A 52,768-nucleotide genomic window follows, 5' to 3' on the forward strand; every position below is an offset into this window, starting at 1 on the left:
GCCGGGCAGCCGGCGCGTGGCCCGTCGGAACCGGCGGCGTCGCCGATCCGGGGCGTCCCGCCGGGACCGGCCGGGCAGGGCTCTACGCTGGTGCGTCATGGTGCGTACCCGGCTCTACCGCGACGGTGCCCTGCGGGCCGAGGGCTTCCCGATCGAGGAGGTCTCCGAGCACATCAAGGACCCGGCCGCGACGGTGTGGTTCGACCTGTGCGCGCCGTCCCCCGAGCAGCTGGGGCTGATCAGCGAGGAACTCGGCCTGCACCCGCTGGCCATCGAGGACGCCCTGCACCCGCACCAGCGGCCCAAGCTCGACATCTACGAGAGCCACCTGTTCCTGACCGTCTACGCGGTCCGGCTGGACGAGGCGGGCGGCCTGGTCCTCACCGAGGTCTCCGTCTTCGTCACCCGCAACGCGCTGGTCACCGTGCGGGCGAACGACTCCTGCGACATCGACGCGATCGTGGCGCGCTGGGACGCGACCCCGCACCTGACCCGGCACGGCGTGGCGTTCCTGCTGCACGGCCTGCTCGACTACGTGGTGGACGGCCACTTCGACGTCGCCCAGGAGCTGGACGACCGGGTCGAGGCGCTGGAGGACCGGCTGTTCGCCGAGCAGACCGGCGACCGCCGGGACATGCAGCGGCAGATGTTCGACGTCCGGCGCACCACCGTGCGGTTCCGCCGGGTGGTCGTGCCGATGCGCGAGGTGGTCAACACGCTGATCCGCCGCGACCTGCGGGTGGTCGACCCGGATCTGGTGCCGTACTACCAGGACATCTACGACCACGTGCTGCGCGTCTCGGAGTGGACCGAGTCGCTGCGCGAGCTGGTCGGCAACGTCTACGAGACCCACCTCAACCTGCAGGGCTACCGGATGAACGACATCATGAAGCGGGTGACGAGCTGGGCCGCGATCATCGCGGTGCCCACCCTCATCACCGGCTTCTACGGGCAGAACATCCCCTTCCCCGGCTTCTCCCGGGACGACGGGTTCTGGACGTCGTCGGTGCTGATCGTGACGGTGTCCTCGATCCTGTATCTGATCTTCCGCCGCCGCGACTGGATCTGATCTCGCCGGCGGCCGGCCCGCCGCCGGGCGGACCGGCGGGCCGCGACGGTCAGCGCCGGCCGCGGCCGTCCTGGACGGCGATCCACTCCTCGTCGGAGATGGGCGGCGCGCCCAGCGCCCGGGCGGCCAGGTCCAGGTCGGCCCGGCTGAGCCGCCAGCTATGCATCATCGCCTCGGCGCGGCGCCGGCGGCGCTCGCTCTCCATCACCGCCTCCACCGCGGCGCGCAGCCGGCGCACTGCCGGGTGGCCGGCCCGCGCCGGGTCGCGCGGTGTGCTCGCCGCGCCGGTCAACTCGCCTCCTCGGCGCCCGCCGGCCAGGGCGGCACCGGCGGCGTCCCGGCCGCGCCGGGAGCGGGCCGTTCAAGGACCGGCGGCACCGGCACCGGCGGCGGGGCCGGGCGGCCGGGGCGGAGCTCGGCGTACCGGTCGGCCAGCCGCCGCGCGGTGGTCACCGTGTCGTCGGCCGGGCAGTAGTTGTAGACGCGGCGGCCGGTGCTCGACGACACCGTGCCCGACCACCAGAAATAGCAGCGCCCGTCGGTCCAGGCGACCAGGTCGGCGCAGATGGCGACCAGGGCGATGCCCTGACCTTCGTGCACCTCGGCGGTGATGCCGAACTGCTCCAGTACGCGGTTCAACCGGCGGGCGGCCGTGGTCGCCGGCTGCCGTCCCGACCGGTCGTGGACCCTCATGACGCCGGCTCCGGCGCGGTGCTCAAGAACCCGTGTAAACCCATGGTCTGAAGGTAAGAACGGGCGAAACGATCTAGCAAGGGTGTTCCTCGCAGTTGCTCGACGTTGCCCGGCGATGAACCGCACCGGGCCGGTGGCCGGGCGGAGGCCGGGACCGCCGGATGCCGGGACCGCCGGATGCCGGTGGCCGCACGAGGACGGCGGCCGCACGAGGACGGCGGCCGTACGAGAACGGCGGGCCGCCCGGTCTCAGCGGCCGGGCGGGACGGCGGGCAGCCGTACGACGAACAGCGCGCCGCCGGCCGGTGACCGGGTGACGTGCACGCCGCCGCCGTGCGCGCGGACGATGTCGTGGGCGATGGCCAGGCCGAGGCCGCTTCCCCGCCCGTCCAGCCGGCGGGCCTCCTCCAGCCTGGTGAAGCGCTCGAAGATCCGCCGCCGGTCGGCCGCGGCGACCCCGGCACCGTCGTCGCCGACGGCCAGCTCGGCCGTGTCACCGTCCCGGCGCACCCGCACCTCAACCGCCTGCCGGGCGTGGCGCTGGGCATTGTCCAGCAGGTTGATCAGCACCCGGCATATCAGCTCGCGTACCGCGTGCACGCTCACCCCCTCGTCCAGCCGCAGGGTCACCGGCAGGCGGTCGGAGCGGTCGGCGACCTCCGCGGCCACCAGTACGGCCAGGTCCACCGGTTCGGACGGTTCCGGAGCGTCCTGCTGCCGGCGGGCGAATTCCAGCAGGTCGGTGATGACCGCCTCCATCCGGCCCACCGCGCGCAGCGAGGCGCCCAGCAGCGCGTGGAGGTCGGCCTGCCCGGGATCCATCCCGGCCACCTCCAGCTCGGCGCGCAGCGCGGCGAGCGGGGAGCGCAGCTCGTGGCACAGGTCAAGGGCGAACGGACAATGCATATGGCCGACGTCCGGCGACTCCCCCAGGCCGGGAGGCCCGGTACCGCCCACCGACCCCGGGCAGCAGGCCCCCACCGCGTCCGGCCGGCCCCACTGCCGGCGGAGAACGAGGTGGCCGGCCAGCATCAGCGAGGTGGCACCGGTGGCCGCCAGGACGGATCCGGGTCGCAGCTGACTCATCATTTCATCCCCCTTAACATGCGCTTTTTCCGTACCTTGGCATTCGAAGAGGTTTTGACGAAGGTTGCAAACCTTTACGGTCGTGCGCCCGATGTGAGGAATCGCACCCACCCGCGCACCAGCGCCCCGTCACCGCATCCTGCCCGCCGACGGCCGGTCGACCGAGTCGTCCTCGTCCCGTCGATCCGGCGGCTCGCCGTTCGTGTAGTCGGCGAGAGCCGGCGACGGTTCCGGAAGAAGATCACCGAAGGGATCACGGACATGGGCAAGGTCATCGCGATCGAACACCTCACGCTCGACGGCGTCATGCAGGCGCCCGGCCATCCCGAGGAGGACACCCGGGGCGGCTTCCGGCACGGCGGCTGGGCGGCCCGGTGCCAGGACCCGGCCATGCAGGCCGCCATGGGCGCCCGCATGTCGACTGAGTGGTCCCTGCTGGCGGGCCGGACGACCTACCAGCGCTTCGCCGACCACTGGCCGCGGCAGGCGCCGAACCCGTTCACCGAGGCCCTGAACCGGGTGCGCAAGTACGTGGCCTCCACCACGCTGGCCGGGCCGCTGCCCTGGCAGCATTCCACCCTGCTGGACGGCGACGCGGTCGCCGCGGTCGCCGCCCTCCGGCGGGAGTCGGCCGCGAACCTGGTGGTGTTCGGCAGCGGGGAGCTGGTCAGGTCGCTGCTGCCGCACGGCCTGGTCGACGAGCTGCTGCTCCTGATCCACCCGCTGACCCTCGGGTCGGGCCGCCGGCTGTTCGCGGACTCCGGCTCGGACCTGTCCGCCTTCCGGCTGGCCGACTCCACGGTGACCCCCACCGGCGTCCTCATCGCCACCTACCAGCCCGCCGGCACCTGATCGCCCCCCGCCGCCGGCGACCCACCCGGAGCACGACCCGGTCGGCGCCCAGGAAGACGGTCGGCACGAATCCGAGTCGCGCGTCGTCGGATCGTGAGCACGCGACGGGCGCCCCGGCACGCGCTTCGGGGCGCCCATCGCGTCACTAACACTTCCGGTCCGCCGCGCGATGTCTCTGTGTCCTCCTCGGCTGCCACGGCGGAGGTCGGCAAGCCTGCCTGGAGGTGATCACGGTGACCGATCAGTTGGTTCTGCTGGGGCTCGGCTTCATCCTGACGACCGTGCTGGGCGGGCTTCTCGGCTACTTCTTCCAGCGGCGTTCCTGGGCACACCAGTACAAGATCCAGCAGCGTGAACGTGAACGTGAACAGGCGAGCAAGACGTTCGAGGAGATCAGCAGCCTGCTCGACAGACGCCTTTACCGCATGCGCCTGGTGTTCTGGGCCGCCAAGCGGCAAGCTGCGGACGGCGCGGCCGCTGGGCTCGCCGAGGCGCGCGAACACTACCGCGAAGTGCTGCTGACCTGGAGCGACAATCTGAATCGCAGCTCGGCTCTCACGCAGGTGTACTTCGGGACGGGCACCCGGCGGCGACTCGAGGAACTGTATGAGGACTACGCGGCCATCGGGCGCGCGCTGGACCAGTTCATGCGCGACCTCGGCCACGAAACGGCGCGGGAGAAAGGCGAGACGAGCGTGCGCTTCCGGCGCATCGAACAGGTCCCGCCGATAGGGCAGCGGCTTGACCAGCTCAGCCATCAGGTCTATGTCATGAACCTTCACATGCTGCGGCTGCTGCAGAGCGGTCAACTGGGTCAGGCGGCTCCCATCGAGCCGATCCCCGCGCCCCGGGTGCGCTTGCTGCAGTTCGGCGACCAAGGCGCCGCAGTGCGCCGGCTGCAGTCGGCCCTTGGCCGGATCGGTGAGACCTCGATCGTGGCGGATGGGCTTTTCGGGCGGGAGACCGAACGCGCGTTGCGTGCCTTCCAGCAGGCCAACGGACTGGTCGCGGACGGCAGATATGGGTCGGCGACCCGCAAGGCGCTGCCCATCGGGGAGAATCTGCCGCTACTCCGCGACGGTGCGAAAGGCGACATGGTCGAACGACTCCAGACCGTCTTGACGGACTACGCTCCGAACCGCTGGGAGATCACAGCGGGAGATGCGGACGGCGTATTCGGACCCGCCACGAGCAGGGCCGTCGAGGCTTTCCAAGAATGGCACGGCCTGCTGGTCGACGGCGTAGTGGGCCCCAACACCTGGGCTGCTCGCTTGAGCGATCCCGGCCCCTCGCTGGAACGGGCGGTCGGCACTCGACTCAAGACCGCTCGGTGATGCGGGCCCGCCGCTACTCAGGGGCCGGGAGCCGGGTGGGGACGGTGTTGCTGACCTGCTGGAAGATGACCGAGGTGCGGAAGCCGATGATCTCGCCGCGCTTGCTGAGCCGGTCGGTGAGGAAGGCGTGCAGGTGGTCGAGGTCCTGGACGGCGACGTGCAGCAGGAAGTCGTCGCCGCCGGAGAGCACGAAGGTGTGCAGGACCTCCGGCAGGCCGCTGGCGAACCCCTTGAAGCCGTCGATGACGGCCCGGCTGAGCGGACGAACCTGCACCGAGACCAGCGCCTGGACGCCGCGGTTGAGTGCGGCCGGATCGATCTCCGCGTGGTAGCCGCGGATGACGCCCCGGCGGTGCAGCGCCCGGACCCGCTCCAGGCAGGTCGAGGGGGCGATGCCCAGCTGCCGGGCCAGCTCGCGGTTCGACTGCCGCGCATCCGTCTGGAGCAACCGGACGATCTCCGAATCAAGTTCATCCACGGTCGGTAACCGTAGCCGATTCCGGCCGAACGATCGGTCACGCTGGCGAACGATCAGTCACCCGTCCAGCATTGCATCGTCAAGCCAGGCAGATGGAAGGACGAACGGATGCTCGACCATGAGCAGGTGACGATCCGTACCGGCCGGCGCTCCCGGCTGCCGGTGATCGTGGCGGTGCACTCGACGGCGCTCGGCCCAGCGGCCGGCGGCCTCCGGCTCTGGCACTACCCCGACTGGCGGGACGGCCTCACCGACGCCCTTCGCCTGTCGGCGGGGATGACGGCGAAGTTCGCGGTGGCCGGGCTGTCCAGCGGCGGCGGGAAGACCGTCGTGGCCCTGCCGGAAGGCAGGGAACCGAACGACGGCGAGCGGCGCGACGTGCTGCACGACGTGGCGGACGTCATCGACTCGCTCGGCGGGATGTACGCCACCGGGCCGGACGTCGGAACCGGCGCCGAGGACATGGCGGTGATCGGGGAGACCACCCCGCACGTGTTCTGCCGCCCGGCCCGGCTGGGCGGCAGCGGCGACTCCTCACCGCACACCGCGCGGGGAGCGCTCGCCGCGCTCCGGGCCGTCGGCCGCCGGCTGTACGGCACCCCGACGCTGGACGGCCGCAGGCTCGCCATCATCGGCCTGGGCCGGGTCGGGGCCGGCCTCGCCCGGCTGCTGGCCGCCGAAGGCGCCGTCCTGACGGTCACCGACGTCGACCCGGCCAAGCGGGAACTCGCCGGCGAGCTCGGCGCCGGCTGGCTGGCTCCCGGCGACATCCTCGCCGCGGACGTGGACATCGTGGTCCCCGCGGCGCTCGGCTCGGTCCTGACCCGGCGGACCGTGGCCGAACTCCGCTGCCGGGCAGTTGCGGGACCGGCCAACGACCAGCTCGCCACCCCGGACGTCGCCGACCTGCTGCACGGGCGCGGCATCATCTGGGTGCCAGACTACGTCGCCGGCGCGGGCGGGGTCATCAACGCCGTCAGCACCGAACTTAACCACCTCGACCCGGACGAGGCCGCAGCCCGGGTGGACGCCATCGCCGACACGGTGGACCACCTGCTTGACACCGCACAGCGCCACGGCCACACCCCGGCGCGAGCGGCCAGCGACCTCGCCCGCCACCGGCTGCACACCGGTTCTCGTCCAGCCTGATCACCGATCCGGCCGGTGGGACGTATGTGCGCCCGTCGGCTGTCGGCCGTGCTTCCGGTGGCGGGACGGGTGCTCGCCCTCCCCCGTGATCTCCGGTAGCGGGGGGCGGTCGTAGGCTGGGCCGGCGGGAGAGGTCACGGGAGGATTGACTATGGAGTATGTGCGGCTTGGGTCGACCGGGCTGAAGGTGTCGCGGGTGTGTCTCGGCATGATGAGTTTCGGGGACCCGGCACGCTGGCAGGACTGGGTGCTGGACGAGGATGCGGCCGAGCCGCTGGTGCGCAAGGCGGCCGAGGCGGGCGTCACCTTCTTCGACACCGCCGACGTCTACTCGCAGGGCACCAGCGAGGAGGTGACCGGCCGACTGTTGCGCCGGCTGTTCCCGCGCCGGGACGACTACGTGCTGGCCACCAAGGTGTACTTCCCGATGGGCGAGGGCGCCAACGACGGCGGGCTGTCACGCAAGCACATCCACGCCGCGATCGACGACTCGCTGAGCCGGCTGGGCACCGACCACGTGGACCTGTACCAGATCCACCGGTGGGACGACCAGACGCCGATCGAGGAGACGATGGAGGCACTGCACGACGTGGTCCGGGCCGGCAAGGCCCGCTACATCGGCGCCTCCAGCATGTACGCCTGGCAGTTCGCCAAGGCCCAGCACGTCGCCGAGACGCACGGCTGGACAAAGTTCGCATCCATGCAAAATCACCACAATCTTCTTTATCGCGAGGAGGAGCGGGAGATGATCCCGCTGTGCCGGGACCAGGGGGTCGGGCTGATCCCGTGGAGCCCGCTGGCGCGCGGCCTGCTGGCCCGGGCCGGGTCGGGCGCCGCCACCACCCGGGCCGGCACCGACGCGCGGATCGAGCAGCTCTACGGCGGGCCGGGCGACGCCGACGTGCTGGCCAGGGTGGCCGAGACCGCCGCCGCCCGCGAGGTGCCGGCCGCCCAGGTGGCGCTGGCCTGGCTGCTCGCCCAGCCAGGGGTGACCGCGCCGATCGTCGGCGCCACCAAGGAGTCGCACGTGGACGACGCGATCGCCGCCACCACCCTCACGCTGACCGACAAGGAACTCGCCTACCTGGCCGAGCCCTACCAGGCCCGCCCCGTCCAGCACTGACGGCGTCCGGGCCGGGATGCCACTCCTGGATTCCGGCCCGGACGCACCGGTGCCGGTGAATCCATCCGGCCGGCCGACGCGCCGCGGGCCGTTCCGCCATTGACTTCATCACGTTGAGTACCCGATCACTCGCTGTCGGTGGTATATCTGCGGTCGTGCGACTTCACCACTCCCCCTCCGAGGCGGCGGACCCGTCGGCCGCCCCCTTACCCGGCTCACGCCGGACGCCCGACCAGGCGGTGGCCGTTCACGGCCTACCTCGTGCGCGCGAACGGAGGACCTACCCTGTGACCATGACCATCGAATTCGATCAGCACCGGGCGGACCGCCCCTGGACCAGGGAGGAGACCCGGGATCTCCCGGAGGGCTTCCGGTACGAGATCGAGGACGGAAACCTCATCGTGATGAACTCCCCCTCGCCCGGGCACCAGCTGGTGGCCTACCGGCTGATGAACCTGCTGAACGACGCCGCCGAGGCGGCCGGGGTGGACGCGGTGGCGATCGGACCGGTGGACGTGGCGGTGCCGAGCGCCCGCGGCGGGTATCTCAGCCCGGACGTCGCGGTGATCCCCGGGGCGGCCACCGAGGGCGGTTACGAGCTGCTGGTCGGCGGCGACGTCCTGCTCGCGGTGGAGATCACCGGGAAGGACGCCATCACCCGCGACATGGTCACCAAGTGCGGGGTGTACGCAGGGCTGGGCATCCCGTCCTACTGGGTCGTCCGGATGGACGAGCCGGCGATCCGGGTGATCGTCTTCGAGCTCGCGAACGGCGGGTACCGGCGGGTCACCGAGATCGTGGCGGGCGGGTCGGCGGTGCTGGACCGGCCGTTCCCGGTGACGGTCGAGCCGGGCGGGCTGGCCCGGCGGCCCGGCCGGTGAGCGGGGGCGGGCGGGAAGATGGAAGGCTCAGGATGATCTCGTGGGCGGGGCCGGTGACGAGGTGGCGGCGGCGCTGACGGAGTGCGCTGCCGCCGTCTCCGCCAGATCCGCCTGGCAGGCGTTCCGCCGCGACCCGCCGGCGCGTCCTCCCCGCGGTCCGGCGGACCAGGGAGCGACGCGCCCGACGGCCGGCCCCGCTAGTAGCCGAACCAGATCGACGTGACCTTGTTGCCGATGCCGCCGCCGACGTTGCCGGAGATACCCTGCCGGAAATATGAGATGCCGCCAGAGCAGTTGGCGTGCTGGTACAGCGTGACGGGTATCGACATCCGGTTGTAGGCCGAGCTGATCCGGTCGTTCCAGGTCGATACCACGTTGACGCAGCCCGACCAATCTCCGCCGTACTCGTACTTCGCCCCGGTTCCGTTGGACCCGTCCCACAGGCAGAGCCGCTGCGGGCTGGAGTTGCACTCGCTGTAAGCGGCGTGCGCGGTGCCCATCCCGAGCACACCCGTGCTCACCGCGAGCGATGCCGCGCTCAGCACCACACCCACACGCCGTCCCAGGGCCGGTAGCCGACCGGTCATTGGGGTCTCCCTCCCGATGAAGATCAAGTCCTCGTTGATCTTAGGTGGGTGCTTTACCAAAGGCAATGAAAAGGACATCCGTAAATACCGAACCTCGATCCGCGGCTCGTGCCGGCCCGCGGGACGGGGGTCCTGGACCGGCCGTTCCCGGTGACGGTCGAGCCGGGCGGGCCGACCCGGCGGCCCGGCCGGTGAACGGGCGGCCGGGGACGTGGGCGGCCGGGGAGGCGGGAGGCTTAGGCTGATCTCGTGGGCAGGGCTAACGACGAGGTGGCGGCGGCGCTAACGGAGTACGCCGACCTGTTCGCCATGACCGGCGGCGACGCGTTCCGGGTGCGCAGCTACCAGAAGGCGGCCAAGGCGATCGCCGGCCACCCCGAGGACATCTCCCAGGTGAACGTGCGGCGGGTGCCCGGGGTCGGCGAGGCGATCGCGAAGAAGGTGGAGGAGTTCCTGAGCCGCGGCGGCTTCCGCCAGCTGGACGACCTGCGGGCCGAGGTGCCCGAGGGGGTGCGCCGGCTGACCCGGGTGCCGTCGCTGGGGCCGAAGCGGGCGATCTTCCTCTACCGCGAGCTGGGCATCGACTCCCCCGAGGCGCTGGCGGCGGCGATCGGCGCGGGCCGGCTGGCCGGGGTGCGCGGGTTCGGCGCCAAGAGCGAGGAGAACCTCCTCAAGGGCGTCGAGCAGCTGCGCCAGGCCGGCGGCCGGGTGCACCTCGGGGTGGCGATGGACCTGGCCGAGCGGGTCATCGCCTCGCTGCCCGCCGAGCGGGTGGCCTGCGCGGGGTCGGTGCGCCGGATGAAGGAGACGGTCGGCGACATCGACATCCTGGCGGTGGGGCCGCCGAGCCTGATGGAGCACTTCCGGCGGCAGCCGTACGTCGCGGAGGTGATCGCGAGCGGCGAGCGCAAGACCTCGGTGCGCACCCGGGAGGGCATGCAGGTGGACCTGCGGCTGGTGCCCGCCGGGTCGTGGGGCGCGGCGATGCAGTACTTCACCGGGTCCAAGGAGCACAACGTGCGGCTGCGCGAGATGTGCGTCAAGCGTGGCTGGAAGCTGTCGGAGTACGGTCTGTTCGAGGGCGACCGGGTGATCGCCGCGGCCACCGAGGAGGAGATCTACCAGGCGCTCGGCATGCCGTGGATTCCGCCGCCGCTGCGCGAGGACACCGGGGAGGTGGCGGCGGCGCTGCGCGGTGAGCTGCCCGACCTGGTCACGTTGGATGATCTGCGCGGGGACCTGCACACCCATACGAATCTCACCGACGGGATCGCGCCGCTGGCGGACATGGTCGCGGCGGCGGCCCGGCTCGGGTACGCGTACTACGCGGTGACCGATCATGCGCCGGATCTGGTCATGCAGCGGATGACGCTGGACAAGGCGCTGGAGCAGCGGGCCGCGCTGGCCGAGTTGCAGCCGGCCTACCCGGGGATGCGGCTGCTGCACGGCACCGAGTTGAACATCGGCCCGGACGGCGCGGTGGACTGGCCGGCCGAGGTGCTGGCCGGGTTCGACGTGACCGTGGCGTCGGTGCACTCGCACTTCACCCAGCCGCGCGCGGAGATGACCCGCCGGTTCGTGGCCGCCTGCGAGAACCCGCACGTGCACGTGATCGGGCATCCCACCACCCGCAAGATCGGCCGGCGGGAGCCGGTGGACGCCGACTGGGACGCGGTCTTCGCGGCGGCGGCGCGCACCGGTACCGCGCTGGAGATCGACGCCTACCCCGACCGGGCCGACCTGCCCTCGGACCTGGTGCGGCGGGCGCGGCACCACGGGGTGAAGTTCTCCATCGACAGCGATTCCCATGCGGTGCCGCACCTGGCCAACCTGCGATTCGGGGTGGGGGTGGCGCAGCGCGGCTGGCTGACCGCCGAGGACGTGATCAACGCCTGGCCGGTGGAGCGGCTGCTGGCATTCCTGAACCGGGCCTGACCGGGATGGCGCGCGGGCGGCCTGGCCCGGCTTGCATATCCCTTATTACGGGTAGGTAATATGGGATCAGTAGAGGGAGGTGGCCCCATGGACCTCGACCATCGGACGACCGGCGCGGCGGCCGCGACCGCGATCCCGTCCGCCATCCTCAAGCCGCTGCCGCCGGAGGTGTTCGTCGTGCACGGCGCCAGTGCCGAGACCCGCTGGGCGGCCATGCGCGGCCAGGGGCACCACACCCCGACCGACCGGTTCTTCGTCCGCAACCACACCGCCACCCCGCTCATCGACGCCGCCGCCTGGCGGCTGCGCCTGCACGGCGACGGCCTGCCCGCGCCACGCGCGATCACCTACGACGAGCTGCGCGCGCTGCCGGCCACCGTCGCCGACATCGCCATCGAATGCGCGGGCAACGGCCGGGCGCACTTCTCCGCGCAGCGCGGAACCGACTACCCCGGGATCCCGTGGGGCCTGGGCGCCATCGGGGTGGCCCGGTGGCGCGGCGTGCCGCTGCGGGTGCTCCTGGAGCTGGCCGGGGTGCGGCCGGCGGCGGTCGCGGTGATGCCGCGCGGCCTGGACGCGTCGTACGTCGAGGACGGCGTCGACCACGGGCGGGTGCGGCGCCCGCTGCCGATCGGCAAGGCGCTGGACGACGTGCTGGTGGCCTACGAGATGAACGGCCGGCCGCTGCCGCCCGACCACGGGTTCCCGGCCCGGCTGGTGGTGCCCGGCTGGAGCGGGGTCGCCTCCATCAAGTGGCTCGGTGACATCGAGGTGTCCTGCGCCCCGCTGTCCTCGCCGTGGACCACCGAGTTCTACCTGATGACCGGACCGGGCCATCCGGCCGGCCCGGACGCCGCGCTGGCCGAGCAGGTGGTCAAGAGCGCGTTCGAGCTGCCCTGGCCCGCCCGGCTGCGTGCGTTCGCCCCGCAGGTGCTGCACGGCCGCTCATGGTCGGGGCACGGCCGGGTGATCCGGGTCGAGGTCAGCGTGGACGGCGGCCGGGTCTGGCGCGCGGCCGAGCTGCTGCGGCCACCGGCCGGTGATGCCGGACGGTCGTGGACCCGCTGGCGGCTGGGCTGGACGCCCGGCGCGCCGGGGCCGGCCGAACTGATGGCGCGGGCGACCGACGCCACCGGGGCCCGGCAACCCCTGGCGTCCGGGCCCAACGATCTCGGCTACCACTTCGACGCGGTGGTGCGCCATCCGGTGACCGTGGTCGCCTGAGGAGGGCCCCCGGGCGGTGACCCGGCCGCGGGCCCGCTGGAGGAGTGGCCCGCGGCCGGGAGTCCCGCCCGCCGGGCCCGGCCCGCCCGCCGGGAGGGGACGGCGGCACGGGCCGGGCGCGTGGTCTTAGTGCGGGACCGCCTTCTCGGCGCCGGCCCCGGTGAGGGACCGCACCTCGATCTCGGCGTACTTGGCGGCGTTGTGCTCCTTGCTCAGCACGGTGCCGAGGTAGCCGGCCAGGAAGCCGATCGGGATGGACACCAGGCCCGGGTTCTCCAGCGGGAACCAGGCGAAGTTCGCGCTCGAGATCAGCGAGGTCGGCTTGCCGGACACCACCGGCGAGAAGAACACCAGGAACACCGCGGAGCCGAGGCCGCCGTAGATGGCCGACACCGCGCCCGCGGTGTTGAACCGCTTCCAGAACAGGCTGTACAGGATGGCCGGCAGGTTGCCGGACGCGGCCACCGCGAAGGCCAGCGCGACCAGGAACGCCACGTTGAGGCTCTGCGCCGGGATGCTGAGCGCGATCGCGACGATACCGATCACCAGGGCGGCGATCCGGGCGACCCGGATCTCCTGCCGCTCGGTGGCGGTGCCCTTCTTGAACACGTGGGCGTACAGGTCGTGCGCGAAGCTGGACGAGGAGGCGAGCGTCAGGCCGGCGACCACCGCGAGGATGGTCGCGAACGCCACCGCCGCGATAATCGCCAGCAGGACCGTGCCGCCGACCTCGCCGAACATGATCTCGCCGACCTTCTGGGCGAGTTGTGGCGCCGCGGTGTTGCCCGCCTTGTTCTGCGCGGCGATCGCCTTGCTGCCGACCAGTGCGGCGGCGCCGAAGCCGAGCACCAGGGTGAGCAGGTAGAACACCCCGATGATGCCGATGCCCCAGATGACCGACTTGCGGGCGTCCCGGGCGGTGGGCACGGTGTAGAAGCGGATCAGGATGTGCGGCAGGCCGGCGGTGCCGAGCACCAGGGCCAGGCCCAGGCTGATCAGGTCGAGCTTGCCGGCCAGGCCGGCGGCCTCGGTGCCGTACTTCAGGCCGGGGTTGAGGAACGCCTCGCCCTTGCCGCTCTGCTGGGCGGCCTCGCCGAGCAGGCTGGAGAGGTTGAAGCCGGAATGGGCGAGCACCAGCAGGGTGACCAGCGCGGCGCCGGTCATCAGCAGCACGGCCTTGACGATCTGCACCCAGGTGGTGCCCTTCATGCCGCCGGCCACCACGTAGACGATCATGAGCAGGCCGACGACGATGATGGTGGCGGCCTTGCCGGCGTCGGAGGTGATGCCGAACAGCAGGCCGACCAGCGCGCCCGCGCCGACCATCTGGGCCAGCAGGTAGAAGATGCTGACCACGATGGTGGACACGCCGGCCGCGGTGCGCACCGGGCGGGGGCTCATCCGGAAGGCCAGCACGTCGGCCATGGTGAACTTGCCGGAGTTGCGCATCAGCTCGGCGACCAGCAGCAGCGCCACCAGCCAGGCGACCAGGAAGCCGATCGAGTAGAGGAACCCGTCGTAGCCGGACAGCGCGATGATGCCCGCGATGCCGAGGAACGACGCGGCCGACATGTAGTCGCCGCCGATGGCCAGGCCGTTCTGCACGCCGCTGAACGACCGGCCGCCGGCGTAGAAGTCGGCGGCGCTCTTGGTGTTGCGGCTCGCCCAGTAGGTGATGCCGAGCGTGGCGAACACGAACACCAGGAAAAGGGTGATGGACAGCGTCTGGTTACTCATTGGCCGCGTCCCCTTCGATCTCGGCGCGCAGCCGGCTGGACACCGGGTCCAGCTTGCGGTCGGCATGCCGGGCGTACAGCCAGGCGATGAGGAATGTGGAGACGAACTGCAGCACGCCGAAGATCAGCGCCACGTTTATGTTGCCGAACACCTTGGTGCCCATGAAGCCACGCGCCCAGGCGGACAGAATGACATACAGCAGGTACCAGACAAAAAAGGCGACGGTCACCGGGAAGGCCCAGTTGCGGTAGCGGCGGCGGAGTTCCTGGAACTCCGGATTCGCCTGCATCTGTTCGTAAACCGATGATTCATCGTGTCGAGTGGTCACAAGACCTCCCACGTTGTGATCTGAATCACGCCTCACCGTAGGAACGGCATCGCCGCGCGCATAGGGGGTGTGCGCCGCATCATCGCCGAGCAGTTCGGACGGCTCGGTCACCTGGACGGGCGGTGCGCCGAATGGCCCGTTCCGCGCGACGAGCGGTCCGGCCGGCGGGCCCGTCGCAGGCAGGGCGGCCACCGCGCGGATCAGGTCAACCGATGGGCGAGCGCCGTGGGTCGCGGTGACAACGGCGCGGAATCCCACGAGTCCTCGGTAGACCCGGCACTGAAGAGCGAAGCCCGAACCCGGCGATCCGCCGGCACCTCGCTCCCGCTACCGTGCGCCGAACCTAGACCTCCTCGGGGAGGGTCACCATCTCATTGAGGATCGGGACCAGTTGCTCCTCCTCGTAGTCCAGGTGGGCCTCCAGTTCGGCGGCGAGCCGGTCGAGTTCCGCGCCGATCCCCGGGCCGCCGTGGTCGAGGAGTCGCCTGATCCGCTCCACGAGCCGGGCCACCACCCGGTGCTCCGAGCGCAGCCGGGTCAAGGTCTCGGCCAGCTCGGGGTGCCCGGCATCGAGATGCGGGAAGAGTGCGTTGTCCTCGCCCTCGTGGTGGGCGTGGAGGGCGTCGCAGAACGCCAGGCAGTGCGTCCGCAGGTCCGCCGCGCCCGCCCGCGACGACCGCAGTTCGGCCAGGTCCCTGCGGAAGCCGTCGTGCAGTTTGATCAGCTCGTCACCCCAGGCGACGATGCGCCGTTCGTCCGTCATGCCAGTTCCTTCCGCGGGAAGCTTCCGTGGACGGCGGCGAAGAGCGCCGCCAGCAGGGCCGCCCCGGTTGCGACGCCAAAGGCCCACCCGGCGCCCCCGCTCGACAGCACGGCCGCCCCCACCGCCCCGGCCACGCTGCTGCCCACGACCCTGACCAGGGCGTTCACCCCGCCGGCGGCTGCGGTCTTGGCGGGTGCGACGTGCTCGACGGCCATCGTCCCGAGCGCCGCGTAGCCGAGGCCGACCCCCAGCCCCAGCAGCGTCGCGGCCCCGTACAGATCCGCACCCGAGGATCTGGACACCACCAGCCACAGGGCGGCGGCCGACACCAGCGCGGAGCCGGCCGCCACCAGCGCCGACGCGGTGAAGCGGCGCATCAGGGGGCCCGCGAGCGTGGACACCACCAGCATCAGCACCGTCGTCGGCAGCAGGTAGATCCCGACCTGCAGTACCGAGGCCCCGAGCGCGCCCTGGGCCACCGCCGACACCGTCGTGATGGCGGCGAACAGGGCGAACCCCAGCAGGAACGACGCCACGGTCGCCCCCACCGTCGCCCGGTGCAGCAGCATCGGGATCTCGATCAGCGGCCACTCGGCACGGCGGGCGGTCGCGACCCAGCCGGCCGCCATCACCACCGCTCCGGCGAGCAGCCCCAGCGTCAACGGCGAGGTCCAGCCCCAGACCGCGCCCTTGCTGATGGCCAGCAACAGGCAGACGAGCCACCCCGCGACCAGCGCCGCCCCGGCCAGGTCCGGCCTTCCCGATCCTCGCGCGGGCGTCTCCCGCACCACGGCCGATACCAGCACCAGGCTCAGGGCGGCCAGCCCGGCCAATGCCCAGAACACCGTCCGGTGGTCTCCGTCCAGCAGCCCGGCGAGGATCATGCCGCCGCCGCTCCCCACCCCGATGGTGGCGCTGAGCACCCCGATCGCGCTCGGCAGCCGGTGACCGGGCACCACCTGCCTGACCAGGCCCATGGCCAGCGGGAGCAGCGGCGCGGCCGTCCCCTGCAACACCCGGCCGGCGATGAGCAGAGGCAACGTGCCCGCCACCGCGCTGAGCATCGAACCGGCGGTGAGCAGTCCGAGCGCGACCAGCGAGACCGAGCGCCGGCCGTACATGTCGCCGAGCCGGGCCAGCAGCGGGATGGAGACCGCGCCTGACAGCAGCCCGGCGGTGAGCGTCCAGGAGACGGTGGTGGACGGGGCGTGCAGCCGCCGTTCGAGACCCGGCAGCAGAGGCACGACGACGGTCATCTGGAGGGTCCCTACGGCCACCGCGAACGCGAGCACCATGACGACCCAGCAGTTTCTATACATGTATAGAAAGTAGCATGGCAGGATGCCGACGCCTACCGGAAGGCCACCCAGGATCTCCCGGGCGGAGATCCTGGCCGCCGCACTCCGGGTGATCGAGGAAGACGGGGTGGGCACGCTCACCATGCGCAGGCTGGCCAGAGAGGTCGGCACCACCGCGATGGCGCTCTACCATCACGTGCGCGACAAGGAGGAACTGCTCCTGCTGCTGCTCGACGACTACGCGGCCGGGCTCCCCCGGCCCGACCTGCCGGAGGATCCGCGCGAGCGCGTGGTGACCGCCGCCATGGCCATGCACGAGGCGGTGTCCGGCTGCCCGTGGGCGGTGGACGTGCTCAGAGCCGACGACCTGCTGTCGGTGGGAGCGCTGTGGTATCCGGAGCGGATCGTCGACGCCGCCGTACGCGCGGGTCTGACGGTGGAGGACGCCGTGGACGCGTACCGGATCATCTGGCACTACACGGCGGGTGAGATCGCCGGCCGGGCGGCGGCGCGCAGGCGGCGGCAGGAGGGCGGCACCACCTACCGGGAGCGGGCGTTCGCCGAGCTGGACGCCGAGGAGTTCCCCCGGCTGAGCGAGGTGGCCGGGCGGTGGGAAGAGCTGACCGCCCGTGACACCTACGCCAAGGGCGTGCGAGCCCTCGTCGATGGGCTTCTCCGGTGAGCCACCGCCCCCAGACCGGTTACCGGCGGTGCGCCGGCCGGTAACCGGCCCGGTCAGTCGCGGGGCCGCCAGTCGCCGCGGTTCAGGTCCAGCGTCTCCGGCGCGTGCAGCCGGACCATGGTGCGCGCCACCCCGGGCGGCACCCGCCCGGGGGTGAGCAGCGAAACCACGATCATCACGGTGAACGAGATCGGCACCGTCCAGGCGGCCGGCTGGGCGAGCAGCGCCCCGGTCCAGCCCGCGTACGGCCCGCCGGTGATGACGGCGATCACCGCGCCGCTGGCCAGCCCGCCGCCGGCCAGCAGCCCGGCGATCGCGCCGCTGGTGGTCAGCCGCCGCCACCAGATGCCGAGCACCAGCAGCGGGCAGAACGACGAGGCCGCCACCGCGAAGGCCAGCCCGACCACGTCGGCGACCGACAGCGAGCGGGCCGCCGTCGCCAGGCCGAGCGGCACGGTCACCGCCAGCAGAGTGGCCACCCGGAACGACGGCACGCCGCCGCGCAGCATGTCCTGCCCGATCACCCCGGCGACCGACACCGCCAGGCCCGAAGAGGTGGACAGGAACGCGGCGAACGCGCCGGCCAGCACCAGCGCGCCGAGCAGCTCGCCGGCCGTGCCGCCGGCCAGCCGGCCGGGCAGGGTGAGCACCACCGCGTCGGTGCGCCCGGTCATCAGAAGCTCGGGGGTGTAGAGGCGGCCCAGCGCGCCGTACACCGCCGGGAGCAGGTAGAACGCGCCGAGCAGCGACAGCACCACCAGCGTGGTGCGGCGGGCGGCCCGCCCGTCGGGATTGGTGTAGAAGCGGACCAGCACGTGCGGCAGGCCCATGGTGCCGAGGAAGGTCGCCAGGATCAGCGAGTACGTCGCGTACAGCGGGTGCTCGCGGCCGTGCAGCGGCAGCGCCCACTCGTGCCCGGTCAGCACCGGCGTCCCGGACAGGTGCGGCACCGCGGCACCGGCCGGGAAGGTCACCGTCGAGTCGTGGCCGAAGGTATGGGTGCCCGGCGCCAGGGTGACCTGCTCGCCGCGGGCCCGCCGGCCGTCCACCTGGCCGGTGACGGTGACGCGCACCGACCGGTCCACCCTGACCGACACGTCGGCGCCGACCGCCACCGCGGTGGCCGCTGCGAACACCGGCGGCGCGTCCTCGCCGGGCGAGGGGCGGCCGTTGCCCTGCCAGGCGACCAGCAGGAACACCGCCGGCAACGCCAGCGCGGTCAGCTTCAGCCAGTACTGGAAGGCCTGCACGAAGGTGATCGACCGCATGCCGCCGGAGAGCACGTTGATCATCACCACCAGGGCCACCAGCAGGCCGCCGACCCAGGACGGCGCGCCGGTGACCGTGCGGAAGACCAGGCCGGCGCTCTGGAACTGCGGCATCAGGTACAGCCAGCCGATCAGCACCACCAGCACGCTGGCGAGCCGGCGCACCGTCATCGACTCCAGCCGCGCCTCGGCGAAGTCGGGCAGCGTGTAGGCGCCCGACCGGCGCAGCGGGGCCGACACCAGGACCAGCAGCACCAGGTAGCCGCCGGTCCAGCCGACCGGTAGCCACAGCATGTCGGCGCCGTAGGCGAGGATGAGCCCGGCCACCCCGAGGAACGAGGCGGCCGACAGGTACTCGCCGCCGATCGCCGAGGCGTTCCACAGCGGCGACACCGTCCGGGAGGCCACGTAGAAGTCGGAGGTGGTGCGCGACAGCCGCAGCCCGAAGGCGCCGACGGTGATCGTGGCGACCATGATCACCAGGATGGCCGCCAGTCCCAGTCCGGTGCTCACCTCGCCGCCCGGGTCACTCGCGCTCGACCAGGTCGGCGAAGTGCCGCTCGTTGCGCTCGGCCTGCCGGACGTACAGCCAGGCCCCGGCCACAAAACCGGGGTAGATCAGCCCGCCGAGCACCAGCCAGGGCAGCGGCAGGCCGAGCAGCCGCAGCTCGCGCAGCTCCGGGACCAGCCGGAACAGCAGCGGCAGGCCGCCGACCACGCAGCCGAGCAGCGTGCAGACGAACACCGCCAGCCGCAGCTGGGTGCGCACCAGCGAGCGCATGTACACCTCGCCCAGCCGGGTCTGCTCGTCGATCTCCTGGGTGGCCGGATAGCGCGGGCGGCGGGCCGCGGTGGTCCGCGGGCTGGTCACCACCTCGCGTTTCGGCCGCTCCGGCGGCCGGGACGCCGCCCGTCCGGCGGTCTCGGCGTCCTGGGCCCCGCCGGCCGCCCGGGCGGCCGACAGCAGGTCGCGCAGCTCGCGCGCCGGCCGGCGCTGCCGCTCGGCCATCACCCGGCGCCCGCGGGGCTCATTCGGCGCGGCCCTTGCGGGCCCGGCGGACCAGCAGGTCGCGCAGCTCGCGGGTGTGCCGGCGGCTGACCGGGATCTCGGTGTCGCCGATGCGCACCGTGCAGCGGCCGGAGTCGATGTGCAGCTCGTCGATGTGCTTGAGCGCCACCAGGTGGCTGCGGTGCACCCGGACGAACCCGGCACCGGCCCAGCGGTCCTCCAGCGCGGCGAGCGGGATGCGCACCAGGTGGCTGCCGGTGGCGGTGTGCAGCCGGGCGTAGTCGCCCTGCGCCTCGACGAAGCGCACGTCGGAGCTGAGCACGAACCGGGTGACCCCCGCCAGCTCCACCGGGATCGTCTCGGCGTCCGGCCCGGCGGGCCCCGGATCGGCGTCGGCGGCCGCGCCGGGCACCCCGCCGGGGACCGCCGCGCAGACCCGGCGGATCGCCTCGGCCAGCCGTTCCGGGCGCACCGGCTTGAGCAGATAGTCCTCCGCCTTCAACTCGAAGGCGTCCACCGCGTGCTCCTCGTAGGCGGTGACGAACACCACCCGCGGCGGCCGGGCGAACTGGGTCAGCAGCCGGCCCAGCACCACCCCGTCCAGGCCGCGCATCCGGATGTCCAGGAAGACCGCCTCGACCGGCCGGCCGTCGGCCATCGCCCGGTCGAGCACCTTCAGCGCCGAGGCGCCGTCCCGCGCGGTGGCCACCTCGCCGATGCGCGGATCGGCGCGCAGCAGGTAGGCGAGGTCCTCCAGCGCCGGCTGCTCGTCGTCCACCGCCAGCACACGAAGGCCCGTCACGTCACTTTCCCTGCCTGTCGCACCCATGAATGCCCTTGAGCGTGATGAATCAGACAGCCGAAGTCAACGGGTGCAGCGGCCTGCCCGGATAACTTTACGGAGACGTCCGGAAACCCGCGCGCCGCCGGCCGGCCGTCACACCGCGACCCCCTTGCGGTACTTGGGCACCCGGACGCTGATCCGGGCGCCGGCCCCCTCGGCGGTCTCCACGACCAGGCCGTACTCGTCGCCGTAGACCTGGCGCAGCCGCTCGTCCACGTTGGCCAGGCCGACCCCGCCGGCCCCGGACCGCTCCTCGGCGTCGCCGGCCAGGATGCGCCGCAGCCGCTCGGGGTCCATGCCGACGCCGTCGTCCTCCACGCTGATCAGGCACTCGGCCCCGGCGTCCTCGGCCAGGATCGTGATGTGCCCGGCCCCGTCCTTGCTCTCCAGGCCGTGCCGGACGGCGTTCTCCACCAGCGGTTGCAGGCACAGGAACGGCACCGCGACCGGCAGCACCTCCGGCGCGATGCGCAGCGTCACCCGCAGCTCGTCGCCGAACCGGGCCCGCTCCAGGGTCAGGTAGCGGTCGATCGAGCGCAGCTCCTCGGCCAGCGTGGTGAACTCGCCGTGCCGGCGGAAGGAGTAGCGGGTGAAGTCGGCGAAGTCCAGTAGCAGCTCGCGGGCCCGCTCGGGGTCGGTGCGGACGAAGGACGCGATCGTGGTCAGCGAGTTGTAGATGAAGTGCGGGGAGATCTGCGCGCGCAGCGCCCGCACCTCGGCCTCCATCAGCAGGGTGCGCGAGCGGTCCAGCTCGGCCAGCTCCAGCTGGGAGTCCACCCAGCGGGCCACCTCGCCGGTCGCCCGCACCAGCCCCGCCGAGGCGTGGTCGCCGTAGGCGGCCAGCGACCCCACCACCCGGTCGTCGGTGGTGAGCGGCACCACCACGGCGTACCGCACCGGGCACTCGGGCCGCTCGCAGCCGACCGCGTCCGGGCCGAGCACCTGGATGCGGCCGTCGCGCAGCGTCGCCGCGGCCGCGGCGAACGCGTGCCTGGCGTGATGATCGCCGGCGCCGTCGTACACCAGCAGCTCCTCGCGGCCGGTGATGGCGATGGCCGGCGAGCCGAGCAGCGCGCGCAGGTGCCGGGACGCCTTCTGCGCGCCGGCCGCGGTCAGCCCGGCGCGCAGCGGCGGCCCGGCCAGCGACGCGGTGTGCAGGGTCTCGAAGGTGGCCCGCTCGGCCGGGCCGGTGCCGAGCTCGCGCCGGCCGCGCAGCACCCGCCACAGCACCACGGCGGGCACCCCGGCGAGCACCACCAGGACGGGCACGGCGAGCAGCGGCTCCACGCCGCCGGAGCCTACCAGCGGTGACCGCCACCAACGGTCCGGGCGACATCACCGGCCCCGGCCATCACTCCGTACGGCCCGACCCGGCCACCGGCCCTCCGGAACCCCGGCCCGGTCGACGGCCGGCCCCCGGTGCGCCTGGTCCGGCCCGGCACCGCGCGGCCGGGCCGGACCACCGGTCCATCGATGTCCGGCGCCCCGGTCAGGGCACCTGGCCGGGCTTGTCGACGACGCCGGAGTTCAGCACGGACATGGCGATGGTGCCGTCGCCACTGACGGCCTTCATGCCGAGGTAGTGGTAGTCACCGGAGTCGAGGATGTAGTAAGTCTTCTCCGACGTCCCGAGGTCGAGCACGACGCCGATTCCCCGGCGACCGTCACCGTCCATGGTGTTCTCCTCGATCGCGACGCGCGGGATCTTGGCCAGCGCGCGGTACATCGCCGCGGTCTTCTCCGGCGGGATGATGGGAGCGTATTTGAGGTACCACCCGATCTTGCCGAACGCCTTGGCGTCCGCCTCGGTCCCGGGTGGGCATTCCAATCCGCACACCGCCTTCCAGGCATCCGCTCCGGCTTCACCGCGGAAGTGCGCGAGCAGGTCGTCCGGATCGGTGGGCAGGGCGTCGATGTCGCGCTGGGTCTTGGCGGGGTTCATCGGCCCCTGCTCCGCCTTGCCGACCTTGAGTTCTCTACCCTCCTCCCGGATGGCGTCCTGCTTCCCGTCCACCCGGCTCCAATGCTCGAACGTCGGCAGATCGCCGTCCGGGAAGTGCTGCGTCTCCTTCTGGTAGACCCACTGGTCCGGGCGGATGGCGGGCACCTGGGTACTGGCGGCGATCAGCGCGGCCTTCTCCAGGACGACGGCCGCGCCACGCGGCCGGGCCGCCTGCGGTCCGGCGACGGCCGGCCGGTTCCCCGGCTCCCCCGTCCCGCCGGCCTGCAGCACGGCCACCGTGCCCGCCGCGAGCCCCGCCCCGGCCAGGGCCAAGCCCCAGCCCAGGTGACGCACCGAGCGGGCCGGCCGCACCGCCGCGAGCCGCCCGGACGGCGCGCCGCCGCGGATCACGGCGAGCAGGCGCTGCTCCTCGGCGCGCACGTCGGGCCGTTGCGGAACCTCGTCCCGCAGGCGCCCGACCAGTTCGAGCTCGTTCATCCGATCTTCCCTTCGTTCTCGCCTGCCTGATCGATGCCGCCGAGTACCCGGCGCAGTTTCGCCCGGGCCCGGCTGACCCGCGAGCGCACCGTCCCCGACGGGACACCGAGCGCCAGCGCGGCCTGTTCGTAGCTGAGCTCGCCCCACGTCACCAGCAGCAGCGCGTCCCGATGCGGCCGAGACAGGCCCGCCAGCGCGGCGGCGAGCCGGCGCCGCTCCCCGTCCGCCGCGAGCCTGCGGTGGACTTCATTGGTGAACGGCTCCACCACCGGGTCGACCCCGGTCCGGCTCAGCGCCCGGTACATGCCGATCTCCTGCCGGCGGTGGCGCCGCATGAGGTTGGTGGTGATGCCGTACAGCCACGGCCGCGCGTCGCCGTAGGCCGGGTCGTAGGAGTCCCGGCGCTGGAAGGCCAGGGTGAAGGTCTCGGCCACGATGTCCTCGGCCGGGTCCTGGCCCAGCCGCCTGATGACGTACCGCTTGATCGCCGGCGCGTGGCGGGCGAACAGCGCGGCGAACTGTTCCGGGTCGTGGCGGGATCTTGCGATCACCGCGGCGTCGTCGATCCCGTCCGGGGCGGCGGGCCGAGGTGGCGTCACCGCCCGGCTCTCCTGTCGCATCTGGTGCCTTTCGCCGTCCGTCCTGACACCGATGATTGCCACCAGTTCGCGCCCGGTTCCCGGAAAATCCGACGACGGCGGAGACGGCCCCGCCGCACCACGGCGCCGCGCGGCAGAGGTCTAGAGCTCGGCGAGGGCGGCGCGGATGCGGGCGGCGTGGGCCGCGGCGTCGGCGTCGCCGTCGTACTTCACCCGGGGCCAGAAGAAGCCGCGCAGGCCGTCCTTGCGGTTGCGCGGCACCACGTGCGCGTGCAGGTGCGGGACGCTCTGGCTGATCTTGTTGTTCATCGCCACGAACGTGCCGGCCGCGCCGAGCCCGCGCTCCACCGCCCGGGAGATCGCCTGCACCCGGGCGAAGAACGGCCCGAGCGCTTCGGCCGGCAGGTCGGCCAGCGTCTCGTGGTGCTCGCGGGGCACCACCAGGACGTGCCCCTTGAACACCGGCCGGACGTCCAGGAAGGCGACCGCGGTGTCGTCGGCCAGCACCACCTGCGCGGGTACCTCGCCGGCCACGATCCGGCAGAACAGGCAGGCCTCGCCCGCCGCGGCGCTCACCAGCCGACCCGCGCCGCGCCGGACAGCAGCGCGCGGGCGATGACCATGCGCTGCACATCGTTGGTGCCCTCGCCGATCGCCATCAGCGGGGCGTCCCGGTAGAGGCGTTCCACCACGAACTCCTGCGAGTAGCCGTAGCCGCCGTGGATCCGCATGGACTCCATGGTCGCGCGCAGCGCCACCTCCGAGGCGAAGTACTTGGCCATCGCCGCCTCGGCGTTCACCGCGCCGGCCTCCGAGCGGACGGCGGCCCAGTAGGTGAGCAACCGGGCCGCCTGGATCTCGGTGGCCAGGTCGGCGAGCTTGAGCTGGATCGCCTGGAACTCCGAGATCGGCCGGCCGAACGCCTGCCGGTCACGGGAGTAGTTCAGCGCCGCCTCGTAGGCGCACTGCGACACCCCGACCGCGCGGGCCGCGATGTTGAGCCGGCCCAGCTCCAGCGCGGCCAGCACCTGCTGCATGCCGCGGCCCTCCACCTCGCCGAGGAGCGCCGAGGCGGGGACGCGGACGCCGTCCAGCACCACCTCGCAGGTCTCGGTGCCCTTGTAGCCGAGCTTGGGCAGGTCGCGGCTGACGGTGAACCCGCGGTCGGCGTCCACCAGCAGCACCGACATGCCCCGGTGCGCCGGCTCGGTGACCGAGGTCTTCACCAGCACCGGCAGCGGGTCGGCGTGCCGGGCGTTGGTGATCCACGTCTTGGTGCCGTGCACGACGTACTCGTCGCCGTCCCGGACCGCGCGGGTGGTGATGCCCTGCAGATCGGTGCCCGCGCCGGGCTCGGTGAGCGCGATGCCGGTCCGCCGGGCGCCGGTGGCCAGGTCCGGCAGGTAGGCCGAGCGCTGCTCCTCGGTGCCGTACCGGGCGATCATCCAGGTGGTGAGCGAGTGCGAGCCGAGGATGCCGGCCACGCCCATCCAGCCGCGGGCGATCTCCTCGAAGACCAGGGCGAACGACACCCGGTCCAGGCCGAGGCCGCCGTACTCCTCGGGCACCGCGATGCCGAACAGGCCGAGCCGCCGGAAGCCCTCGACGATCTCCTCGGGGTCGCGGCCGGTGCGCTCCCATTCGGCGGCGACCGGGACGATCTCGTTGTCGACGAACTCGCGCAGGGTCCGCCGGAACAGCCGCTGGTCCTCGTTGAGCTCGAAATCCACGCGCGGGTCCCATCTGTCGGCTCTGTCGGCTAGTGCAGCGGGCCGGACCTGGCCTCGGGGAAGTGGTCCTTGTCCTGCGGGGCGTCCCGCTTGTAGACCATGACCGACCGGCGCCAGGACATGACCTCGTCGCCGTCCTGGTTCAGGCCACGGGTGCGGCAGGTGACGATGCCGGCGTACGGGCGGGACGCCGACTCCCGGGTGGCCAGCACCACCGACTCGGCGTACAGGGTGTCACCGATGAACACCGGGTGCGTCAGCCGGATATCCTCCCAGCCGAGGTTCATCATGGCGTTCTGGCTGACGTCGCTCACCGAGAGGCCGAGCACGATGGCCACCGACAGCCCCGAGTTGACGATGACCTTCCCGACCGGCGCCTTCGCCGCGTAGTGCGCGTTGAAGTGGTTCTGGTTGGTGTTCATCGTCAGCAGGGTGAACCAGGTGTTGTCCGCCTCGCTGATCGTCCGGCCGAGCGGGTGCCGGTAGACGTCGCCCACGACGAAGTCCTCGTAGTACCGCCCGATCCGCGGCCCGTGCACGGTCATCGGCCACCCCCTCCCCGGCAGAGCATAGTTCCAGTCCCCGGGAAACGGTCGACCCCATGCGACTCCCGCGTCGGCACGGCCCCGAGCGGTGATCAGCGGCCGAACCCGGTCCCGCCGATCTTCAACTCGGCGATGAACGCCCGCCACGCGACCGCGCCGAAGGCCACCACCGGCCCATCCGGCACCTTCGAGTCCCGAACCAGCCGGAACCCGCCCGTCGCACCACCGACGGAATACTCGACGCAGCCCTCGCCGCCATTACTGAAGGCGGACTGTCGCCAGTTCAGGACCGCGTGCGGTGATGGTTCGGCCGGCCCGCCGACGGCCGCGGTCTCCACGCAGCCGTTGGCGCCTTCGCTGTACGTGCTCTTACGCCAGATGAGCGGTGATCCTTCCGGTGACCCGCGCTTCATTCCCTGTCCTCGTCTCATCGGAGTCGTAGGAATCGGCGATCCGACCGATCATGTCGAGTGATTCGTCCGAGCCGAGAGCCATCGTGCGGAGCCGATCGAACGCCATGCAGTATCGGTGTATATCCGAATCATCCTCGATGTACAGGCTGCTGGCCATGGTCTCCACGTAAACGACGTCGGCTTCACCGCTCCCCGGGAATCCCAGAATGGAGAAAGCGCCCACCGCACCCGGATGCGCTCCGACTTCGTTCGGCAGGAGCTGAATTGCCACATTTGAGCGCTCCGCCGCGGCGAGCAGGTACTCGCACTGTTCACGCATGACCGAAGGGCCACCGACAACACGTCTCAGCGCGGCTTCGTCGAGCACGATCCGTAGTTCCACCGGTGTCGCGCGGCGCAACAGTTCCTGCCGGGTGAGGCGGATCTCCACCCTGCGCTCGACCTCCTGCCGGGGAACCAGGGACATGAGACCGGATTCGATGATGGCGCGCGCGTAGTTTTCCGTCTGTAACAGTCCATGGACGAGCGTCTGGTCGTACCGCCTGATCTCGGAAGCGGCTGCCTCCAGACTGATGTAGGTCGCGTACTCCGTGGGAATCGAGTCGTACATGTCCCACCAGCCACGCTGGCGCGCGGTACGCGCCAGGGTGACCAGAGCAGCCCGCTTACTGTCCGGTACCGCGTAGAGATCAAGCAGGATCAGCAGATCCTTCACCCGAATACCGACGTGCGCCGTTTCCATCCTGCTCAGCTTGGATGCCGACCAACCGACCTGTTGGGCGACCTCATCACCGGTGAGGCCGGCACGTTCCCGCAGCGAACGCAACTGTCCCGCCAGCCTGCGCCGGCGAACGCTCGGCCCTTGGCGATCGAGCACGAGCCCATCACCTCCTCGAATCGCGCTCAAGTCTCGCCTACCGGCTGTCACTGCGGCTGACTCATAGTGAAGGAAGTTGGAACTGCAACTCTTGCAATTGGCTTGCGGCATCAGTTCACCCTCAGTCACCGTCCCCTCACCGAAATCAAGGGGGTGACGTAGTGCCGAGCGAACGCGCGGGGATCGTCAGACTGCTCGGATGCCGGACGTCGGTGGCCCGGGCGCGGCAGTTCACCCAGGACCTGCTGGGTCGCGATCATCCGGCCGGCGACGACGTGGTGCTGGTGGTCAGTGAACTCGTCACCAACTCGATCGTGCATTCGCGCTCGGGTACGGCGCGGGGCACGGTGACCCTGACCATCGATGACCTGGACGGCATCGTCCGGGTGGCGGTAACCGACGACGGCTCGGCCCAGCACGCACCCCGGGCGCGGGACGACCTGTACGCCCAGGGCGGCCGAGGGCTGCGCATCGTCAACGCGCTGGCCGAGGAGTGGGGCGTCTCCCATCACGGCGCGACGGTCACCACATGGTGCCAGGTGCCGTACAAATCCGGCGAGTCGCCGGCCGATCCGCCAGGCCACGCACCTCGAGGTTGAGCCGTTCCGCGCTGCGGGCTCGTCGCGGCGACCGGCTTGCGGCAGGCCCTGGACCGGGTGGCCTTCCCGGCCATACGGGCGAAGGTGGGTGACGGGGTTGACCGGTGGAACGGTTCGTGGCTATAAACGGTTCGTGACGACGAACGCTTCGTTGGTACTCGACGCGCTCGGCGACCCGAGCCGGCGGCTGATCGTGGAGCGGCTGGCCGCCGGGCCGATGCCGGTCGGGGTGCTGGCCGCCGCCCTCCCGCTGAGCCGCCCGGCGACCAGCCAGCACCTGAAGGTGCTCAAGGACGCCGGGCTGGTGCGGGTGGAGGCCGAGGGAACCCGGCGGCTGTACCGCCTGGACCCCGCCGGACTCGACGCCGTCCGCCGCTACTTCGACCGCTTCTGGCGGCAGGCCCTGGACGGGTTCGCCGCCGCGGTCGAGGAGTCCGAACCGCCGGCCCGGCCGGCGAGCACAGAGGAGAGATCATGACCCAGACCGAGGCGGCGACGAGTGTGCGCCGCAGCGTGACCGTGTCCGCCACGCCGGAGCGCGCCTTCGAGGTGTTCACCGCCGGCATCGACCGGTGGTGGCCCCGGGACCACCACATCGGCGACGCTCCGCTGCGCGAGAGCGTGCTGGAGCCGGGAGAGGGCGGCCGCTGGTACGAGAAGGGCGAGGACGGCTCGGAGTGCGACTGGGGCCGGGTGCTGGTCTGGGAGCCGCCGCACCGGCTGGTGCTCGCCTGGCAGATCAGCGCCGACTGGGCCTACGACCCCGAGCTGGTGACCGAGGTGCGGGTCACCTTCACCCCGCAGGACGGCGACCGCACCCGGGTCGAGCTGGAGCACGCCCACCTGGACCGGTTCGGCGCCCGCGCCGCCCAGATGGCCGCCGTGTTCGGCTCGGCCAACGGCTGGCCGGGCATGCTGGACGCCTATGCCGCGACCGTCTGACCGGACGTTCCGATACCGGGCTCGCCGCGCCACCGGCCGGGGTCAGGAGGCGGCGACCGCGTCCAGGCGCCTGACGGCGGCCTCGGCGATCGGCCGGGCGATGTTCCGCAGCCGGTCGGCGTCGAGGTCGGCGACGAACTTGACCTGGATGACGACGTTGCGGGCCTGGACGTTGACCTCCACCCCGCCGTTGCCGATCACGTCGTAGGCGGTGTCGCCAAGGCCGGTGAAGACCTGGAACCGGGTGTGATGCTCGCGCAGGAAGGCGATCCCTTGGGCCAGCCGCTCCCTCGCATCATCCGCGCCCGGGTGCAGGGCGGTCGCCGGGTAGCGCTTGATGTCGACATCCAGCGAGGTGTCGCCCAACTGGTCGGCCCACCGCGCCCAGGACCAATCGTCGGTCGGCCCGGCGCCGTCCTCGGTCATCCCGCCGGTGGCCTGCAGCGGGATCCGGGTCGCCAGCCCGCGCCCGGTGCGCAGGTCGTCCACCTTGACCACCGACGTGGCGGGCACCACCTGGACGTACTCGCCCCGGCCCTGCCAGGCGGGCAGCGCCACCTGCCAGGCCACGGACCCGAAGATCAGCACGATCAGCACCACCAGCGGTATCGCCAGGATCAGCACGATCCGCCGCCGGCGCCGCCCCCCGGGCATCGAGCCTTGGGCGCCGCCGTCCGCGATGCCGGTGCCAGTCCCCGGTGCCACCATCAGCCCGTCGCCCCCTTGTGCGGGCTCCGCGCGCCGGCCGTGAACCGCCGGCGGGAAGCGCGAAACCGCCGACCATGATGGCACCGACCCGCCGCCGGAGGATCGACAACGCCCCTCTCGCCTCAGAGGTCGACGCTCTCCCCCGGCGCCGGCCGGCGGATCGCGGAACGCGCTTCAGCACCCGGCGGAGGAACTAATCAGCCATGCGTTCCGGTACGGCGCTCACGGGGCAGCGCTTGGGCATACTCGCCGAGCAGCTTCCCTACTGCCTGATGGCTGACGCCAAGCAGTACGCCGATTTCCCGCTGGGCATATCCCCGGTCCCTGAGATGGCGTGCCGTAAGACGGGTGCGGGCGGTCGCCTCCTCACGGAGACGATCGGCCTCCTGACGGATCTGGCGCGTGGCGGCCAACTCGTCCGCCAATGGTTCGTCGACCAGGACGATCTCAATGTCTTCCAGGTCGGAAGCGGCCATTTCGAAATGCAAGGCAAGCAGATCCCGAACCGTAGCCTCCGCCCTGTCCAGGCGACGAGCCTGGGTGTATGCCGGACGCCGCATTCCTGGGCCTTCGACGGTCAAGGCCCACCAACCACCGGCTTTCTGGGCCTTCACCCGAAAGGTACTCACTGGCCGTGCCCCTCTTCCCGCCTCGCCGTCTCGTCAAGTAACGCTTCCCAGACCCGGAGGATCCTTTTGGCGGTCAACTCGTTGATCTCGTTGTGTCGGGGAACGATGACCGCCTCGCCTCCTACGTACCACTTGTCATGGCTCCCACCATGGACGTCGGGGGACTTGGAGAACTCGAAGCCGAACTCAAGAGCCAGTCTCGCCATCCGATCAAGAAGTTCCTTTCTCTTCACCATGCTAGGCAACCTGCTTGCCATATTCAAGGCAAGCAGGTTGCCGACCTGGAGCTCCGAGTTAGTTCGGGTGGCCGTCAGGCGGGGCCTTGGGCGGGGTGGATGGTGATGATGGTGCGGGTGCCGGCCTCATCGATGATCTCGATGGCCTGGACGCTGCCGTGCTGGACGGTGTCGGCCATGATCTGCCGGGGGTGGTCGATGGCGTGCCGCGTCACCACCGGGTGGCGGCCGTCCTCGCCGCCCAGGCCGATGGCGAACTGGTCGTCCTTGGCGTCGTACTCCAGGTAGGCCAGCGGGACGCGCTCGGCGTCCATCTGATCGCCGATGTCGGCGCCGAGCACCTCGACGGTCATCGCCGAGCCGAGATGCTCGCGGGTCATGGTGTCGAAGAACTCCCGCCACCGCTCGCGCGGCAGTTCGGGCCGTCGCTCCTGCATGTGGTTCTCCCTCTCCGGCCGCGGGTCCCCCGAGCCCGCGATCACCCGACCACGTTAACAAGATCGGCGAAGCCGGACCGTTCGGCACGCGGCTGAAACTTTCGCGGGCCACCGGGGGTGATGCCGGCTCCGGCGGTGATCGTCTTGACTCCCGGCGGGCCGATTTCCAACGTGGCACACGCGCTTTCCCCACGACAGCAGGAGGCAACCTCTCCATGAGGACGAAAAGCCGAGTGACGCCGGCGGTGCTGGCCGGTCTGGTGGCGACGGGCATCGCCCTGGGCCCCGGGCCGCTGTCCGCTCCGGCGCGGGCCGCCGCCGGGCCGGCCCTCACCGTCGACGCCACCGCCGGCCGGCACGCCATCAGCCCCTACGTGTACGGCATGAACTTCGCCGGCGCCGAGCTGGCCCGCGACCTGCGGCTGCCGGTGCACCGGTGGGGCGGCAACGCCACCACCCGGTACAACTTCCGCTACGACACCTCCAACCGGGCGGGTGACTGGTACTTCGAGAACATCCCGAACGAGAACGCCGACCCCGAGAGCCTGCCGAACGGTTCGGACAGCGACCGGTTCGTGGAGCAGAACAAGGCGACCGGCGCCGAGACCATCCTCACCATGCCGCTGATCGGCTGGGTACCCAAGGACCGCACCAAGTCGTGCGGCTTCAGCGTGGCCAAGTACGGCCCGCAGGAGTCCACCGACCCGTGGGCGCCCGACTGCGGCAACGGCAAGAAGCCGGACGGCACGCTGATCACCGGTAACGACCCGCACGACACCAGCGTCGAGGCCGGTCCCCAGTACATCAAGGACTGGGTGGCGCACCTCAAGGGCCGCTACGGCGGCGCCGGCAGCGGCGGGGTGCGGTTCTGGGCGCTGGACAACGAGCCGGACCTCTGGCACGCCACCCACCGGGACGTGCGGCCGGCCGGTCTGGGCTACGACGAGCTGCGCGACCGCACCATCGAGTACGCGGGCGCGCTGAAGCAGGCCGACCCGGGCGCCAAGACCCTCGGCCCGGTCGGCTGGGGCCTCAACTCGATCATCTACTCCGGGCTGGACCAGGACACCTGCTCGCGGACCGGCTGCTGGAGCGACCCGCCGGACCGCGCCGCGCACGGCGGCCAGCAGCTCGGCCCGTGGTACCTGGACCAGATGCGCGCCTACGAGCAGGAGCACGGCACCCGACTGCTGGACTACTTCGACATCCACATCTACCCCCAGCAGTCCGGGGTGTTCAACCAGGAGCCCGGCGACGCGGCCACCCAGGCGCTGCGGCTGCGCTCGACCCGCCAGCTGTGGGACCCGACGTATGTGGACGAGAGCTGGATCAACCAGCCGGTCCGGATGATCCCGCGGCTGAAGGAGCTGGTGGACCAGCACTACCCCGGCACCAAGACCGCGATCACCGAGTACAACTGGGGCGCGTTCGGGCACATCAACGGGGCGCTGGCCCAGGCCGACGTCCTCGGCATCTTCGGCCGGGAGGGTCTGGACATGGCCGCCCTGTGGACCGCGCCGGAGCCGGCCCAGCCGGTCGCGCACGCCTTCCGGATCTACCGGAACTACGACGGCAAGGGCGGGGCGTTCGGCGAGACCTCGGTGAAGGCCACCAGCGCCGACCAGGACAAGCTGGCGGTGTACGCGGCCGAGCGCGCCTCGGACAAGGCGCTGACCATGGTCGTGGTGAACAAGACCGGCGAAGAGCTGACCAGCCAGCTGGCGCTGACCGGCGCCTCGGCGGGCACCGCGCAGGTCTACCGGTACAGCGACGCCGACCTCACCACGATCGTGCGGGCGGCCGACCAGCCGGTGACCGCCACCGGGTTCACCGGCACCTTCCCGGCCAACTCCATCACCCATGTGGTGCTGCCCAAGGGCGATGACGCCGACACCAAGGCGCCGACCGCGCCCGGCAAGCCGGTCGCCGGTGCGGTCACCACCGGCAGCGTGGCGCTGAGCTGGACCGCCGCCATCGACGACCGGGGCGTCACCGGGTACGACGTGTACCGGATGGACGGCACCACCCGCGTCAAGGTGGGCAGCGCCACCGGCACCTCGTACACGGTGACCGGGCTGGCCGCCGACACCGAGTACACCTTCGTGGTCACCGCCCGGGACGCCGCCGGCAACGTCTCGCCCGGCTCGCCGGCGCTGACCGTGCGGACCGCGGCCGCCCCCGCCGGCGGCTGCTCGGTGAAGTATCAGGCGACCAGCTGGTCGGGCGGGTTCACCGCCACCGTGAAGATCACCAACACCGGCGCCCAGGCCGTCAACGGCTGGAAGCTGGGCTTCGAGTTCGCCAACGGCCAGAAGGTCACCCAGGGCTGGTCGGCCGACTGGAGCCAGCAGGGCGCGGCGGTCACCGCGACCAGCCTGAGCTGGAACGGCAGGCTGGCGCCCGGCGCGTCCACCGACATCGGGTTCAACGGCAGCTGGACCGGCCAGAACCAGGCGCCGGCGGCCTTCACCCTCAACGGGCAGCGGTGTTCAAGCTGACCCGGCGGGCCTGAGGCCGTCCTGACCGGCGGGGACGCCGGCCGCTGACCGCGCCCTCCGCGCGGCTCACCGGCCGGCGTTCCCGTCCCGGCCGCCGGGCGCGCCTGCCCTGACGGAGCTCCGGCTCTCATCCGCCGGCCTGCGGCGCGGGTGTCCCGCCGGGCGACACCTCACCGCCCGCGACCGGCCCGGCCGGCACGGCACGGCCGGTACCGCACGGCCGGCACGGCACGGCCGGTACGGCACGGCACGGCACGGCCGGCACGGCACGGTCAGCTCGGCCCGGTCTGCTCTGCCGGGCGGGACGGGTCAGGCGAGGCGGGCAGGGTGACGGTGAACACGGTGCGGCCCGGGACGCCGTCCAGGGCGACGGTGCCGCCGTGCGCGTGCGCGACGGCCTGGACGATCGCCAGGCCGAGGCCGGTGCCGCCGGAGGCGCGGGCCCGGCCCCGGTCGGCCCGGGCGAACCGGTCGAAGACCTCGTGCTGGAACTCGGCGGGGACACCGGGCCCGTCGTCGGCCACCGACAGCTCGGCATGGTCCCGTCCCCGGCCCGGCCCGGCCACCGAGACGGTGACCGTGGTGCCCGGCGGGGTGTGGATCCGGGCGTTGTTCAGCAGGTTGACCAGCACTTGGTGCAGCCGGTCGGCGTCACCGGTGACGGTCACCGGCTCCTCGGGCAGTTCCAGCCGCCAGCGGTGCTCCGGCCCGGCGGCGCGGGCGTCGCCGGTCGCGTCGATCGCCAGCCGGGTCAGGTCCACCTCCTCCCGGCGCAGCGGCCGGCCGGCGTCCAGCCGGGCGAGCAGCAGCAGGTCGTCGACCAGGCGGCCCATCCGCACCGACTCGGCCTGCACCCGATCAAGCGCGTGCCGTACCTCCGGCGGTACCGGGCCGGGATGGCGGCGGGCCAGCTCGGCGTGGCCGCGGATGGCGGCCAGCGGGGTGCGCAGCTCGTGGCTGGCGTCGGCGGCGAACCGGCGCAGCCGCTGCTCGCTTTCGTGCCGCCGGGCCAGCGCGGCGCCGACGTGCTCCAGCATCCGGTTGAACGCCGCGCCGACCTGGCCCACCTCGGTGCGCGGGTCGGCGTGCGGGACGCCGCCCGGCAGCGCCACCTCGCCGTCGGCCAGCGGCAGCCCGGCCACGACCCCGGCGGTGGCGGCGACCCGGCGCAGCGGGCGCAGCGACACCCCGACCCACAGCGCGCCGGCGACGCCGGTGGCCAGCAGGGCGGCGGCGAACACCGCCAGCTCGACCATCTCCAGCCGGCGGACGGTCTCCTCGGCCTCGTGCAGCGGCAGCCCGGTCACCAGCACGTCGCCGTCGTCGCCGCGGACCGCGGCCACCCGGTAGTCGCCGAGCTCGGCCAGGCCGACGGTGCGGGGCCGGCCGTCGGCGGCCAGCCCGGCCAGGGTGGCCGCGTCGGCCGCGGACAGGGCGCGCGGGGCGCGGCCGGCGGGCAGCACGTCGTGCCGGCCGCGCCAGGGCACCATGTCCGCGTGGGTGACCCGCCCGGCGACCAGCCGGGCGCCGAGGGTGCCGGGCGCCTGGCCGCGGCTGTCGCCCTCGCCGGTGTACAGGTCGTCGTCGTCGCCGGGCCGCTCCCGGTGCTCGCCTGCGTGTTCCAGGCTGGCGGCGAACCGGCCGCCGTCCGCGGCCAGCTGCCGGTCCAGGCCCTCCATCAGCGAGCGGTTCAGCGCGATCACGCTGGCCGCGCCGACCGCGGCGCAGGCGGCGGCGAGCAGCACCAGCAGCCCGGCGATCAGCCGGCCGCGCAGGGTCACCGGCCACGGCCGCCGGCTCATGGGGCGGGCGGTTTCAGGACGTATCCGACGCCGCGCACGGTGTGGATGAGCGGGGGACGGCCGGCGTCGATCTTCTTGCGCAGGTAGGAGATGTACAGCTCGACCACGTGGGCCTGGCCGCCGAAGTCGTAGGACCAGACCCGGTCCAGGATCTGCGCCTTGGACAGCACGCGGCGCGGGTTGCGCATCAGGAAGCGCAGCAGCTCGAACTCGGTCGGGGTCAGCTCGACCAGCGTCCCGCCCCGGGTGACCTCGCGGGCGTCCTCGTCCATGACCAGGTCGCCGACGGCCAGCCGGTGGCCGGCCTCGGCGCGGGCCATGCCGGCCCGGCGCAGCAGGCCGCGCAGCCGGGCCAGCACCTCCTCCAGGCTGAACGGCTTGGTGACGTAGTCGTCGCCGCCGGCCGTGATGCCCGCCACCCGATCCTCCACGGCGTCCCGGGCGGTGAGGAACAGCACGCACACCTGCGGCAGCTCGGCGCGCAGCCGGCGCAGCACGGCCAGCCCGTCGGTGTCGGGCAGCATGACGTCCAGGATGACGGCGTCCGGGGCGAACTCGCGGGCCGCGGCGAGGGCGGCAGCGCCGTCGCCGGCGGTGCGCACCTGCCAGCCCTCGTAGCGCAGCACCGCGCCGAGCACCTCGGCCAGGTCCGGTTCGTCGTCCACGACCAGGACGCGCACCGGGGAGCCGTCCGGGCGGCGCAGCCCGGCGGCGGGGGCGGACATGCTTTCGCTCATGGTGGGTCCAGCGTCCTCTCGGTAGCGCAACGCACTCTATGCGGTGGCTCTGAGTTCCCTCTGAACGCCGCTTCTCAGAGGGAACAAAGAAGTGGCTCTGGCACGGTGGGCGGCGAGTCGAGGAAAGGAAGCCTCCTTGAGCACCACCTACGCCGACCGGCGCTCCGCCACCGTCACCCCCGCCCGGACGTCCGGGCCGCCGGGGGTCGGGCCGCACGGCGCCGCGGTGCTGGTCCCGTCCCTGGTCACGGCGGGTGCGGCCGCGGTGCTCGCGCTGTGGTGGCGCGACACCGCCGCGGTCACCGGCCTGGGCGGGTGGCTGACCGGCGCCGGGCGGATCACCGGGCTGCTCGCCGGGTACGCGATCGCGGTGCTGCTGGTGCTGATGGCGCGGATCCCGGCGCTGGAGCGTTCGGCGGGCGCCGACCGGCTGACCCGCTGGCACGCGATGGGCGGCCGGTACACCGTCGGGCTGGCCGTCGCGCACACCCTGCTGATCATCTGGGGGTACGCCGTCACCGAGCGCGCCGGGGTGGTGGACGAGACGGTGACGCTGGTGCTGACCTACCCCGACGTGCTGAAGGCCACGGTCGCGGTGCTGCTGCTGGTCGGGGTGGGCGCGGTGTCGGCGCGGGCGGCGCGGCCCCGGCTGCGGTACGAGACCTGGTTCTACCTGCACTTCTACACCTACCTGGCCGCCTTTCTGGCCTTCGGCCACCAGGTGGCGACCGGGGAGCAGTTCGCCGGCGACCCGGTGGCGCGGGCCGCCTGGTACGGGCTGTACCTGGCGGTGGCGGCGGTGCTGGTGTGGTTCCGCTTCCTGGTGCCGGCCCGGCTGGCGCTGCGGCACCGGCTGCGGGTGGCCGAGGTGGTCCAGGAGGCGCCGGGCGTGGTGTCGGTGTACCTGGCCGGCCGCCGGCTGGACGGCCTGCGCGCCGAGGCGGGGCAGTTCTTCCGCTGGCGGTTCCTCACCCGGGACCGGTGGTGGGCGGCCAACCCGTACTCGCTGTCGGCGCCGCCGGACGGGGACCGGCTGCGGATCACCGTGAAGGATCTGGGCGACCACAGCCGGTCGCTGGCCGGGCTGCGGCCCGGGACGCAGGTGGTGGCCGAGGGCCCGTACGGCGCGTTCACCGCGCGGCGAGCCGCGGGCCGCCGCAAGGTGCTGATGATCGCCGGCGGGGTCGGGATCACTCCGATCCGGGCGCTGTTCGAGACGGTGCCCGGGCAGGTGACGCTGCTGTACCGGGCGAGCGAGCCGGCCGGGGTGGTCTTCCACCACGAACTGGCCGGCATCGCGGCCCGCCGCGGGGCGACGCTGCGCTACCTGGTCGGCTCGCGCGCCGCGTACGGCGACCCGTTCACCCCCGAGACGCTGGCCCGGCTGGTCCCGGACCTGCGCGAGCACACCGTCTACGTGTGCGGCCCGGCCGGCATGGCCCGGGCGGCGATCGCCGCGCTGCGCGCCGCGGGCGTGCCGCGCCGACGCGTCCACCACGAGTCGTTCGAGTTCTGAGAAACCTCCGCGGGACGCCCGGCGTCCCGTTCGATCTTGATGGGAGCCCTGATGCGTAGAGCGGTTCTGGCCGTGCTCGCCACGGTGGTCGGGCTGGTGCTGCTGCTGTCGTTCAAGCCGCACGACGTGGGACCGGCCGGCGCCCCGCCGGCCGCGGTGGCCGGCGGCGGCACCGGCGGCACGCTCGGCGCCCCGGGCGGGCGCGGGCGCGACCACGCCGAGGACGGCGACCGGGGCGACGACGAGGACGATGACGACGACGGGGTTCTCCCCCGGCCGGGCGCCACCGGCGGCACCGGGACGGCCGGCGGCGACACCGGGACGGCCGGCAAGGCCGGCCAGGTGGTGACCGGGGACGCGGTGGACACCCGGTGGGGGCCGGTGCAGGTGCGGATCTCGCTTTCCGGCGGGAAGATCACCGGGGTGGACGCGGTGGTCGTCCCGGATGCCAACCGCCGGGACCGGGAGATCAACCGGGTGGCGGTGCCGATTCTGGACGCCGAGACGCTGGCCGCGCAGAGCGCGCAGATCGACACGGTCTCCGGTGCGACCTACACCAGCGAGGGCTACATCGGCTCGCTGCAGAGCGCGCTGGACAGGGCGGGCCGGTGATCCGGCACGCCGAGCACGTGATGGGGACGGTGTTCTCCTTCGACGTGCGGCACCAGAGCACCTCGGCGCTACGGGCCGCGCTGGCCGGGGCGGTCGGCTGGCTGCACCGGGTGGACGAGGTGTTCTCCACCTACCGCCCGGGCAGCCACGTCAGCCGGCTGGGCCGCGGCGAGATCGACCTGGCGGACTGCCCGGCGGAGGTCGGCGAGGTGCTGGATCTGTGCGCGGCGGCATCGGCGGCCAGCGGCGGCTGCTTCACCGCCACCCCCGGCGGGCGGCTGGACCCGTCCGGGCTGGTCAAGGGGTGGGCGGTGGAGCGGGCCTCGGCGATGCTGCGCGCCGCGGGCGCGACCTGCCACGCGGTCAACGGCGGCGGGGACGTGCGGCTGTCCGGTGAGGCGGCGCCGGGGCGGCCGTGGCGGACCGGCATCGCCGACCCGCTGCGCCCCGGCGGGCTGGCGGCGGTGGTGTCCGGCCGCGACCTGGCGGTGGCGACCTCGGGCGTGGCCGAGCGGGGCGCGCACGTGCTGGACCCGCGCAGCGGCCGGCCGGCGAGCGAGCTGGCCTCGGTGACGGTGGTGGCCGCCGACCTGGCCTGGGCGGACGCGCTGGCCACCGCCGCGCTGGCCATGGGCGATCAGGCCCGGGAGTGGCTGGCGGGGCTGCCCGGGGTGGCGGCGTTCGCGGTGCTGCCGTCCGGCGGGCGCTGGTGGACCCCGGATTTCCCGAGGTACGCGCCGGAGGTGGCCGGGCGGTCATGTGCTATCCCGTAGATGACGAATTACCGGGATGCAGTCGGGCATAGCACTCGATATGGGCTCCCATGCCGAAGGGACTGATGTGACGAGCAGCGACATCCACCAGAACGGCCGCCGGACGGCCGGCCCACTCGGCGCTTACCGTCTCGACGAGCTGCGCGCCCGGCACAGCGCCAAGTGGCGCGAGTACCCGGCGGACGTGCTGCCGGTCTGGGTCGCGGAGATGGACACCCCGCTCGCCCCGCCGATCGCGGCGGCGCTCGCCGAGGCGCTGGAGCGCGGCGACACCGGGTACGCCGTCCCCGGCGGGCTGCCGGAGGCGTACGCGGGCTTCTCCGCCCGCCGGTTCGGCTGGCGCCCGGACCCGGCCGCCATGCGCCTGGTACCGGACGTGATGATGGGGGTCGTCGAGGCGCTGCACCTGGTCACCGAGCCGGGCGACCCGGTGGTGATCAACACCCCGGCCTACCCGCCGTACTTCTACTGGCTGCCGCGCATCGGCCGTCCGGTCGTGGCGAGCCCGCTGGCGCTCACCGCCGACGGTTACCGGCTGGACCTGGACGCGCTGGAGCGGGAGTTCGCCGGCGGCGCCCGGGCCTTCCTGCTGTGCAACCCGCACAACCCCACCGGGCTGGTGCCGGCCGCCGAGGAACTGCGCGAGGTGGCGCGGCTGGCCGACCGGCACGGCGTGCGGGTGATCTCCGACGAGATCCACGCGCCGATCGTCCACCCGGGAGCCCGGCACGTGCCGTTCGGCGCGCTGGACGCCGAGTCCGCCGCCCGCTCGATCATGCTGGCCTCCGCGTCCAAGGCGTGGAACCTGGCCGGGCTCAAGGGCGCGCTGGCCGTGCCGGGCGGCGCCCCGGCGGCGGCCGACCTGGCCCGGATGGACCCGGAGGTCGGCACCGGCGCCGGCCTGCTCGGGGTCATCGCCGCCGAGGCGGCCTTCTCGGCCGGCGAGGCCTGGCTGGACGAGCTGCTGGCCGGGCTGACCGCCAACCGGGACCTGCTGGCCGCGCTGCTGCGCGAGCACCTGCCGGAGGTCGGCTACCAGCCGCCGCAGGGCACCTACCTGGCCTGGCTGGACTTCCGGGTGCTCGGGCTCGGCGACGACCCGGCCGAGTGGTTCTTGCGCCGCGGCGACGTCGCGCTGTACCCGGGGCTGAAGTTCGGCGCCGAGGGGGCCGGGCACGCCCGGTTCAACTTCGCCACCGGCCCGGAACTGGTCGCCGAGGCGGTCGGCCGGATGGCCGCGGCGCTCGGCCGGCCGCCGGCCGCGATCGCCGGCGGCGCCCCCGCCGCGACCTGATCGCCGGCCGCGAGGCCACGCCGGCCGGCCGCGCCGGACCGGGCGGCCGGACCGTCGGTGGACCAGACCACGACCCGCCACCCGGCCGACCTGGCGCCCGGGGCGGCTCTCCCGCCCGGCCCCGGGCGGCTCCCGGGCGGCCCGGTCAGGTGTCGACGAAACCGGGCGGGACCATGACCCGCGCGCCGTTCGGCACGGTGCGGATGGTCAGCGGCGTGCGCAGCCCCACCTCGCCGTCCACGTCGGCGGCCAGCGTGGGCTCGGTCTCCAGCAGCATCTCGCCGCCGGTCACGAACGGGCCGCCGGCCAGGCTGCGCCACCGCCCGCTGGTGGCCCGGACCAGCGTCTCGGCCAGCAGGCGCAGCCGCTTGCCCGAGCCGAGCTGGTAGGCCACCAGCCGGCGGTTGTCGATGCTGATGTCGCGGGCGATCTGCCAGCCGCCGTGGTAGCGGCCGTTGGCGATGTTGAGCTGGTGGGTGAGCACCTCGTGCCGCCGGCCGTCCACGGTGATGTAGGCGCGGAACGGCTGGTGGCGGGGCAGGATGGTCAGCGCGGTCAGCGGGTAGGCGGCCCGGCCGAGCGCCCGCTTCAGCCAGGGCTTGACCGTGCCGGCCACCTCGACCGAGACGCCGAAGCTGGCCAGGTTGGCGAACGGCTTGTCCCCGGCCATGCCGAGGTCGATGTCGGCCACCTTGCCGCGGCTGAAGACCTTGACGGCCTGGGGCAGCGCGAGCGGCAGGCCGAGGCTGCGGGCGAAGTTGTTGGTGGTGCCGAGCGGCAGCACGCCGAGCGCGACGTCCCGGTGCGCGACGTGCTTGACGGCCTCGCTGAGGGTGCCGTCGCCGCCGCCGACGACCAGCAGGTCGGGCTGCAGGCCGAGGGCCTCCTCCAGGATGTCCGGCAGCCGCTTCGGATCCATGACCGCGTAGGTGCGCAGCGGCCGGAAGCCGTCGGCCTGCAGCAGCCGCAGCGCCTCGAAGTACAGGTGCCGGCCCCGGCGGGACCGGGTGTTGACCACCAGGACCACCCGGCGCAGGTCGCGGATCGCCCTGGTGTGTTCCGCCTTGCTCCGCACGTTCGCCCGTCCCCTCGCCGACGTCCCGGGGACATGCTATGCAGTCGGCCGGCACCAGCGGACCGCGATGGACGCCGGGAGGCCGCGACGGGCCCTGAGACGCGGACGGGACGGATACGGTGCCCCCGTATCCGTCCCGTCCGGGCCTTCCCTTGGCCGGCCCCGCGCCGGCGTCACCGCCGGCGCGGGGAACGGCTCACTTCTTGGGCGGCGTCACCTGGACGATCACCCCGAGGTTGCCGGGCAGCGGCGCGATCAGCTTGACCTGGGTGCCGAGTTGCTTGCCCGCGTCGGCGGGGTTGCCGGTGCCCAGGGTGAAGCCGTCGACGTCCTCGCCGTAGGCCTCGGTCGCCGGGCTGCCGTCGGCGTGCACGACCCGCACCGAGTACGGCTCGTTGTTCTTGGACGGCACGACCACCGAGGCGTCGCGGTTGCGGAAGTACAGGCCGTCGTCGCGCAGCTCCAGGCCGGGGTACCAGCCCTTGGCGTCGGTGAAGGCCTTGACCGGGTCCTGCCCGCCGAACCTGGTGCAGTACTCGGTGAACGGCTCGCCCTCGATGCACTCGGAGAACGAGCGCGTCTTGGTGAAGCCGAACGCCGCGTTGGACGCCTGCGGACGGGAGGGGATGTTCTTCAGCACGCTGGGGTCGACCTCGGCGGCCTCGCCGGAGCGGCGCAGCGGGTCGAAGTGCGAGTCCACCAGCAGCAGCTGGCCCTTGGGGCCGACCGACGGCAGCGACCAGAGGTTGGAGGCGCCGTTGTTGTACCCGTAGGAGGTGTCACGCAGCCAGACCAGCAGGCCGGGCGCGTTGTAGGGGACCTTCTCGACCTTCCACGCGTCGTCCCGCAGCCACGTGGTGTCGTAGGTGTAGCTCAGGCCCTTGTCGAACCCGTCCAGGTTGCGCCACTCGGCCAGGTAGTACTGCGCGCTCTTCAGCGAGCCGCCGTGCTGCACCCAGCCGGCGCCCTTGGTGTCGGTGAAGGTGCCGGGGACGGCCGTCCAGCCGGCGGTGCCGGACTCGACGTCGTCGCTCCAGGTGGTGGTGCCGCCGGCGCTCACCGAGAAGTCGTCGGTGAACCAGCCGCGCTCGTTGGCGGCGGCGTCGGTGGCGTAGCGCAGGCGCAGCTTGATGTTCTGGCCGGCGAACGGCGCCAGGTCGATGTGGTAGTGCTGCCAGCCGCCGGAGTCACCGGTCAGGCCGTACTTCTTGTTGCCGAAGTCGGCCAGCCGGTGGTTGGGGTCGGGGTAGCCGTCGTCGGTGGAGACCAGCGACCCGTCCTCGCCGTACACCTTCTGCTCGGCCCAGGTGGTGCCACCGTCGGTGGAGACCTCGACGAAGCCGAAGTCCCAGTCCTGTTCGATGGTGTAGTCGGTCCAGAACGAGAACCGGGCGTCGGCGCCGGCCGGCACCGCGACGTCCCGGGCGATCTTCACGTCCGCCCAGTCCTGGTCGTTGCCCGACCACCAGACCTTGGCGCCGCTGTGCGGGGTGGTCAGCACCACGTCCTTGTCCGGCAGGTTGATCCGGACGCCGTCCTGGGTGAGCTTGGGCGTGCGGGAGGCCTGGCCCAGGGTCAGCAGCTTGGTGCCGTCACCGGGGTTGAGGATCTTCGGGTCCGCCCAGCCGAGCACCAGCTTGTCCCACAGGCCCATGTGCGTCGGCATCGACTGGAAGATCGGGCCGGAGTGCGAGCCGGTGGACATCAGGTCCCAGAACTCGACGTCGCTGTCACCGGCTCCGGTGGCGTCGTAGAGGTCGGGCAGGCCGAGGTCGTGGCCGTACTCGTGGGCGAACACGCCGACGCCGGAGTCCTCCGGCTGCACGATGTAGTTGGAGATCTTGACGTTGCTCCCCGGCACGGTGTAGCCGTTGGGGATCGCGCTGGAGTGCGCCCAGATGGCGTAGGTGCCCTCCGCACCTCCGCCGCCGGACTTGTCCTCGCCGGCGTGCACCAGGACCAGGTGGTCGACCACGCCGTCCGGCTCGGCGTAGTTGCCGTCGCCGTCGGCGTCGGAGGTGTCCTCCAGGTCGTAGTCCTTCCAGGGGAAGTCCGGCTGCTGCTGGGCGAGCACGTTGACGGCGTCGATGCCGAGTTGCGCCGCGCCGCGCGGGTTGTCCGGGTGGCCGGACATGTCCTGCGGGATGGCGTCGCAGGCGCCGGCACCGTACCAGGCCTCCGAGTGCGGCACCTTCAGCCAGCCGATCGCCGCGCCGTGCACGGTGTAGGCGCCCTTGGACATCTCCTCGTACATGTTCTTCATCGTGTAGCCGGAGATGTCGATGCCCGGCTTGCCGTCGCGCGGGTCCTTGAGGTCCTTGCGGACGCGCTCGGTGATGCCCTTGGTGGAGTAGAGCATGTTGTTGTAGTGGGCGGTGTTGAAGTCCTTCACCCACATCGAATTGTTGTCCTTGCCGCCGCCGGCCGCGAGGGCGGGGTCAGGGATCTTGTTGTGCAGCGGACCGCTGATCTTCGTGCCCGGCGGCTCCGTCACGCAGTCGCTCGTGTCGTCGGTGCTCTTCGGGCGGCTGAACCCGGAGAAATCGTCGTTGGCGTTCTCGTTGAACTCGACCAGCAGAGTGAGAAGCTTCGCCTCTTTAGTGATCTTCGACTTCTTGTAGAGGAAGTCGAAGGGGTTCTGCCCGGTACGCACGGCCGTCCGCTCGCGCTTGGTGAGCTCGCGGGCCGCCACCGGGTTGCCCTCGGCGAACTTGTGGTCGATCTCCTCGGCGGTGGGGGTGCCGCTGCGCCGCTTGGCGGCGCCCTTGTCGACCTTCTCCGCGCCCTTCGGCGTGGAGTCGCCCTGCACCATCGGGGGAGCGTAGTTGATGTAGTAATCACTCGCCGCCGGCTGGTATCTGGCCTGCGAGGTGTCCCCCGCGGCCGCGGTGCCGCTCACCGTGAGACCGGCCGCCGCCAGCCCCAGGACCGGCAGCACCGCGCTGAGCCGCCTGACTCTACGTGACAACGGATCCTCCTCCGCCCGGGATGTCCGGGCTCCGCCCGGGGTCCCCGGGCGACCTTCGAGGCACGCCGGTATGAACGCGCCCGCCATGGAGATCCGGACGCCCGTACGGAACGCCCAGAATCGGCAAACCGGACGTTAGAGGAAAAAGTAAAGGCAGGGTAAAGGCGATCCAGGATGTTGCCAAATCGTCATCGACGGCGGCGCGCGCCGGCCGGCGGCCGTTCATCGGCGAATTCCACCGGCATTCCGGTAAGCCCGCTTGCCACCCCTCGTGGAAACGGCATTCCGCCGGAACGTACAGTCGCAGGCGTGAATGCCGTCACCGAGCTCGCCGCGCTCCTCCCGGCCGGAACGGTGCTCACCGATCCGGACGTCACCGCCGCCTACGCACGCGACCAGACCTTCCTGGTGCCCGGCACCCCGCTGTGCGCGGTGAAGGCCCGCAGCCGGGACGACGTCGTGACCACCCTGCGGTGGGCCACCGAGCACCGGGTGCCGGTGGTGCCCCGGGGGGCCGGCACCGGCCTGGCGGGCGGCGCCACCGCGGTCGACGGCTGCGTGATGCTGTCGCTGGCCGGGATGACCGCGATCCGCGAGCTGTCCCCCGCCGACGAGATCGCCGTCGTGGAACCCGGAGTGATCAACGCCGACCTGGACCGGGCGGCCCGCCGGCACGGCCTGATGTACGCCCCCGACCCCTCCTCGCACGAGATCTCCACCATCGGCGGCAACCTGGCGACCAACGCCGGCGGGCTGCGCTGCGTGAAGTACGGCGTGACCCGCGACTCCACGCTCGGGCTGGAGGTCGTGCTGGCCGACGGCCGGGTGCTGGCCACCGGGCGCCGCACCATGAAGGGGGTCACCGGGTACGACCTGACCGGGCTGTTCGTCGGCTCGGAGGGCACCCTCGGGGTGATCACCGCGGCCACGCTGCGGCTGCGCCGGGCCCCGGCCGCGCCGCCGGTCACCCTGGCCGCCGAGTTCCCCTCGCCGCGCGCGGCCGGCGACGCGGTGGCGGCGATCATCGCGGCCGGATGCCGCCCGGTGCTGCTGGAGCTGATGGACCGCAACACGCTGCGCGCGATCGACGACTGGAAGCACATCGGCCTGGACCCGGGCGTGCAGGCCATGCTGATCGCCCAGGCCGAGGCCGGTCCGGGCGGGGACGCGGCGCGGATGGCGCGGTTGTGCGAGGACGCCGGCGCGTCGTTCGTCGCGGTGTCCACCACGCCGGAGGAGGCCGAGGAGCTGATCGGGCTGCGGCGGCTGGCCTATCCGGCCAAGGAGCGGCTCGGCGCCTGCCTGGTGGAGGACGTCTGCGTCCCGCGTTCGGCGCTGCCCGACATGATCACCGCGATCGAGGAGACCGCGGCCCGGCACGCCACGATGATCTGCACGGTCGCGCACGCCGGGGACGGCAACCTGCATCCGGTCTTCGTCTTCGACCGCGGGCTGGCCGAGCCGCCGCCGAACGTCTGGGCCGCCGCCGACGAGGTCTTCCGGGCCGCGCTGGACGCCGGCGGCACGCTGACCGGCGAGCACGGGGTGGGCCTGCTCAAGCGGCGGTGGCTGGAGCTGGAGACCGGCCCGCTGGCGGGCGAGCTGCAGCGCGGGATAAAGCAGGTCTTCGATCCGCTCGGCATCATGAATCCCGGCAAGGCCATCTGACCGGCCCTCCTGACCAAGATCCCCCTGGTAGCGTTCTCCGACATACGTTTCGGAAATATGGGGTTTCGGGGGGTTCGGCGTGCCACAGGCGCTCACCGACGACGACCCGCGCCGCCTGGGTGCCTACGAGATCTTCGGGCGGCTGGGCGAGGGCGGCCAGGGGGTCGTCTATCTCGGCAGGTCGGGCACCGGTGAACCGGTCGCCATCAAGCTGCTGCACGCCCGGCTGTCGGGGGACGCCGACGCGCGTGCGCGATTCCTGCGCGAGGTGTCGGTCGCCCAGCGGGTCGCCCGGTTCTGCACCGCGTCGGTGCTGCACGCCGACCTGGCGGGCAACCAGCCGTTCATCGTCAGCGAGTACGTGCCCGGGCCGTCGCTGCGGCTGCTGGTCGAGCGGGAGGGCCCGCGCCGGGGGGCGGCGCTGGACCGGCTGGCCATCAGCACCGCGACCGCGCTCGCCGCGATCCACCGGGCCGGCATCCTGCACCGCGACTTCAAGCCGGCCAACGTGCTGATGGGGCCGGAAGGCCCGGTCGTCATCGACTTCGGCATCGCGCGGGCCCTGGACACCCCGGGCGCCACCGCCACCGGCGACACCCTCGGCACCCCCTCCTACCTGGCGCCCGAGCAGCTCGCGGGCGCGGCGGTGACGCCGGCGGCCGACGTGTTCGCCTGGGGCGTCACCATGGTCTTCGCGGCCACCGGGCGGCCGGCGTTCGGCTCCGACTCCATCCCCGCGGTGATCAATCGGGTGCTGAACGAGCAGCCGGACCTGTCCTCGCTGGAGGGGCCGCTGCGCGACCTGCTCGCCGCCTGCCTGTCCAAGGACCCGGCGGTCCGCCCGTCCGCCGAGGACGTGGTCGCCCACCTGATGGGCGGCCGGACGGTGATCCCCGCGCCCGCCGGGCCGACCGCCCCGGCGGCGCCCGCCACATCTGCCGCATCAGCCGGGCTCACCGGACCCGCCGGGGGCACCGGGCCGACCGCGTTCGCCGGATCGGCCGGGCCGCTCGCCGTGCCGCCGAAGGCCCGCCGGGCGGCGGGCGGCGGCGCGCCGCGACGCCGCGGGCTGCTGACGGCGGGCACCGCCGCCGCCGTGACGGTCCTGGCCGGCGGCCTGATCTTCGCGCTGACCACCGACGTCCCGTGGGCCGGCCGGCCGACGGCCGCCGAGGAGAGCGTGGCGCCGCCCACCGCCGGCACGACCGACCCGGTCGCCGAGCAGCCGCCCGACGTGGACTCCTGGCCGGTGCCCGACCCGGTCGACCCCACCCCGCGCCGGCCGCGCCGCCAGACGCCCGCGCAGGCGACCCCGCCCGCCCAGGTCACCGCCACCCCGCACCACACCCCGTCCCGCAAGCCGACCCGGCGCCCGGCCCGCGACTCGGTCGATCCCGACGCGCCAGGCTCCACCCCGACCGCCGAGCCGTCCGGCGGCAAACCCAACCCCTACACCGCCGCCGGCAGCTGCGGTCCCGGCTTCCAGGTCATCGACTCCCGCCCGCTGGGCGACGCCAGGGTCTGGCTGCTCTACAACGCCAAGGCCGGCACCAACTGCGTCGTCACGCTGACCCGGTACGTCGAACCGCAGCCGATGAAGATGACCGCCCTGCTGCGCGCCAAGACCGGCGCGTCGGAATCCGACTCCGGCACCAGCCAGACCACCGCCGGCCCGGTCCGCGTCCCGGCCCGCAAGACCTGCGTCATCTGGGGCGGCTCGTTCGGCTCGATCTCCTGGCGCAGCGGCTGGTCGCACTGCCGGTGACCTCCACGCCGGCCGCCGGCCGTGTGTCCCCCGCCCTCCCGCGCGGCGCGGCGGTGTAATAGCTTCGGGCCACGGCCACTGCTATCCGGGAGCGCAAGGTGATCCACAGCCGGCTCGACACCGCGGGCGCGGACTTCCAGGCGCGGCGGGCCGCCATGCTGGCCCGGCTCGGCGAGCTGGCCGCCGAGCAGGCCCGCGCGGTGGCCGGCGGCGGCCCGAAATACGTGGACCGGCACCGCGCGCGCGGCAAGCTGCTCGCCCGCGAGCGCGTCGAGCTGCTGCTCGACCCCGGCTCGCCGTTCCTGGAGCTGTCCCCGCTGGCCGCCTGGGGCACCGAGCACCCGGTCGGCGCCGGCGTGGTCACCGGCGTCGGCGCGGTGTCCGGCCGGCTGTGCGTGATCGTCGCCAACGACCCGACCGTCCGCGGCGGGGCCTCCAACCCCTGGACGCTGCGCAAGACGCTACGCGCCCTGGACATCGCGCTGGCGAACCGGCTGCCGCTGGTCAACCTGGTGGAGTCCGGCGGGGCGGACCTGGCCGGCCAGTCGGAGATCTTCATCCCGGGCGGCCGGGTCTTCCGCGACCTGACCCGGCTTTCGGCGGCGGGCGTCCCCACCGTGGCCCTGGTGTTCGGCAACTCCACCGCCGGCGGCGCGTACGTGCCGGGGATGAGCGACCACGTGGTGATGGTCCGCGAGCGGGCCAAGGTGTTCCTCGGCGGCCCGCCGCTGGTCAAGATGGCGACCGGCGAGGAGTCCGACGACGAGTCGCTGGGCGGCGCCGAGATGCACGCCCGCGTCTCCGGGCTCGCCGACCACCTGGCCGCCGACGAGCACGACGCGATCCGGATCGGCCGCCGCATCGTGGCCCGGCTCGGCGGGCCGGCCCCCGCGCCGCCGCCCGCCGCCGTCCGGCCGCCGCGCCACGACGAGGAGGAACTGCTCGGCATCGTGCCGGGCGACCTGCGCGTCCCGTTCGACCCGCGCGAGGTGATCGCCCGGCTGGTGGACGGCAGCGAATTCGACGAGTTCAAGCCGCTGTACGGCGACAGCCTGGTGACCGGCTGGGCGACCCTGCACGGGCACCCGGTCGGGCTGCTCGCCAACGCCCGGGGCGTGCTGTTCAGCCCGGAGGCGCAGAAGGCGGCCCAGTTCATCCAGCTCGCCGGGCAGGCGCGCACGCCGCTGATCTTCCTGCAGAACACCACCGGCTACATGGTCGGCAAGGAGTACGAGCAGGGCGGCATCATCAAGCACGGCGCGATGATGATCAATGCGGTGGCCAACTCAACCGTGCCGCACCTCACCGTCGTGATGGGCGCCTCCTACGGGGCGGGCAACTACGGCATGTGCGGCCGGGCCTACGACCCGCGCTTCCTGTTCACCTGGCCGAGCGCCCGGTCGGCGGTGATGGGCCCGGCCCAGCTCGCCGGGGTACTGTCCATCGTCGGGCGGGCGGCCGCGCGGGCGCGCGGCCAGGTCTACGACGAGGAGGCGGACGCCGAGATGCGGCGGGCGGTCGAGGCGCGGATCGAGGAGGAGTCGCTGCCGTTCTTCCTGTCCGGGCGGCTGTACGACGACGGGGTGATCGACCCGCGCGACACCCGCACGGTGCTCGGCCTGTGCCTGGCCGCGGTGTCCGGCGCGCCCGGCCCCGAGCGGCCGGCCGGCTACGGCGTCTTCCGGATGTGACCCGATGATCACACGATTGCTGGTCGCCAACCGCGGCGAGATCGCCCGCCGCGTCTTCCGCACCTGCCGCGACCTCGGGATCGAGACGGTGGCCGTCTTCTCCGATGCCGACGCCGCGGCCCCGCACGCCGCCGAGGCCGACCTTTCGGTCCGGCTGCCCGGCGAGCGGCCGGCCGACACCTACCTGTCCGGCCCGGCGCTGGTCGCCGCCGCGCTGGCGGCCGGCGCGGACGCCGTCCACCCCGGCTACGGTTTCCTGTCGGAGAACGCCGGCTTCGCCCGAGCGGTGCTGGACGCCGGGCTGACCTGGGTCGGCCCCGACCCGGCGGCCATCGCCGCCATGGGGTCGAAGATCGAGGCCAAGCGGCTGATGGCCGCGGCCGGGGTGCCGGTGCTGTCCTCGGCGCTCCCCGGCGACGGCCCGGTGGACGCCGCGGAAGTGACCTTCCCCGCCCTGGTCAAGGCGTCGGCCGGCGGCGGCGGGCGCGGCATGCGCGTCGCCCGCGATCCGGCGGAGCTGGCCGCGGCGGTCGAGGCGGCCCGCCGCGAGGCCCGCTCGGCGTTCGGGGACGGCACCGTGTTCGTCGAGCCGCTGCTGGAGGGCGCCCGGCACATAGAGGTGCAGGTCGTCGCGGACGCGCACGGCACGGTGTGGACGCTCGGCGAGCGCGAGTGCTCGATCCAGCGCCGGCACCAGAAGATCATCGAAGAGTCGCCGGCGCCCGGGCTGCCCGCCGCGGTGCGCGACCGGCTGCTGCGGGCCGCCGCCCGGGCGGCCGAGGCCATCGGCTACGTGGGCGCCGGCACGGTGGAGTTCCTGGTCCGCGCCGGCCACGGGGACGAGGGCGACCGCGCCGAGCAAGGGGACAGCGGGGACAGCGGGGACAGCGGGGACAGCGGGGACAGCGGGGACACGGTCGCCTTCCTGGAGATGAACACCCGGCTGCAGGTCGAGCACCCGGTCACCGAGTGCCGGTACGGCATCGACCTGGTGCGCCTGCAGCTGGAGATCGCCGAGGGCGGCCGGCTGCCCACGGCGCCGCCCGAGCCGTGCGGCCACGCCGTCGAGGCCCGACTGTACGCCGAGGACCCCGCGCAGGACTGGCGCCCGCAGAGCGGCGAGCTGCACCGGTTCGAGGTGCCCGGCGTGACCGCCCGGTTCACCGCCGTCTCCGATGGCCTGCGGCTGGACTCCGGCGTGGAGTCCGGGTCGGAGATCGGCGTGCACTACGACGCGATGCTGGCCAAGGTGATCGCCTGCGCCCCGGACCGGGCGGCGGCGGTCCGGCTGCTGGCGACCGCGCTGGCCCGTGCCCGGGTGCACGGGGTCGTCACCAACCGCGACCTGCTGGCCGGGGTGCTCCGGCACCCGGCGTTCCTGGCCGGTGACGTCGACACCGGCTTCCTGGACCGGCACGGCGTCGCCGCCCTCTCCCGCCGCCCGGCCGGCCCGGCGCTGCGTCCCGCGCCGGAGCCGGGGCCCGGCCCGGCGGGCACCGGCGACGCGCCGGTACCGCCTCGCCCGGCGGGCGGCGATCCCGTGCGGCCCGCAGGTGATGACCCGGCACGGGCCGGTCTGGCGGGCGATGCCCCGGTCTCGCCCGGTCCGGTGGGCGGTGACCGGGCGGGGCGGCTGGCGGCGCTGGCCGCCGCGCTGGCGGTGGCCGCGGCGGACCGGGCGGCGGCGCCGGTGCTCGGCGCGCTGCCGGACGGCTGGCGCAACGTCCCCTCCCAGCCGCGGCGCGCCGCGTTCGACGGGCCGGAGGGCCGGGTCGAGGTCGCCTACCGGGTCACCCGCGACGGCCTGGCCGCAGAGGGCCTGCCCGGCGTCGGGCTGGTCGCGGCGGCGCCGGACGAGGTGGTCCTGTCGGCCGGGCCGATGGTGCACCGGTTCGCGGTCGCCCGGTACGCCGGCGACCCGGCCGGCGCGGTGTACGTCGACTCGCTCCTCGGCGCCGTCCGCCTGGTGCCGGTGCCGAGGTTCCCCGACCCGGTGGCACGCACCGCCCCCGGCTCGCTGCTCGCCCCGATGCCGGGCACCGTGCTCCGCGTCCAGGTCGAGCCGGGTACCACGGTCGCCGCCGGGCAGCCCGTCCTGGTCCTGGAGGCGATGAAGATGGAGCACGAGATCCGCGCGCCGGCGGCGGGCGTCGTCACCTCGCTGGCCGCCGTTCCCGGCCGGCAGGTCACCGCCGGCGCCGTGCTGGCCGTCATCGAGGCAACGCCATGACGGCCGCCGCCCCACCTCCCACCCGGGCCGCCGTGCCGCGTCCCGGACCGGCCGGCCGGGATGTGCCCCCGCACCACGGTCGAACGGCCGGCGGTCGAGGGCTCGCCGCCCGGCTCCCTGGCCGTAGCCCGATTCCTCCCCCGCGACGAGGCGGGGAGCTTCTCGGAGGTACCCGATGACCGCGCTGGTCCACCACCAGGTGCACGGCGGCACCGCGACGATCACGCTGGACTCGCCGCACAACCGCAACGCCCTGTCCACCCGGCTGCTGGCCGAGCTGCGCGCCGCGCTCGACCGGTCCATCGCCGACGACGCCGTCCGCGTCATCGTGCTCACCGGCACCGGCCCGGTGTTCTGCGCGGGCGCCGACCTCAAGGAGCAGGCCCCGCCGCCCGGCACCCGGCCGGACGGCGCGCCGGTGACCGCGTCGTTCCCGGGCGTGATGAGCGCCGTCTGGGACAGCCCCAAGCCGGTGATCTGCCGGCTGAACGGCACCGCCCGGGCCGGCGGGCTCGGCCTGGTCGCCGCCTGCGACTTCGCCATCGCCCCGGACACCGCGACGTTCGCGTTCAGCGAGGTGCGGCTGGGCGTGGTGCCCGCCATGATCTCGGTGACCGTGCTGCGCCGGGTGGAGCGGCGCGCCGCCGCCGAGCTCTTCCTCACCGGCGAGGTGTTCGACGCCGCCCGCGCCGAGCGGATCGGGCTGCTCACCCGGGCGGTGCCCGCGGGCGAGCTGGACGCCACCGTCGCCCGGTACGCGGGCATGTTGCGGCGCGGCGGCCCCGAGTCGCTGGCGATCACCAAGCGGCTGGTCCGCGAGGTGCCGGCGCTGCCGGTGGCGGAGGCGATGAGCCGGATGGCCGAGCTGTCGGCGCAGCGGTTCACCTCCGCCGAGGGCCAGGAAGGGCTGCGCGCCTTCATGGAGAAGCGCCCCGCCGCCTGGGTCGCCGCGCCGGACGACCCCGCCGCCGGCGAGCCGGCCCGGTGACCGTCCCCGGCCCGGCCCGGGCGACCACGGCCGGCCCTTCCGCCCCGGGCGCGTCCACCGGCCCGGCCGTCCCGGACGCGTCCGGCGGGCGGGCCGGCCCAGGCACGTCCTCTGGCCCGGTCGCCCGCGACGCGTCCCCCGGCCCGGCGACCTCGGGCACCTCCCCTGGCCCGGCTGTCCGCGACACGTCCCCCGGCCCGGCGACCTCGGGCACGTCCGCCGGGCCGGGCGCCCTGGCCGCGCCGGGAGCACCGGGTACGGGGGCGCCGCTGCGGATCGCCAACTGCAGCGGCTTCTACGGCGACCGGCTGTCGGCCGCCCGGGAGATGGTCGAGGGCGGGCCGATCGACGTGCTCACCGGCGACTGGCTGGCCGAGCTGACCATGCTGATCCTGGCCGGGCAGCGCCGCAAGGGCCGCCCCGGGTACGCCCGCACCTTCCTCACCCAGCTGGAGGAGGTGCTCGGCACCTGCCTGGACCGCGGGATCAGGATCGTGTCCAACGCCGGGGGGCTGGACCCGGCCGGTTGCGCGGCGGCCGTCACCGAGCTGGCCGGCCGGCTCGGGCTGGCGGCGCGGGTCGCGCACGTGACCGGCGACGACCTGGCCGGGCGGGACCTCGGCGGGCTGGTGGACCCGGAGACCGGCGGGCCCCCG

51 protein-coding genes are annotated in these 52,768 nt (G+C 73.1%); 23 read left to right on the forward strand and 28 right to left on the reverse strand.

Features of this window, described 5'->3' with window-relative positions; translation table 11 throughout:
- Positions 1 to 97 precede the first annotated feature (97 nt).
- On the forward strand, positions 98 to 1,069 hold the full coding sequence (locus Sru01_RS17795; protein WP_203986912.1) for a magnesium transporter CorA family protein: 972 nt from the start codon (positions 98 to 100) through the stop codon (positions 1,067 to 1,069).
- 49 nt (positions 1,070 to 1,118) lie between these two features.
- On the opposite strand, the gene Sru01_RS17800 is transcribed toward Sru01_RS17795, so the two are convergent.
- From Sru01_RS17800 to Sru01_RS17810, 3 genes are all read right to left on the reverse strand, one after another.
- The gene (locus Sru01_RS17800; RefSeq protein WP_203986915.1) at positions 1,119 to 1,361 is read right to left on the reverse strand and encodes a hypothetical protein; all 243 of its coding nucleotides are present in this window, start codon (positions 1,359 to 1,361) and stop codon (positions 1,119 to 1,121) included.
- A complete protein-coding gene (locus Sru01_RS17805; protein ID WP_203986918.1) occupies positions 1,358 to 1,762 on the reverse strand; it encodes a hypothetical protein in 405 nt (134 codons plus the stop codon). The genes Sru01_RS17800 and Sru01_RS17805 overlap by 4 nt, the downstream gene beginning before the upstream one ends.
- A gap of 249 nt (positions 1,763 to 2,011) precedes the next feature.
- On the reverse strand, positions 2,012 to 2,848 hold the full coding sequence (locus Sru01_RS17810) for a sensor histidine kinase (RefSeq protein ID WP_203986921.1): 837 nt from the start codon (positions 2,846 to 2,848) through the stop codon (positions 2,012 to 2,014).
- Between the two features lie 261 nt (positions 2,849 to 3,109).
- Between Sru01_RS17810 and Sru01_RS17815 the strand changes: the two genes are divergently transcribed.
- Together Sru01_RS17815 and Sru01_RS17820 are read left to right on the forward strand one after the other, a co-directional pair.
- Entirely contained in the window at positions 3,110 to 3,700 is a 591-nt protein-coding gene (locus Sru01_RS17815) for a dihydrofolate reductase family protein (RefSeq protein WP_203986924.1), read from the forward strand.
- A gap of 233 nt (positions 3,701 to 3,933) precedes the next feature.
- Positions 3,934 to 5,034, forward strand: coding sequence for a peptidoglycan-binding domain-containing protein (locus Sru01_RS17820; protein ID WP_203986927.1), 1,101 nt, complete (start codon positions 3,934 to 3,936; stop codon positions 5,032 to 5,034).
- Between the two features lie 13 nt (positions 5,035 to 5,047).
- Here Sru01_RS17820 and Sru01_RS17825 read toward each other — a convergent pair whose 3' ends face one another.
- Entirely contained in the window at positions 5,048 to 5,512 is a 465-nt protein-coding gene (locus Sru01_RS17825; protein WP_203986930.1) for an Lrp/AsnC family transcriptional regulator, read from the reverse strand.
- 108 nt (positions 5,513 to 5,620) lie between these two features.
- Here Sru01_RS17825 and Sru01_RS17830 point away from each other — a divergent pair, with 108 nt between their 5' ends.
- The 3 genes from Sru01_RS17830 (at position 5,621) to Sru01_RS17840 (ending at position 8,665) form a co-directional block, all read left to right on the forward strand.
- A complete protein-coding gene (locus tag Sru01_RS17830; protein WP_203986933.1) occupies positions 5,621 to 6,661 on the forward strand; it encodes a Glu/Leu/Phe/Val dehydrogenase dimerization domain-containing protein in 1,041 nt (346 codons plus the stop codon).
- Positions 6,662 to 6,812: 151 nt separating this feature from the next.
- Complete coding sequence (locus Sru01_RS17835) at positions 6,813 to 7,784, forward strand: aldo/keto reductase (RefSeq protein ID WP_203986949.1); 972 nt, start codon at positions 6,813 to 6,815, stop codon at positions 7,782 to 7,784.
- 293 nt (positions 7,785 to 8,077) lie between these two features.
- Positions 8,078 to 8,665: a Uma2 family endonuclease gene (locus Sru01_RS17840; RefSeq protein ID WP_203986954.1), complete on the forward strand. Its 588-nt coding sequence runs from the start codon at positions 8,078 to 8,080 to the stop codon at positions 8,663 to 8,665.
- A 197-nt stretch (positions 8,666 to 8,862) separates the two neighbouring features.
- Here the strand turns inward: Sru01_RS17840 and Sru01_RS17845 are convergent, their stop codons facing one another.
- Positions 8,863 to 9,186, reverse strand: coding sequence for a peptidase inhibitor family I36 protein (locus tag Sru01_RS17845; protein ID WP_203986957.1), 324 nt, complete (start codon positions 9,184 to 9,186; stop codon positions 8,863 to 8,865).
- A 315-nt stretch (positions 9,187 to 9,501) separates the two neighbouring features.
- Here Sru01_RS17845 and polX point away from each other — a divergent pair, with 315 nt between their 5' ends.
- Together polX and Sru01_RS17855 are read left to right on the forward strand one after the other, a co-directional pair.
- On the forward strand, positions 9,502 to 11,187 hold the full coding sequence (gene polX, locus Sru01_RS17850; RefSeq protein WP_203986960.1) for a DNA polymerase/3'-5' exonuclease PolX: 1,686 nt from the start codon (positions 9,502 to 9,504) through the stop codon (positions 11,185 to 11,187).
- An 87-nt stretch (positions 11,188 to 11,274) separates the two neighbouring features.
- Positions 11,275 to 12,411, forward strand: a complete 1,137-nt coding sequence (locus Sru01_RS17855; RefSeq protein WP_239137516.1) for a sulfite oxidase — start codon at positions 11,275 to 11,277, stop codon at positions 12,409 to 12,411.
- A 126-nt stretch (positions 12,412 to 12,537) separates the two neighbouring features.
- On the opposite strand, the gene Sru01_RS17860 is transcribed toward Sru01_RS17855, so the two are convergent.
- The 4 genes from Sru01_RS17860 to Sru01_RS17875 form a co-directional block, all read right to left on the reverse strand.
- A complete protein-coding gene (locus Sru01_RS17860) occupies positions 12,538 to 14,148 on the reverse strand; it encodes a monocarboxylic acid transporter (RefSeq protein ID WP_203986978.1) in 1,611 nt (536 codons plus the stop codon).
- A complete protein-coding gene (locus Sru01_RS36475) occupies positions 14,141 to 14,734 on the reverse strand; it encodes a DUF485 domain-containing protein (protein ID WP_307812042.1) in 594 nt (197 codons plus the stop codon). The genes Sru01_RS17860 and Sru01_RS36475 overlap by 8 nt, the downstream gene beginning before the upstream one ends.
- Before the next feature lie 85 nt (positions 14,735 to 14,819).
- Entirely contained in the window at positions 14,820 to 15,239 is a 420-nt protein-coding gene (locus Sru01_RS17870; RefSeq protein WP_203986981.1) for a hemerythrin domain-containing protein, read from the reverse strand.
- Positions 15,236 to 16,558 (reverse strand): MFS transporter, encoded by a 1,323-nt coding sequence (locus Sru01_RS17875; RefSeq protein WP_203986985.1) that lies wholly within the window; start codon positions 16,556 to 16,558, stop codon positions 15,236 to 15,238. The genes Sru01_RS17870 and Sru01_RS17875 overlap by 4 nt, the downstream gene beginning before the upstream one ends.
- 22 nt (positions 16,559 to 16,580) lie before the next feature.
- Between Sru01_RS17875 and Sru01_RS17880 the strand changes: the two genes are divergently transcribed.
- The gene (locus Sru01_RS17880) at positions 16,581 to 17,219 is read left to right on the forward strand and encodes a TetR/AcrR family transcriptional regulator (protein WP_203986988.1); all 639 of its coding nucleotides are present in this window, start codon (positions 16,581 to 16,583) and stop codon (positions 17,217 to 17,219) included.
- Between the two features lie 53 nt (positions 17,220 to 17,272).
- Here Sru01_RS17880 and Sru01_RS17885 read toward each other — a convergent pair whose 3' ends face one another.
- From Sru01_RS17885 to Sru01_RS17935, 11 genes are all read right to left on the reverse strand, one after another.
- A complete protein-coding gene (locus Sru01_RS17885; RefSeq protein WP_373869527.1) occupies positions 17,273 to 18,961 on the reverse strand; it encodes a sodium/solute symporter in 1,689 nt (562 codons plus the stop codon).
- A 52-nt stretch (positions 18,962 to 19,013) separates the two neighbouring features.
- The gene (locus Sru01_RS17890) at positions 19,014 to 19,496 is read right to left on the reverse strand and encodes a hypothetical protein (protein WP_203986994.1); all 483 of its coding nucleotides are present in this window, start codon (positions 19,494 to 19,496) and stop codon (positions 19,014 to 19,016) included.
- A gap of 19 nt (positions 19,497 to 19,515) precedes the next feature.
- A complete protein-coding gene (locus tag Sru01_RS17895; protein ID WP_203986996.1) occupies positions 19,516 to 20,298 on the reverse strand; it encodes a LytR/AlgR family response regulator transcription factor in 783 nt (260 codons plus the stop codon).
- Positions 20,299 to 20,433: 135 nt separating this feature from the next.
- Entirely contained in the window at positions 20,434 to 21,627 is a 1,194-nt protein-coding gene (locus Sru01_RS17900) for a sensor histidine kinase (protein WP_203987009.1), read from the reverse strand.
- A gap of 202 nt (positions 21,628 to 21,829) precedes the next feature.
- A complete protein-coding gene (locus Sru01_RS17905) occupies positions 21,830 to 22,780 on the reverse strand; it encodes a CU044_5270 family protein (protein WP_203987012.1) in 951 nt (316 codons plus the stop codon).
- Positions 22,777 to 23,379: an RNA polymerase sigma factor gene (locus Sru01_RS17910; RefSeq protein WP_307812043.1), complete on the reverse strand. Its 603-nt coding sequence runs from the start codon at positions 23,377 to 23,379 to the stop codon at positions 22,777 to 22,779. Before Sru01_RS17910 ends, Sru01_RS17905 begins: the two co-directional genes overlap by 4 nt.
- Positions 23,380 to 23,520: 141 nt before the next feature.
- Positions 23,521 to 23,955 carry an HIT family protein gene (locus Sru01_RS17915; protein WP_239137517.1) on the reverse strand — a complete coding sequence of 145 codons (435 nt, stop codon included), beginning with the start codon at positions 23,953 to 23,955 and terminating at the stop codon, positions 23,521 to 23,523.
- Complete coding sequence (locus Sru01_RS17920) at positions 23,952 to 25,109, reverse strand: acyl-CoA dehydrogenase family protein (RefSeq protein WP_203987031.1); 1,158 nt, start codon at positions 25,107 to 25,109, stop codon at positions 23,952 to 23,954. The genes Sru01_RS17915 and Sru01_RS17920 overlap by 4 nt, the downstream gene beginning before the upstream one ends.
- A gap of 29 nt (positions 25,110 to 25,138) precedes the next feature.
- Positions 25,139 to 25,654 carry a MaoC family dehydratase gene (locus tag Sru01_RS17925; protein ID WP_203987035.1) on the reverse strand — a complete coding sequence of 172 codons (516 nt, stop codon included), beginning with the start codon at positions 25,652 to 25,654 and terminating at the stop codon, positions 25,139 to 25,141.
- A 92-nt stretch (positions 25,655 to 25,746) separates the two neighbouring features.
- Complete coding sequence (locus Sru01_RS17930) at positions 25,747 to 26,067, reverse strand: DUF397 domain-containing protein (protein WP_203987038.1); 321 nt, start codon at positions 26,065 to 26,067, stop codon at positions 25,747 to 25,749.
- Positions 26,024 to 26,944, reverse strand: a complete 921-nt coding sequence (locus tag Sru01_RS17935; protein WP_203987041.1) for a helix-turn-helix domain-containing protein — start codon at positions 26,942 to 26,944, stop codon at positions 26,024 to 26,026. Before Sru01_RS17935 ends, Sru01_RS17930 begins: the two co-directional genes overlap by 44 nt.
- 161 nt (positions 26,945 to 27,105) lie before the next feature.
- On the opposite strand from Sru01_RS17935, the gene Sru01_RS17940 reads away from it, so the two are divergent.
- The 3 genes from Sru01_RS17940 (at position 27,106) to Sru01_RS17950 (ending at position 28,485) form a co-directional block, all read left to right on the forward strand.
- Positions 27,106 to 27,543, forward strand: coding sequence for an ATP-binding protein (locus Sru01_RS17940; RefSeq protein ID WP_203987045.1), 438 nt, complete (start codon positions 27,106 to 27,108; stop codon positions 27,541 to 27,543).
- Positions 27,544 to 27,676: 133 nt separating this feature from the next.
- Complete coding sequence (locus Sru01_RS17945) at positions 27,677 to 28,021, forward strand: ArsR/SmtB family transcription factor (RefSeq protein WP_203987048.1); 345 nt, start codon at positions 27,677 to 27,679, stop codon at positions 28,019 to 28,021.
- Positions 28,018 to 28,485, forward strand: coding sequence for an SRPBCC family protein (locus Sru01_RS17950; RefSeq protein ID WP_203987051.1), 468 nt, complete (start codon positions 28,018 to 28,020; stop codon positions 28,483 to 28,485). The genes Sru01_RS17945 and Sru01_RS17950 overlap by 4 nt, the downstream gene beginning before the upstream one ends.
- Before the next feature lie 42 nt (positions 28,486 to 28,527).
- Here the strand turns inward: Sru01_RS17950 and Sru01_RS17955 are convergent, their stop codons facing one another.
- The 4 genes from Sru01_RS17955 to Sru01_RS17970 form a co-directional block, all read right to left on the reverse strand.
- Positions 28,528 to 29,193 (reverse strand): hypothetical protein, encoded by a 666-nt coding sequence (locus Sru01_RS17955; RefSeq protein WP_203987054.1) that lies wholly within the window; start codon positions 29,191 to 29,193, stop codon positions 28,528 to 28,530.
- 197 nt (positions 29,194 to 29,390) lie between these two features.
- A complete protein-coding gene (locus tag Sru01_RS17960; protein ID WP_203987057.1) occupies positions 29,391 to 29,669 on the reverse strand; it encodes a hypothetical protein in 279 nt (92 codons plus the stop codon).
- Between the two features lie 149 nt (positions 29,670 to 29,818).
- Entirely contained in the window at positions 29,819 to 30,058 is a 240-nt protein-coding gene (locus Sru01_RS17965) for a hypothetical protein (RefSeq protein WP_203987072.1), read from the reverse strand.
- A gap of 74 nt (positions 30,059 to 30,132) precedes the next feature.
- Positions 30,133 to 30,495: a DUF5335 family protein gene (locus Sru01_RS17970; RefSeq protein WP_203987075.1), complete on the reverse strand. Its 363-nt coding sequence runs from the start codon at positions 30,493 to 30,495 to the stop codon at positions 30,133 to 30,135.
- A gap of 215 nt (positions 30,496 to 30,710) precedes the next feature.
- On the opposite strand from Sru01_RS17970, the gene Sru01_RS17975 reads away from it, so the two are divergent.
- The gene (locus tag Sru01_RS17975) at positions 30,711 to 32,993 is read left to right on the forward strand and encodes a glycoside hydrolase family 44 protein (RefSeq protein WP_203987116.1); all 2,283 of its coding nucleotides are present in this window, start codon (positions 30,711 to 30,713) and stop codon (positions 32,991 to 32,993) included.
- Between the two features lie 272 nt (positions 32,994 to 33,265).
- On the opposite strand, the gene Sru01_RS17980 is transcribed toward Sru01_RS17975, so the two are convergent.
- Together Sru01_RS17980 and Sru01_RS17985 are read right to left on the reverse strand one after the other, a co-directional pair.
- Positions 33,266 to 34,795 carry a sensor histidine kinase gene (locus Sru01_RS17980; protein ID WP_203987119.1) on the reverse strand — a complete coding sequence of 510 codons (1,530 nt, stop codon included), beginning with the start codon at positions 34,793 to 34,795 and terminating at the stop codon, positions 33,266 to 33,268.
- Complete coding sequence (locus Sru01_RS17985) at positions 34,792 to 35,532, reverse strand: response regulator transcription factor (protein WP_203987122.1); 741 nt, start codon at positions 35,530 to 35,532, stop codon at positions 34,792 to 34,794. The genes Sru01_RS17980 and Sru01_RS17985 overlap by 4 nt, the downstream gene beginning before the upstream one ends.
- 136 nt (positions 35,533 to 35,668) lie before the next feature.
- Between Sru01_RS17985 and Sru01_RS17990 the strand changes: the two genes are divergently transcribed.
- The 4 genes from Sru01_RS17990 (at position 35,669) to Sru01_RS18005 (ending at position 39,727) form a co-directional block, all read left to right on the forward strand.
- Positions 35,669 to 37,048 (forward strand): ferredoxin reductase family protein, encoded by a 1,380-nt coding sequence (locus Sru01_RS17990; protein ID WP_203987125.1) that lies wholly within the window; start codon positions 35,669 to 35,671, stop codon positions 37,046 to 37,048.
- 51 nt (positions 37,049 to 37,099) lie between these two features.
- The gene (locus tag Sru01_RS17995) at positions 37,100 to 37,660 is read left to right on the forward strand and encodes an FMN-binding protein (RefSeq protein ID WP_203987143.1); all 561 of its coding nucleotides are present in this window, start codon (positions 37,100 to 37,102) and stop codon (positions 37,658 to 37,660) included.
- Positions 37,657 to 38,433 (forward strand): FAD:protein FMN transferase, encoded by a 777-nt coding sequence (locus Sru01_RS18000; RefSeq protein WP_239137518.1) that lies wholly within the window; start codon positions 37,657 to 37,659, stop codon positions 38,431 to 38,433. Before Sru01_RS17995 ends, Sru01_RS18000 begins: the two co-directional genes overlap by 4 nt.
- Before the next feature lie 67 nt (positions 38,434 to 38,500).
- Complete coding sequence (locus tag Sru01_RS18005) at positions 38,501 to 39,727, forward strand: MalY/PatB family protein (protein ID WP_239137519.1); 1,227 nt, start codon at positions 38,501 to 38,503, stop codon at positions 39,725 to 39,727.
- Positions 39,728 to 39,872: 145 nt separating this feature from the next.
- Here Sru01_RS18005 and Sru01_RS18010 read toward each other — a convergent pair whose 3' ends face one another.
- Both Sru01_RS18010 and Sru01_RS18015 read right to left on the reverse strand, forming a co-directional pair.
- Complete coding sequence (locus Sru01_RS18010) at positions 39,873 to 40,802, reverse strand: diacylglycerol/lipid kinase family protein (RefSeq protein WP_203987165.1); 930 nt, start codon at positions 40,800 to 40,802, stop codon at positions 39,873 to 39,875.
- 196 nt (positions 40,803 to 40,998) lie between these two features.
- On the reverse strand, positions 40,999 to 43,770 hold the full coding sequence (locus Sru01_RS18015; RefSeq protein ID WP_239137520.1) for an immune inhibitor A domain-containing protein: 2,772 nt from the start codon (positions 43,768 to 43,770) through the stop codon (positions 40,999 to 41,001).
- Between the two features lie 309 nt (positions 43,771 to 44,079).
- Here Sru01_RS18015 and Sru01_RS18020 point away from each other — a divergent pair, with 309 nt between their 5' ends.
- From Sru01_RS18020 to Sru01_RS35690, 6 genes are all read left to right on the forward strand, one after another.
- Positions 44,080 to 45,438, forward strand: coding sequence for an FAD-binding oxidoreductase (locus Sru01_RS18020; RefSeq protein ID WP_239137521.1), 1,359 nt, complete (start codon positions 44,080 to 44,082; stop codon positions 45,436 to 45,438).
- Positions 45,439 to 45,517: 79 nt separating this feature from the next.
- A complete protein-coding gene (locus Sru01_RS18025; RefSeq protein WP_203987208.1) occupies positions 45,518 to 47,203 on the forward strand; it encodes a serine/threonine-protein kinase in 1,686 nt (561 codons plus the stop codon).
- 155 nt (positions 47,204 to 47,358) lie between these two features.
- Positions 47,359 to 48,894 carry an acyl-CoA carboxylase subunit beta gene (locus Sru01_RS18030; protein WP_203987230.1) on the forward strand — a complete coding sequence of 512 codons (1,536 nt, stop codon included), beginning with the start codon at positions 47,359 to 47,361 and terminating at the stop codon, positions 48,892 to 48,894.
- A 4-nt stretch (positions 48,895 to 48,898) separates the two neighbouring features.
- On the forward strand, positions 48,899 to 51,124 hold the full coding sequence (locus Sru01_RS35685) for an ATP-binding protein (protein WP_239137522.1): 2,226 nt from the start codon (positions 48,899 to 48,901) through the stop codon (positions 51,122 to 51,124).
- A gap of 175 nt (positions 51,125 to 51,299) precedes the next feature.
- Positions 51,300 to 52,112 carry an enoyl-CoA hydratase-related protein gene (locus Sru01_RS18045; protein ID WP_203987210.1) on the forward strand — a complete coding sequence of 271 codons (813 nt, stop codon included), beginning with the start codon at positions 51,300 to 51,302 and terminating at the stop codon, positions 52,110 to 52,112.
- Positions 52,109 to 52,768: acyclic terpene utilization AtuA family protein (locus Sru01_RS35690; RefSeq protein ID WP_239137523.1), on the forward strand; the 660-nt coding region annotated here is incomplete at its 3' end. The genes Sru01_RS18045 and Sru01_RS35690, both read left to right, overlap by 4 nt.

It is taken from the genome of Sphaerisporangium rufum, from assembly GCF_016863395.1.
GTDB classification, from domain to species: domain Bacteria; phylum Actinomycetota; class Actinomycetes; order Streptosporangiales; family Streptosporangiaceae; genus Sphaerisporangium; species Sphaerisporangium rufum.

Coding starts and splice junctions, on each gene's coding strand:
- Sru01_RS17970 (WP_203987075.1), bottom strand. CDS start 30,495: ATGCAGGAGCGACGGCCCGAACTGCCGCGCGAGCGGTGGCGGGAGTTC.
- Sru01_RS17930 (WP_203987038.1), bottom strand. CDS start 26,067: ATGAAGCGCGGGTCACCGGAAGGATCACCGCTCATCTGGCGTAAGAGC.
- Sru01_RS18030 (WP_203987230.1), top strand. CDS start 47,359: ATGCTGGCCCGGCTCGGCGAGCTGGCCGCCGAGCAGGCCCGCGCGGTG.
- Sru01_RS17840 (WP_203986954.1), top strand. CDS start 8,078: ATGACCATCGAATTCGATCAGCACCGGGCGGACCGCCCCTGGACCAGG.
- Sru01_RS17855 (WP_239137516.1), top strand. CDS start 11,275: ATGGACCTCGACCATCGGACGACCGGCGCGGCGGCCGCGACCGCGATC.
- Sru01_RS17885 (WP_373869527.1), bottom strand. CDS start 18,961: ATGGTCGCCACGATCACCGTCGGCGCCTTCGGGCTGCGGCTGTCGCGC.
- Sru01_RS17995 (WP_203987143.1), top strand. CDS start 37,100: ATGCGTAGAGCGGTTCTGGCCGTGCTCGCCACGGTGGTCGGGCTGGTG.
- Sru01_RS18045 (WP_203987210.1), top strand. CDS start 51,300: ATGACCGCGCTGGTCCACCACCAGGTGCACGGCGGCACCGCGACGATC.
- Sru01_RS17965 (WP_203987072.1), bottom strand. CDS start 30,058: ATGGTGAAGAGAAAGGAACTTCTTGATCGGATGGCGAGACTGGCTCTT.
- Sru01_RS17985 (WP_203987122.1), bottom strand. CDS start 35,532: ATGAGCGAAAGCATGTCCGCCCCCGCCGCCGGGCTGCGCCGCCCGGAC.
- Sru01_RS17795 (WP_203986912.1), top strand. CDS start 98: ATGGTGCGTACCCGGCTCTACCGCGACGGTGCCCTGCGGGCCGAGGGC.
- Sru01_RS17980 (WP_203987119.1), bottom strand. CDS start 34,795: ATGAGCCGGCGGCCGTGGCCGGTGACCCTGCGCGGCCGGCTGATCGCC.
- Sru01_RS17870 (WP_203986981.1), bottom strand. CDS start 15,239: ATGACGGACGAACGGCGCATCGTCGCCTGGGGTGACGAGCTGATCAAA.
- Sru01_RS17875 (WP_203986985.1), bottom strand. CDS start 16,558: ATGTATAGAAACTGCTGGGTCGTCATGGTGCTCGCGTTCGCGGTGGCC.
- Sru01_RS17905 (WP_203987012.1), bottom strand. CDS start 22,780: ATGAACGAGCTCGAACTGGTCGGGCGCCTGCGGGACGAGGTTCCGCAA.
- Sru01_RS17950 (WP_203987051.1), top strand. CDS start 28,018: ATGACCCAGACCGAGGCGGCGACGAGTGTGCGCCGCAGCGTGACCGTG.
- Sru01_RS17860 (WP_203986978.1), bottom strand. CDS start 14,148: ATGAGTAACCAGACGCTGTCCATCACCCTTTTCCTGGTGTTCGTGTTC.
- Sru01_RS17815 (WP_203986924.1), top strand. CDS start 3,110: ATGGGCAAGGTCATCGCGATCGAACACCTCACGCTCGACGGCGTCATG.
- Sru01_RS35685 (WP_239137522.1), top strand. CDS start 48,899: ATGATCACACGATTGCTGGTCGCCAACCGCGGCGAGATCGCCCGCCGC.
- Sru01_RS17810 (WP_203986921.1), bottom strand. CDS start 2,848: ATGAGTCAGCTGCGACCCGGATCCGTCCTGGCGGCCACCGGTGCCACC.
- Sru01_RS17975 (WP_203987116.1), top strand. CDS start 30,711: ATGAGGACGAAAAGCCGAGTGACGCCGGCGGTGCTGGCCGGTCTGGTG.
- Sru01_RS17830 (WP_203986933.1), top strand. CDS start 5,621: ATGCTCGACCATGAGCAGGTGACGATCCGTACCGGCCGGCGCTCCCGG.
- Sru01_RS17960 (WP_203987057.1), bottom strand. CDS start 29,669: ATGGCCGCTTCCGACCTGGAAGACATTGAGATCGTCCTGGTCGACGAA.
- Sru01_RS17805 (WP_203986918.1), bottom strand. CDS start 1,762: ATGAGGGTCCACGACCGGTCGGGACGGCAGCCGGCGACCACGGCCGCC.
- Sru01_RS17835 (WP_203986949.1), top strand. CDS start 6,813: ATGGAGTATGTGCGGCTTGGGTCGACCGGGCTGAAGGTGTCGCGGGTG.
- Sru01_RS17925 (WP_203987035.1), bottom strand. CDS start 25,654: ATGACCGTGCACGGGCCGCGGATCGGGCGGTACTACGAGGACTTCGTC.
- Sru01_RS17880 (WP_203986988.1), top strand. CDS start 16,581: ATGCCGACGCCTACCGGAAGGCCACCCAGGATCTCCCGGGCGGAGATC.
- Sru01_RS17890 (WP_203986994.1), bottom strand. CDS start 19,496: ATGGCCGAGCGGCAGCGCCGGCCGGCGCGCGAGCTGCGCGACCTGCTG.
- Sru01_RS17955 (WP_203987054.1), bottom strand. CDS start 29,193: ATGGTGGCACCGGGGACTGGCACCGGCATCGCGGACGGCGGCGCCCAA.